58 protein-coding genes (2 of these 58 only partly in view) are annotated in these 54545 nt (G+C 74.1%); 25 read left to right on the top strand and 33 right to left on the bottom strand.

What is annotated here, in order from left to right; genetic code table 11:
- On the bottom strand, window positions 1-1087 hold the beginning of the coding sequence (locus IEZ20_RS21350; RefSeq protein WP_189301105.1) for an ATP-binding protein. Its footprint begins 1193 nt before the window's first position; the window shows 1087 of its 2280 coding nt (coding positions 1-1087); it begins with the start codon at window positions 1085-1087; the stop codon falls past the left edge of the window.
- A gap of 177 nt (window positions 1088-1264) precedes the next feature.
- Here IEZ20_RS21350 and IEZ20_RS21345 point away from each other — a divergent pair, with 177 nt between their 5' ends.
- Together IEZ20_RS21345 and IEZ20_RS21340 are read left to right on the top strand one after the other, a co-directional pair.
- A complete protein-coding gene (locus tag IEZ20_RS21345; protein ID WP_189301103.1) occupies window positions 1265-2428 on the top strand; it encodes an exonuclease SbcCD subunit D in 1164 nt (387 codons plus the stop codon).
- The gene (locus tag IEZ20_RS21340) at window positions 2425-5418 is read left to right on the top strand and encodes an AAA family ATPase (RefSeq protein WP_189301101.1); all 2994 of its coding nucleotides are present in this window, start codon (window positions 2425-2427) and stop codon (window positions 5416-5418) included. Before IEZ20_RS21345 ends, IEZ20_RS21340 begins: the two co-directional genes overlap by 4 nt.
- Before the next feature lie 45 nt (window positions 5419-5463).
- On the opposite strand, the gene IEZ20_RS21335 is transcribed toward IEZ20_RS21340, so the two are convergent.
- On the bottom strand, window positions 5464-5910 hold the full coding sequence (locus IEZ20_RS21335; protein ID WP_189301099.1) for an Lrp/AsnC family transcriptional regulator: 447 nt from the start codon (window positions 5908-5910) through the stop codon (window positions 5464-5466).
- Window positions 5911-6004: 94 nt separating this feature from the next.
- Here IEZ20_RS21335 and IEZ20_RS21330 point away from each other — a divergent pair, with 94 nt between their 5' ends.
- The 5 genes from IEZ20_RS21330 to IEZ20_RS21310 all read left to right on the top strand — a co-directional run bounded on the left by IEZ20_RS21330 (window position 6005) and on the right by IEZ20_RS21310 (window position 9681).
- Entirely contained in the window at window positions 6005-6481 is a 477-nt protein-coding gene (locus IEZ20_RS21330; RefSeq protein ID WP_189301098.1) for a rhodanese-like domain-containing protein, read from the top strand.
- Window positions 6482-6561: 80 nt separating this feature from the next.
- Window positions 6562-7074, top strand: a complete 513-nt coding sequence (locus IEZ20_RS21325; RefSeq protein ID WP_189301097.1) for a GNAT family N-acetyltransferase — start codon at window positions 6562-6564, stop codon at window positions 7072-7074.
- Between the two features lie 107 nt (window positions 7075-7181).
- A complete protein-coding gene (locus IEZ20_RS21320) occupies window positions 7182-7826 on the top strand; it encodes a histidine phosphatase family protein (RefSeq protein WP_189301096.1) in 645 nt (214 codons plus the stop codon).
- Between the two features lie 104 nt (window positions 7827-7930).
- Window positions 7931-8584, top strand: coding sequence for a response regulator (locus tag IEZ20_RS21315; RefSeq protein ID WP_189301095.1), 654 nt, complete (start codon window positions 7931-7933; stop codon window positions 8582-8584).
- Window positions 8581-9681, top strand: coding sequence for a sensor histidine kinase (locus IEZ20_RS21310; RefSeq protein ID WP_189301094.1), 1101 nt, complete (start codon window positions 8581-8583; stop codon window positions 9679-9681). The genes IEZ20_RS21315 and IEZ20_RS21310 overlap by 4 nt, the downstream gene beginning before the upstream one ends.
- A 54-nt stretch (window positions 9682-9735) precedes the next feature.
- On the opposite strand, the gene IEZ20_RS21305 is transcribed toward IEZ20_RS21310, so the two are convergent.
- The 6 genes from IEZ20_RS21305 to IEZ20_RS21280 form a co-directional block, all read right to left on the bottom strand.
- A complete protein-coding gene (locus tag IEZ20_RS21305) occupies window positions 9736-10977 on the bottom strand; it encodes a cytochrome P450 (RefSeq protein ID WP_189301093.1) in 1242 nt (413 codons plus the stop codon).
- A 36-nt stretch (window positions 10978-11013) separates the two neighbouring features.
- Entirely contained in the window at window positions 11014-12405 is a 1392-nt protein-coding gene (locus IEZ20_RS21300) for an NAD(P)/FAD-dependent oxidoreductase (protein ID WP_189301092.1), read from the bottom strand.
- On the bottom strand, window positions 12395-12625 hold the full coding sequence (locus IEZ20_RS21295; RefSeq protein WP_189301091.1) for a ferredoxin: 231 nt from the start codon (window positions 12623-12625) through the stop codon (window positions 12395-12397). Before IEZ20_RS21295 ends, IEZ20_RS21300 begins: the two co-directional genes overlap by 11 nt.
- Before the next feature lie 153 nt (window positions 12626-12778).
- The gene (locus tag IEZ20_RS21290; protein WP_189301090.1) at window positions 12779-13453 is read right to left on the bottom strand and encodes a hypothetical protein; all 675 of its coding nucleotides are present in this window, start codon (window positions 13451-13453) and stop codon (window positions 12779-12781) included.
- A 321-nt stretch (window positions 13454-13774) separates the two neighbouring features.
- Window positions 13775-15466, bottom strand: a complete 1692-nt coding sequence (locus tag IEZ20_RS21285; RefSeq protein ID WP_189301088.1) for a DUF885 domain-containing protein — start codon at window positions 15464-15466, stop codon at window positions 13775-13777.
- 53 nt (window positions 15467-15519) lie between these two features.
- Window positions 15520-16005 carry an Lrp/AsnC family transcriptional regulator gene (locus tag IEZ20_RS21280; RefSeq protein WP_189301086.1) on the bottom strand — a complete coding sequence of 162 codons (486 nt, stop codon included), beginning with the start codon at window positions 16003-16005 and terminating at the stop codon, window positions 15520-15522.
- A 60-nt stretch (window positions 16006-16065) separates the two neighbouring features.
- Here IEZ20_RS21280 and IEZ20_RS21275 point away from each other — a divergent pair, with 60 nt between their 5' ends.
- Window positions 16066-17274, top strand: a complete 1209-nt coding sequence (locus tag IEZ20_RS21275; protein WP_189301084.1) for a trans-sulfuration enzyme family protein — start codon at window positions 16066-16068, stop codon at window positions 17272-17274.
- A 460-nt stretch (window positions 17275-17734) separates the two neighbouring features.
- Here the strand turns inward: IEZ20_RS21275 and IEZ20_RS21270 are convergent, their stop codons facing one another.
- The 4 genes from IEZ20_RS21270 to IEZ20_RS21255 all read right to left on the bottom strand — a co-directional run bounded on the left by IEZ20_RS21270 (window position 17735) and on the right by IEZ20_RS21255 (window position 22656).
- Window positions 17735-19144, bottom strand: coding sequence for a GNAT family N-acetyltransferase (locus IEZ20_RS21270; RefSeq protein ID WP_189301081.1), 1410 nt, complete (start codon window positions 19142-19144; stop codon window positions 17735-17737).
- A 144-nt stretch (window positions 19145-19288) separates the two neighbouring features.
- Window positions 19289-20875 carry an alkaline phosphatase D family protein gene (locus tag IEZ20_RS21265; RefSeq protein WP_189301077.1) on the bottom strand — a complete coding sequence of 529 codons (1587 nt, stop codon included), beginning with the start codon at window positions 20873-20875 and terminating at the stop codon, window positions 19289-19291.
- 197 nt (window positions 20876-21072) lie between these two features.
- Complete coding sequence (locus IEZ20_RS21260) at window positions 21073-21903, bottom strand: alpha/beta fold hydrolase (RefSeq protein WP_189301075.1); 831 nt, start codon at window positions 21901-21903, stop codon at window positions 21073-21075.
- 99 nt (window positions 21904-22002) lie between these two features.
- Window positions 22003-22656 (bottom strand): NADPH-dependent F420 reductase, encoded by a 654-nt coding sequence (locus IEZ20_RS21255; RefSeq protein ID WP_189301073.1) that lies wholly within the window; start codon window positions 22654-22656, stop codon window positions 22003-22005.
- Window positions 22657-22777: 121 nt separating this feature from the next.
- Here IEZ20_RS21255 and IEZ20_RS21250 point away from each other — a divergent pair, with 121 nt between their 5' ends.
- Window positions 22778-23662 (top strand): RNA polymerase sigma-70 factor, encoded by an 885-nt coding sequence (locus IEZ20_RS21250; RefSeq protein WP_189301071.1) that lies wholly within the window; start codon window positions 22778-22780, stop codon window positions 23660-23662.
- 270 nt (window positions 23663-23932) lie between these two features.
- A complete protein-coding gene (locus IEZ20_RS21245) occupies window positions 23933-24694 on the top strand; it encodes a GntR family transcriptional regulator (protein ID WP_189301069.1) in 762 nt (253 codons plus the stop codon).
- A 154-nt stretch (window positions 24695-24848) separates the two neighbouring features.
- On the opposite strand, the gene IEZ20_RS21240 is transcribed toward IEZ20_RS21245, so the two are convergent.
- The 3 genes from IEZ20_RS21240 to IEZ20_RS21230 all read right to left on the bottom strand — a co-directional run bounded on the left by IEZ20_RS21240 (window position 24849) and on the right by IEZ20_RS21230 (window position 27929).
- The gene (locus tag IEZ20_RS21240; RefSeq protein ID WP_189301067.1) at window positions 24849-26006 is read right to left on the bottom strand and encodes an ROK family transcriptional regulator; all 1158 of its coding nucleotides are present in this window, start codon (window positions 26004-26006) and stop codon (window positions 24849-24851) included.
- A gap of 97 nt (window positions 26007-26103) precedes the next feature.
- Window positions 26104-26760, bottom strand: coding sequence for a response regulator (locus IEZ20_RS21235; RefSeq protein ID WP_189301065.1), 657 nt, complete (start codon window positions 26758-26760; stop codon window positions 26104-26106).
- 14 nt (window positions 26761-26774) lie between these two features.
- A complete protein-coding gene (locus IEZ20_RS21230) occupies window positions 26775-27929 on the bottom strand; it encodes a sensor histidine kinase (protein ID WP_189301063.1) in 1155 nt (384 codons plus the stop codon).
- A 107-nt stretch (window positions 27930-28036) separates the two neighbouring features.
- On the opposite strand from IEZ20_RS21230, the gene IEZ20_RS21225 reads away from it, so the two are divergent.
- The 3 genes from IEZ20_RS21225 to IEZ20_RS21215 are packed head-to-tail and all read left to right on the top strand — an operon-like array spanning window position 28037 to window position 30173.
- Window positions 28037-28957, top strand: a complete 921-nt coding sequence (locus IEZ20_RS21225) for an ATP-binding cassette domain-containing protein (protein ID WP_189301061.1) — start codon at window positions 28037-28039, stop codon at window positions 28955-28957.
- A gap of 2 nt (window positions 28958-28959) precedes the next feature.
- The gene (locus tag IEZ20_RS21220; protein ID WP_189301059.1) at window positions 28960-29670 is read left to right on the top strand and encodes an ABC transporter permease subunit; all 711 of its coding nucleotides are present in this window, start codon (window positions 28960-28962) and stop codon (window positions 29668-29670) included.
- A gap of 59 nt (window positions 29671-29729) precedes the next feature.
- Window positions 29730-30173 (top strand): hypothetical protein, encoded by a 444-nt coding sequence (locus IEZ20_RS21215; protein ID WP_189301057.1) that lies wholly within the window; start codon window positions 29730-29732, stop codon window positions 30171-30173.
- Here IEZ20_RS21215 and mug read toward each other — a convergent pair.
- From mug to IEZ20_RS21175, 8 genes are all read right to left on the bottom strand, one after another.
- A complete protein-coding gene (mug, locus tag IEZ20_RS21210; protein WP_268253073.1) occupies window positions 30134-30664 on the bottom strand; it encodes a G/U mismatch-specific DNA glycosylase in 531 nt (176 codons plus the stop codon). The two genes, IEZ20_RS21215 and mug, sit on opposite strands and share 40 nt — an antisense overlap.
- Before the next feature lie 53 nt (window positions 30665-30717).
- Window positions 30718-32160: an adenylosuccinate lyase gene (gene purB, locus IEZ20_RS21205; RefSeq protein ID WP_189301055.1), complete on the bottom strand. Its 1443-nt coding sequence runs from the start codon at window positions 32158-32160 to the stop codon at window positions 30718-30720.
- Between the two features lie 59 nt (window positions 32161-32219).
- The gene (locus IEZ20_RS21200) at window positions 32220-32678 is read right to left on the bottom strand and encodes a hypothetical protein (RefSeq protein ID WP_189301052.1); all 459 of its coding nucleotides are present in this window, start codon (window positions 32676-32678) and stop codon (window positions 32220-32222) included.
- Window positions 32679-32798: 120 nt separating this feature from the next.
- Window positions 32799-33587 carry an SGNH/GDSL hydrolase family protein gene (locus IEZ20_RS21195; RefSeq protein ID WP_189301049.1) on the bottom strand — a complete coding sequence of 263 codons (789 nt, stop codon included), beginning with the start codon at window positions 33585-33587 and terminating at the stop codon, window positions 32799-32801.
- A gap of 78 nt (window positions 33588-33665) precedes the next feature.
- Window positions 33666-34685: a hemolysin family protein gene (locus tag IEZ20_RS21190; RefSeq protein WP_189301046.1), complete on the bottom strand. Its 1020-nt coding sequence runs from the start codon at window positions 34683-34685 to the stop codon at window positions 33666-33668.
- The gene (locus tag IEZ20_RS21185; protein ID WP_189301044.1) at window positions 34682-36088 is read right to left on the bottom strand and encodes a hemolysin family protein; all 1407 of its coding nucleotides are present in this window, start codon (window positions 36086-36088) and stop codon (window positions 34682-34684) included. The genes IEZ20_RS21190 and IEZ20_RS21185 overlap by 4 nt, the downstream gene beginning before the upstream one ends.
- A gap of 152 nt (window positions 36089-36240) precedes the next feature.
- The gene (locus IEZ20_RS21180) at window positions 36241-36666 is read right to left on the bottom strand and encodes a GNAT family N-acetyltransferase (RefSeq protein ID WP_189301042.1); all 426 of its coding nucleotides are present in this window, start codon (window positions 36664-36666) and stop codon (window positions 36241-36243) included.
- Between the two features lie 111 nt (window positions 36667-36777).
- A complete protein-coding gene (locus tag IEZ20_RS21175; protein ID WP_189301040.1) occupies window positions 36778-37668 on the bottom strand; it encodes an LLM class F420-dependent oxidoreductase in 891 nt (296 codons plus the stop codon).
- Between the two features lie 220 nt (window positions 37669-37888).
- On the opposite strand from IEZ20_RS21175, the gene IEZ20_RS21170 reads away from it, so the two are divergent.
- Together IEZ20_RS21170 and IEZ20_RS21165 are read left to right on the top strand one after the other, a co-directional pair.
- Window positions 37889-38146 (top strand): toxin-antitoxin system HicB family antitoxin, encoded by a 258-nt coding sequence (locus IEZ20_RS21170; protein WP_189301037.1) that lies wholly within the window; start codon window positions 37889-37891, stop codon window positions 38144-38146.
- Between the two features lie 4 nt (window positions 38147-38150).
- Entirely contained in the window at window positions 38151-38525 is a 375-nt protein-coding gene (locus IEZ20_RS21165) for a fic family toxin-antitoxin system, toxin component (RefSeq protein WP_189301035.1), read from the top strand.
- On the opposite strand, the gene IEZ20_RS21160 is transcribed toward IEZ20_RS21165, so the two are convergent.
- The 4 genes from IEZ20_RS21160 to bioB form a co-directional block, all read right to left on the bottom strand.
- The gene (locus IEZ20_RS21160; RefSeq protein WP_189301033.1) at window positions 38526-39218 is read right to left on the bottom strand and encodes a class I SAM-dependent methyltransferase; all 693 of its coding nucleotides are present in this window, start codon (window positions 39216-39218) and stop codon (window positions 38526-38528) included.
- Window positions 39219-39745: 527 nt separating this feature from the next.
- The gene (gene bioD, locus IEZ20_RS21155) at window positions 39746-40462 is read right to left on the bottom strand and encodes a dethiobiotin synthase (protein ID WP_189301031.1); all 717 of its coding nucleotides are present in this window, start codon (window positions 40460-40462) and stop codon (window positions 39746-39748) included.
- A 1-nt stretch (window position 40463) separates the two neighbouring features.
- The gene (locus IEZ20_RS21150; protein WP_189301029.1) at window positions 40464-41744 is read right to left on the bottom strand and encodes an adenosylmethionine--8-amino-7-oxononanoate transaminase; all 1281 of its coding nucleotides are present in this window, start codon (window positions 41742-41744) and stop codon (window positions 40464-40466) included.
- Window positions 41737-42954 carry a biotin synthase BioB gene (bioB, locus tag IEZ20_RS21145; RefSeq protein WP_189301026.1) on the bottom strand — a complete coding sequence of 406 codons (1218 nt, stop codon included), beginning with the start codon at window positions 42952-42954 and terminating at the stop codon, window positions 41737-41739. Before bioB ends, IEZ20_RS21150 begins: the two co-directional genes overlap by 8 nt.
- 147 nt (window positions 42955-43101) lie before the next feature.
- Between bioB and IEZ20_RS21140 the strand changes: the two genes are divergently transcribed.
- Window positions 43102-44229: an 8-amino-7-oxononanoate synthase gene (locus tag IEZ20_RS21140; RefSeq protein WP_189301024.1), complete on the top strand. Its 1128-nt coding sequence runs from the start codon at window positions 43102-43104 to the stop codon at window positions 44227-44229.
- A gap of 120 nt (window positions 44230-44349) precedes the next feature.
- On the opposite strand, the gene IEZ20_RS21135 is transcribed toward IEZ20_RS21140, so the two are convergent.
- Window positions 44350-44571 (bottom strand): DUF397 domain-containing protein, encoded by a 222-nt coding sequence (locus tag IEZ20_RS21135; protein ID WP_189301022.1) that lies wholly within the window; start codon window positions 44569-44571, stop codon window positions 44350-44352.
- A 9-nt stretch (window positions 44572-44580) separates the two neighbouring features.
- Window positions 44581-45441, bottom strand: a complete 861-nt coding sequence (locus IEZ20_RS21130) for a helix-turn-helix domain-containing protein (protein ID WP_189301020.1) — start codon at window positions 45439-45441, stop codon at window positions 44581-44583.
- 212 nt (window positions 45442-45653) lie between these two features.
- Here IEZ20_RS21130 and IEZ20_RS21125 point away from each other — a divergent pair, with 212 nt between their 5' ends.
- The gene (locus IEZ20_RS21125) at window positions 45654-46109 is read left to right on the top strand and encodes an ATP-binding protein (RefSeq protein ID WP_189301018.1); all 456 of its coding nucleotides are present in this window, start codon (window positions 45654-45656) and stop codon (window positions 46107-46109) included.
- 115 nt (window positions 46110-46224) lie between these two features.
- Here the strand turns inward: IEZ20_RS21125 and IEZ20_RS21120 are convergent, their stop codons facing one another.
- On the bottom strand, window positions 46225-47148 hold the full coding sequence (locus IEZ20_RS21120) for a LysR family transcriptional regulator (protein WP_189301016.1): 924 nt from the start codon (window positions 47146-47148) through the stop codon (window positions 46225-46227).
- An 84-nt stretch (window positions 47149-47232) separates the two neighbouring features.
- Between IEZ20_RS21120 and IEZ20_RS21115 the strand changes: the two genes are divergently transcribed.
- Window positions 47233-47850, top strand: a complete 618-nt coding sequence (locus tag IEZ20_RS21115; RefSeq protein WP_189301014.1) for a LysE family translocator — start codon at window positions 47233-47235, stop codon at window positions 47848-47850.
- Window positions 47851-47857: 7 nt separating this feature from the next.
- Here the strand turns inward: IEZ20_RS21115 and IEZ20_RS21110 are convergent, their stop codons facing one another.
- The 3 genes from IEZ20_RS21110 to IEZ20_RS21100 form a co-directional block, all read right to left on the bottom strand.
- Window positions 47858-48331, bottom strand: a complete 474-nt coding sequence (locus IEZ20_RS21110; RefSeq protein ID WP_189301012.1) for a C40 family peptidase — start codon at window positions 48329-48331, stop codon at window positions 47858-47860.
- Window positions 48332-48902: 571 nt separating this feature from the next.
- Complete coding sequence (locus IEZ20_RS21105; RefSeq protein WP_189301009.1) at window positions 48903-49208, bottom strand: hypothetical protein; 306 nt, start codon at window positions 49206-49208, stop codon at window positions 48903-48905.
- Between the two features lie 7 nt (window positions 49209-49215).
- Window positions 49216-49851: an ATP-dependent Clp protease proteolytic subunit gene (locus tag IEZ20_RS21100; protein ID WP_189301007.1), complete on the bottom strand. Its 636-nt coding sequence runs from the start codon at window positions 49849-49851 to the stop codon at window positions 49216-49218.
- A gap of 86 nt (window positions 49852-49937) precedes the next feature.
- Here IEZ20_RS21100 and IEZ20_RS21095 point away from each other — a divergent pair, with 86 nt between their 5' ends.
- From IEZ20_RS21095 to IEZ20_RS21065, 7 genes are all read left to right on the top strand, one after another.
- Complete coding sequence (locus tag IEZ20_RS21095; RefSeq protein ID WP_189301005.1) at window positions 49938-50216, top strand: type II toxin-antitoxin system Phd/YefM family antitoxin; 279 nt, start codon at window positions 49938-49940, stop codon at window positions 50214-50216.
- A gap of 229 nt (window positions 50217-50445) precedes the next feature.
- The gene (locus tag IEZ20_RS21090) at window positions 50446-50748 is read left to right on the top strand and encodes an urease subunit gamma (RefSeq protein WP_059248006.1); all 303 of its coding nucleotides are present in this window, start codon (window positions 50446-50448) and stop codon (window positions 50746-50748) included.
- A gap of 10 nt (window positions 50749-50758) precedes the next feature.
- Entirely contained in the window at window positions 50759-51070 is a 312-nt protein-coding gene (locus IEZ20_RS21085) for an urease subunit beta (protein WP_030655148.1), read from the top strand.
- Window positions 51063-52784 carry an urease subunit alpha gene (locus IEZ20_RS21080; protein ID WP_189301003.1) on the top strand — a complete coding sequence of 574 codons (1722 nt, stop codon included), beginning with the start codon at window positions 51063-51065 and terminating at the stop codon, window positions 52782-52784. The genes IEZ20_RS21085 and IEZ20_RS21080 overlap by 8 nt, the downstream gene beginning before the upstream one ends.
- Window positions 52784-53458, top strand: coding sequence for an urease accessory protein UreF (locus IEZ20_RS21075; protein ID WP_189301001.1), 675 nt, complete (start codon window positions 52784-52786; stop codon window positions 53456-53458). Before IEZ20_RS21080 ends, IEZ20_RS21075 begins: the two co-directional genes overlap by 1 nt.
- Window positions 53459-53579: 121 nt before the next feature.
- Window positions 53580-54257, top strand: coding sequence for an urease accessory protein UreG (ureG, locus tag IEZ20_RS21070; RefSeq protein WP_189300999.1), 678 nt, complete (start codon window positions 53580-53582; stop codon window positions 54255-54257).
- Window positions 54245-54545 carry the start of an urease accessory protein UreD gene (locus IEZ20_RS21065; protein WP_229896167.1) on the top strand. Its footprint extends 467 nt past the window's final position, so 301 of the gene's 768 nt are visible here — the first part of the coding sequence; it begins with the start codon at window positions 54245-54247; the stop codon falls past the right edge of the window. Before ureG ends, IEZ20_RS21065 begins: the two co-directional genes overlap by 13 nt.

Below are 54545 nucleotides of genomic sequence, written 5' to 3'. Positions count from 1 at the left end.
AGCAGCCCCGGACACTGCCGGGTGCGACCAGGTGGGCGCGGATCAGGACGTTCAGCTCCCGCCGTGGGACGCTGTCGGCTCCGGACAGCACGGTGAGTGCTTCGTCGCTGGTCTCCGGGCCCGGGGCGAGGGCCAGGAGGCGGAACAGCCGCGCGGGTTCCGGACCGAGGCGGCGGTAGGACAGGTCGAAGGCGGCCCGTACGCCGCGTTCGCCGTCGTCCAGGTGATCGAGGACCGTGGCGGAGCCAGCCAGCTCGGCCACGAGTTCCGCCACCGGCTTGCCCGGATCGGAGATCAGCAGAGCGGCCGCGATCTGCAACGCCAGCGGTAGGTGCCCGCACAGCGCGCACAGCCGCCCGGTCGCGTCGGGCTCGTCCTGGACGCGCGGGTCGGCGGGGGCTGCCGTGCGCAGTGCCGTACGCAGGACGTCCCGCGCCACCGCGGGCCGCAGGATGTCCAGGTGAAGCTGGTGGGCGCCGAGCTGCGGCATGGTGTCACGCGAGGTGACGAGCACGCGGTGCGCGGGGTGGCCGGGCAGCAGGGGTCTGACCTGCGCGGGGTGCGAGGCGTTGTCCACCACGATCAGTACCCGGCCGCTCGCGCGGGCCCGCTCGGCGAGGACCGAGCGGTAGAGCCCGGCGCGCTCGTCCAGCGTGCTCGGCACATGCGCCGCCGCCACGCCCAGGGCGCGCAGCAGGGCCTCCAGGAGCTGTTCCGGCCCGGCGGGTTTCTCGTCGTAGCCGTGGCAGTCGACGAACAGCGCGCCGCCCGGGAACCAGCCGCGTTCCCGTGCCGTGTGGGCGGCCCGCACGGCGAGGGCGGTCTTGCCGACGCCGCCGAGGCCGGCCACCGCGGTGACAGGGACCAGGGTGACAGGGGCCGTGTCGTCCGGAGCCAGGGCCGCCAGCAGTGAGCCGAGTTCGTCGTCGCGCCCGGTGAACTCCGCGGCCGCCGGGGGCAGTGCGTCCTCTACCTGCGGCATGGGTCCGTAGTGGTGGTGATGCTCCACCTTCTTCCCGATCGTTTCGCCCCGGAATATCCCGTTGCGGAAGTCGATCCGTTCCCCGCCGTATGTGTCCCCGCTCACACGACCCATCCTGCCCCCAAAGGGGAGCGCCCGGCAGGTGTGACGGGCGCATCAGGGCTCTATGGGTGGGTGATAGCTCACAATACGGGCATAACTGGCGTGCATGAGAACGGTCATGACCGGCGATACCGGAGCAACCGCCCGTGATGTCGGACCCGGCCGTTAGTCTCGGGGCTCATGAGACTGCTGCACACGTCCGACTGGCATCTCGGCCGGGCCTTCCACCGGGTGAACCTGCTCGGGGCCCAGGCCGAGTTCATCGGTCACCTCGTCACCACCGTGCGTGAGCGCGAGGTCGACGCGGTGGTCGTGTCGGGCGACGTGTACGACCGCGCGGTGCCGCCGCTCGCCGCGGTCGAGCTGTTCGACACCGCCCTGCACCGCCTCGCGGACCTCGGCGTGCCCACGGTGATGATCTCCGGCAACCACGACTCGGCCCGCCGCCTCGGCGTCGGCGCCGGGCTCATCGGCCGCGCGGGCATCCACCTGCGCACCGAGCCCTCCGCCGCCGGCACCCCCGTGATCCTCGGGGACGCCCACGGCGAGGTCGCCTTCTACGGCCTGCCGTACCTCGAACCGGCCCTCGTGAAGGACGAGTTCGGCGTCGACAGGGCCGGTCACGAGGCCGTGCTCGGCGCCGCCATGGACCGCGTCCGCGCCGACCTCGCCACACGCGCGCGGGGCACGCGCTCCGTCGTCCTCGCCCACGCCTTCGTGACCGGCGGCCAGGCCAGCGACAGCGAGCGGGACATCACCGTCGGGGGAGTGGCCGCCGTACCGGCCGGGGTCTTCGACGGCGTCGACTACGTGGCGCTCGGACATCTGCACGGCTGCCAGACCCTCACCGAGCGCGTGCGCTACTCCGGCTCGCCGCTCGCCTACTCGTTCTCCGAGGCCGGCCACCGCAAGAGCATGTGGCTGGTCGACCTCGACGCGGACGGCTCGGTCACCGCCGAACGCGTCGACTGCCCGGTGCCCCGCCCGCTCGCCCGCCTCCGCGGCACCCTGGACGACCTCCTCGCCGACCCGGCGCTGACCCGCCACGAGGACGCCTGGGTCGAGGCCACCCTCACCGACCCGGTCCGCCCGGCCGACCCCATGGCCCGGCTCACCGAGCGCTTCCCGCACACCCTCAGCCTGGTCTTCGCCCCCGAACGCGCCCCCGAGGAGGCCGGGGTGTCGTACGCCCGGCGCCTCGCGGGACGCAGCGACCAGCAGATCGCCCAGGACTTCGTCGCCCACGTCCGCGGCGCCGCACCCGACGAGCGGGAGGCGGCCGTGCTGCGCGAGGCGTTCGACGCCGTGCGCGCCGACCACGCCGCGCGGGAGGTGGCCCGGTGAGGCTGCACCGGCTCGACATCACCGCCTTCGGGCCCTTCGGCGGCGCCCAGACCGTCGACTTCGACGCGCTGTCCGCCGCCGGACTGTTCCTGCTGCACGGCCCCACCGGCGCCGGCAAGACCTCCGTCCTGGACGCTGTCGCCTACGCCCTCTACGGCACCGCCCCCGGCGCCCGGCAGAGCGGCCAGGGCATCAACCTGCGCAGCGACCACGCCCGGCCGGGCACCCGCACCGAGGTCCGCCTCGAACTCACCGTCGCCGGACGCCGGCTGGAGATCACCCGGCAGCCCCCGTGGGAGCGGCCCAAGCTGCGCGGCACGGGCATGACGGTCGACAAGGCCCAGACCTGGCTGCGCGAGTACGACGCCCGGGACGGCGCCTGGAAGGACCTCAGCCGCTCCCACCAGGAGATCGGCACCGAGGTCGAGCAGCTGCTCGGCATGAGCCGCGAACAGTTCTGCCAGGTCGTCCTGCTGCCCCAGGGCGACTTCGCCCGCTTCCTGCGCGCCGACGCCGAGGCCCGGAGCAAGCTGCTCGGCCGCCTCTTCGACACCCAGCGCTTCGCCGACGTCGAGAAACGCCTCGCCGAACGCCGCCGCGCCACCGAGGCACGCGTGCGCGAGGGCGACACGGCCCTGCTCGCCGACGCCCACCGCATGCAGCAGGAGGCCGGCGACGCCATGGAGCTGCCCGAGCTGGCCCCCGGCGACCCGGGCCTGGCCGAGGCCGTCCTCGGCGCCGCCGCGGTCGCCCGCAGCACCGCCCGGGAACGCCTCACCGTCGCCCACTGCCGGCTCTCCGCCGCCGAGTCCGCCCACGCGGCGGCCCGCCGCGCCCTGGAGGAGACACGCGAACTGGCCCGGCTGCAGGGCAGGTTCGCCGAGGCCCGGCAGCGCGCCGAGCGCCTCCGGGAACGGGCCGGCGCCCACCGCGCGCACCAGGAACGCATGGAGCGGGCCCGCAAGGCGGAGGCGGTCGCACCCGCCCTGGAGCTGCGCGAGGAGACCGAGAGGGAACACCGCCGGGCCGCGGCGGCCGAGGCACGGGCGCGTGCGCTGCTCCCGGACGCCCACGCCGACGCCGACGCGAGCTCACTCGCCGCCGCCGCCCGTCGCGCCGCCGAGGAACTGGGCGGCCTGGACGCGGCCCGGCGCGCCGAACGGCGGCTCGCCGAACTCGCCGGGGAACGCGCCGGACTCGACCGCCAGGAACGGGCCGACGACGACGTGCTGCGCGAGGCCGATGCCTGGCTCGCCGACTGGGACACCACCCGGGCGGCCCTCCAGGGCCGCCTCGACTCCGCCCAGGAGGCCGCCACCCGCGCCGAACAGCTCGCCGTCCAGCGCGAACCCATGCGGCGGCGGCTCGACGCGGCCCGCACCCGGGACCGCCTCGCCGCCGACCTCGACCAGGCCGGCCGGCGCGCACAGGCCTCCCGGCAGCGCGCCCTCGACGCCCGCACCCACTGGCTCGACCTGAAGGAACAGCGGCTGAACGGCATCGCCGCCGAGCTGGCCGCCCACCTCACCGACGGCGAGCCCTGCGCGGTCTGCGGGGCCACCGACCACCCCGCCCCCGCCCGCAAGGTCGCCGGACACGTCGACCGCGAGACCGAGGACCGCGCCCTCGCCGCCTGCCGGCGGGCCGAGGAAGAGCACTCCGAGGACGAGCAGCGCCTCGGCGCGGTCCGCGAGGCCCTCGCCGCCGCCACCGCCGAGGCCGGTGACACCCCCGCCGACCGGCTCGCCGCCGAGGCGGAGCACCTGGAGCAGGAGTACGCCCGCGCCCGCCGCGAGGCCTCCGCGCTGCACGCCGCCCAGCAGGAGCTGCGGCGGGCCGAGCAGGAGCGCGAGCAGCGGCTCGCCGACCGCCAGCAGGCCGCCGTCCGGGCCGCCTCCCGGCTCACCCGCCGGGAGACCCTGGAGCGCGAACAGGCCTCCCTCGAAGCCGAGCTGGAGCAGGCGCGGGGCGGCGCCGGCAGTGTGGCCGCACGCGCGGAGCAGCTGGAGCGGCGGGCGGCCCGGCTCACCGACGCCGCCGACGCCGTGCGCGCCGCCGAGGACGCCGCACAGCGGCTGAAGGACGCCGACGCCCGGCTCGCCGACGCCGCCTACCGGGCCGGTTTCGACACCCCCCAGGCCGCCGCGGCGGCCCTCCTGGACCCCGCCGCCCACCGCGAGCTGCAGCACCGCCTCGACGCCTGGCAGCAGGAGGAGGCCGCCGTCCGCGCGGTCCTCGCCGAGCCCGGCACCGCCGCGGCCGCCCAGCAGCCGCCCGCCGACCCGGCCGCGGCCGAGCGCGCGGCGGCCGCCGCGGAACGCCGGCTGCGCGAGGCCGCCTCCGCGCGCGACGCCGCCGCCCGCTGCTGCACCGAGCTGGACCGCCTCTCCGCCCGGGCCGCCGACGCCGTACGCCGGCTCGGCCCGCTGCGCGAGGAGTACGACCGGGTGGCGCGGCTCGCCGCCCTCACCGCGGGCACCTCCGCCGACAACGAACGCCGGATGCGCCTGGAGTCGTACGTCCTCGCGGCCCGGCTCGAACAGGTCGCCGCCGCCGCGACCGTCCGCCTCCAGCGCATGTCGTCCGGCCGCTACACGCTGGTCCACTCCGACGACCGCACCGGGCGCGGGCGCAGCGGGCTCGGGCTGCACGTGGTCGACGCCTGGACCGGCCGGGAACGGGACACCGCCACCCTGTCCGGCGGCGAGACCTTCTTCGCCTCCCTCGCCCTGGCCCTCGGCCTCGCCGACGTCGTCACCGACGAGGCGGGCGGCGTGAGGCTGGACACCCTCTTCATCGACGAGGGCTTCGGCAGCCTGGACGACCAGACCCTGGACGAGGTCCTGGACGTCCTCGACAGCCTGCGGGAACGGGACCGCAGCGTTGGCATCGTCAGCCATGTCCCCGACCTGCGCCGCCGGATCCACGCCCAGCTGGAGGTGGTCAAGGACCGGTCGGGGTCGTCGCTGCGGCACCGGGGCGTGGCCTGAGGCCGTTCACTCCCCGGCGGCGCGGCGGCGCGGCGGCGCGGCGGCCTAGCGGCCCAGCGGTCGGCGGGGCAGCGGGGACGAGTACACCACGCTGGTGGTCACCGAGCCGAGTGCGCCGATCCTCCCCGAGACCTCCTCCAGGTGGGACATCGACCGCGCGGTGACCTTGATGACGAAGCAGTCGTCACCCGTGACGTGGTGCGCCTCCAGGATCTCCGGTGTCGCCGCGACCAGCTCGTGGAACGGCTTGTAGTTGCCGTTCGGGTAGCGCAGCCGCACGAACGCCAGGATCGGCAGGCCCAGCCGCTCCGGATCGACCACCGCCGCGTACCCCTGGATGACGCCCGCCTCCTCCAGCCGCCGGACGCGTTCGGTGACGGCGCTCGGCGACATGGAGACGGCGCGCGCCAGCTCGGCGTAGCTGGCCCGTCCGTCGCGCTGGAGGACATCGAGGATGCGCCAGTCGGTGGCGTCCGGGGAATACACGGTCATCCCGGATGGATAGCAGGGGAATCCCCGGCCGGGCAAGGGAAAGCCCGGGGATCTCCCCTTCTGGGAGCGCCCCTCGGACCGTAGATTCTTCGTCATGATCAACACCGCTTCCGGGAACCCCGTCCTGCGCGTCGCCCCCGCCGCCCCCGCCGAGGCCGCCGCCTACTTCCGTGCGAGCCTCGCCTTCCACGCCGACGTCTCCGACGTCGCCGCCGCGCTCGCCGCCGGCGGCGACCCCGGGTTCGTCGTGGTCGACTCCCGCTCCACCGAGTCCTGGGACCAGGGCCACATCCCCGGTGCGGTCCACCTGCCGACCGCGCTCATCCCCGAGCAGGCCGGACAGCTCCTCGACACGAGCGTGCCGGTGGTGACGTACTGCTGGGGCCCCGGCTGCAACGGCGCCACCCGGGCCGCCCTCGCCCTCGCCGACCTCGGCTACCAGGTGAAGGAGATGCTCGGCGGCTTCGAGTACTGGGCGCGTGAGGGCTTCCCCTACGAGACCTGGCAGGGCCCCGCCCGCCGGGACGCCGACCCGCTGACCGCGCCGGTCGAGGGCGACTGCGGCTGCTGACCCCCCGCCCCGGGGGCGCGGCACTCGGTCGCCAGGGGGAAAGCAGGTGGGCTCGGCGCCCGGCCGGGTACAGTCGGGCAGTGCCCGAGCTGAAGCGGCTGCACGCCAGCCACGCCCCCGCGGTCCTGGACTTCGAGCGGTCGAACCGCTCCTACTTCGCCGCCTTCGTGCCCGACCGCGGCGACGCGTACTTCGACCGGTTCACCGACCGGTACAACGCCCTGCTGGCCGAGCAGGAGGCCGGCGTCTGCGCCTTCTACGTGCTCCTCGCCGAGGACGGCTCGGTGCAGGGCCGGTTCAACCTGGTCGACATCGAGCACCGCACGGCGGTGCTCGGCTACCGCGTCGCCGAGCACGTCGCCGGCCGCGGGGTGGCCACCGAGGCCGTCCGGGAGCTGTGCCGTCTGGCCGGACAGCGGCACGGACTGCGGGCCCTGCGGGCGGCCACCACCCACCGCAACGCCGCGTCCCACCGGGTGCTGACCAAAACCGGGTTCGTTCCGATCGGACCTGCCGACCCCGCCGACCTCGGCGGTGAACCGGGTACCTGGTACCAGTGCGACCTGGCCGTGTTCCGGCCCCCGGACCGGTGAGAAACCCGCCGACCGGCGGGGGTGATCCGGTCACCTGCCGGAGGTTGGACAGGCCCCTTCCCTGGGATGTGGTGTGCAGGGGAAAACCTCGCAGAAGGAGGCCGACGGTGACGGTGCGACTGACGATGCTCTGCGCGACCCCCGCGGACAGCGGCCCTGACCGGGTCTTCGGGGACGGCGCCCTGACCGAGCGCCGCCGGCGCGAGCTGGCAGCCGTGAGAACGACCCTCCCGCCGTACCCGCCGGCCCTGCGGGGCCCCTCCGTCCGCTGCGCCCAGACCGCGACGGCTCTCGGGATCGAGGCCCTGCCCGAGCACGCCCTGCGCGACCTGGACCACGGCACCTGGGACGGCCGGTCCGTCCAGGACGTCGCGGCCGGGGACCCCCACGGCCTCTCCGTCTGGCTGACGGATCCCGACGCCGCACCGCACGGCGGCGAGTCCGTCCGCGCGCTGTGCCGTCGTACGGCCGCCTGGCTGGACGCCCTGCCCCCCGACGCCGACCCCGTCCTCACGATCACCGAGGCGTCCGTGATCAGAGCCGCGCTGGTCCACGCCCTCTCCCTGCCCGCCCGCGCGTACCGGCACCTGGAGGTGCCGCCCTCCTCCGTGGTCACGCTGACGCGACACGAGGGCCTGTGGAGCACCCGGCTCGGCCGGCTCACCGTCCCGCAGCGTCGGCAGCCGTCCGACGGGCCGGCGGCCGTCGCGGTGCTGAGCCTGCCGACCACCCGGCGGCCCGCGATCGCCTGATCACGGCACCGGACCTCCGGCGCCCGTCCGTACCACGCTCGGCGGCGAAGCGGCCCCGGGCGTGGTACGAATCGGACAGTGGTGCCGGAGAGGCTGGAGCGCACGTGATCCGGGTACTGGTGGTCGACGACGAAGCCCTGATCCGCACGGGCTTCCAGCGCATCCTCGCCGCCGCCGACGGCATCGAGGTCGTCGGGGCGGTGTCCGGCGGCCAGGCCCTGCGGGCGGTGCGCGAGCAGCGCCCCGACGTCGTCCTGCTGGACATCCGGATGCCGGACGTCGACGGGCTCACCGTCCTCGGTGAGATCCGCCGCCTGCCGGAGCCCCCCGTGGTGGCCATGCTGACCACCTTCGACATGGACGAGTACGTGGAGACGGCACTGCGCTCGGGCGCCGCGGGATTCCTGCTGAAGGACACCGACCCGGAGGCGCTGCCCCCGGCCGTGCAGAGCCTGGCCCGCGGCGGCACCGTGCTCGCGCCCAAGGTCACGCGCACCATCGTGGACGGCTATCTGAGCGCCGGACCGCAGGAGCGCCCGCCGAAGGCCCTCGACCGGCTGACCGGCCGTGAGCGCGAGGTGCTCGTCCTCATCGCCGAGGGCCTGTCCAACACCGACATCGCCTCCCGGATGCACCTGAGCACCGGCACGGTCAAGGACCACGTCAGCGCGATCCTCACCAAGCTGGAGGTCAGCGGCAGGGTGCAGGCCGCCCTTTTCGCCCAGCGGGCCGGGCTCCTCACGAAGGAGAGCGGATGACCCGCCGCCCGTCCCCGCTGGTGCTGGACGGCGTGGCGGTGGCCATGGCCCTGCTCGACGTCTGGGCCCACTGGGACATCGCGGAGCCGCTGCGGATGGCCTGCGCCCTGGCCGCCGCCGTCGCCCTCCTGCTGCGCCGCCGGCTACCGCTGCTCACGTTTCTCCTCACCCTCCCCGCCGTCCTGTTCTCGGACGCGGTCGTCGCCTGCCTGGCCGCGCTGTACACGCTCGCCTCGCTCAGCCGACCGGGGGCGCTGCTGGTCCTGTGCGTCCCGGCCTTCGCGCTCAGCGACACGATGTCCCTGCCCTCGCCCGACCTCGATCCGATCAGCACCCGCACGGTGATCACGTTCGGCTACAGCGCCGCCACGGCGGCCGCCGCCGTCTTCCTCGGGCAGCTCGTGCGGACGCGGCGCGACCTCTCCCTGCGGCTGACCGAGATCTCCGAGGCCCGGGACCACCAGCAGCTGCTGACGGCCCAGGCCGTCCTGTCCAAGGAGCGCGCCCAGCTGGCGCGGGAGATGCACGACGTCGTCTCGCACCAGGTCAGCCTGATCGCCGTACGCGCCGGAGCGCTCCAGGTCGGCGCGCGCGACGCGGACACCAAGGACGCCGCGGCGACCATCCGCCGGCTGAGCGTGCAGACGCTGGACGAGCTGCGCCACATGGTCGGGGTGCTGCGTGCCTCCGGCGGCCAGCCCACGGAGCTGACCCCGCAGCCGGCGCTCCACGACATCCGCAGACTCGCCGACGGCTGCGGCATCGACACCGAGCTGCGGATGGACCTGCCCGAAGGCCTCCCGGCCACCGTCCAGCGCGCGGTCTACCGCACGGTCCAGGAGGCCCTGACCAACACGCGCAAACACGCCCCCGGCGCCACCGCGCGCATCGACCTGCTGCACACCGACGGTTCCGTCCGCGTCCGGGTCACCAACACCGCGCCGACCCAGCCGCCCCTCCCGCTGCCCGGCGCGCACCACGGCCTGATCGGTCTGCGCCAGCGCGCCGAACTCCTCGGCGGCACCATGACCTCGGGCCCGACGCGCGACGGCGGGTACGAGGTCTGTGTGGTGCTGCCGGCGGAGGTCACGCAGTGAGCGCGTGACACAAGGACACGGGTCACGGACCGGCGCGGCGGGCGGACGGCGTGCTCAGCGCAGCCCCTCGAAGGCGATGCCCAGGTGCCGGGGGCCGCGCAGCACCGCGTTCTGCCGGTAGGGCGGCGGATCCTCGACCAGGCGGGGACTCTCCAGCCGCCGGGCCAGCTCGGACAGCGCGATCTGCGTCTCCAGCCGGGCCAGCGGAGCGCCGAAGCAGCTGTGGATGCCGCTGCCGAAACCGAGATGCTGGATGTCCCCGCGGTCCGGGTCGAACCGCTCGGGGTCCTCGAAGCGCTCCGGGTCGCGGTTGCCCGCGGCCAGCACCAGCCAGATCCGCGAGCCCTTGGGGATCGTCACCCCGCGCACCTCGATGTCGCCGATGCAGGTGCGCTGCGGCACGAGCTGCACCGGAGGTTCGTACCGCAGCAGCTCCTCCACGATGTTGACCGACAGCCCCGGGTCCTCCCGCAGCCGCCGCAGGTACTCCGGGTGGCGCAGCAGGGTGAGCATGCCGTTGGTGATCAGGTTGACCGTCGTCTCGTGCCCGGCGATCAGCAGCAGCACCGAGGTGCTGAGCACCTCCATCATCGTCATGGCGCCGTCCGGGCCCCGGCTGTTCACCAGGTCGGACAGCATGTCGTCCCGCGGCTCCCGGGCCCGCTCCTCGACCAGCTCCGCCAGGTACATGCCGAGCTGCATGCGGGCTTCCCGCGCCGTCTTGCGGTGGTCGGTGTCGTCCGCGCCCCGGCCGGTGTCGGGGTCGAGGCTCGCCACCAGCGGGTCGACCCAGGTACGGAACTTCGGCTCGTCCTCCCGGGGCACCCCGAGCAGCCGGCAGATCACCGTCACCGGGAAGGGGTAGGCGAACTGGTCGACCAGGTCGATCTGCCGGGCGTCCCCGAAGCCGTCGATCAGCTCGGTGACGATGTCCCGCATCTGGCCCCGCATGCTCTCGATCCGCCGCGGCCGGTGCGGCGGCCCGAAGGCGCCGTTGGCGATCCGCCGCAGCCGGTCGTGCTCGGGCGGGTCGAGGCGCAGGAAGGACGGCGGCAGCCCGCCCGTCTCCTCCGTCTGGTCCAGCGCGTCGTCCCCGGCGGCGGCCAGGTTCGCGGCGTCGGAGCTGATCCGCGGATCGTGAAGGAGCGCCTTGATGTCGTAGTACGAACTGATGAGGTAGGGGCCGTCCTCCTCCTCGTGGAGCACCGGTGTCCTGCGGAGTTCCTCGTACACCGGATACGGGTTGGCGCGGTTCGCGAAGTCGGTGATCTGGCGCATCATCGAGGCGTGCGGCATGGCGGGTCCTTGGAGCGTCGAGGCCGTCGGCGGCGGTCAGTGGCGGGCGGGGTGGAAGACCAGCTGCTGGTCGGCCGGCGAGTAACCGCTGAGGGTCACCATGGGGCCGTGGGTCGGCAGGGAGGGGTCCGGGAACCGGGCGTCCACCGGCTGCCGCCCCTCGGGCCGCCGGTCCATCGTCGGGTACTCCACCGGGAACGGCGCGCCGATCTCGATCTGCCGCTGGTAGAACTCCAGCCACCGTGTGTTGTCGAAGGTCACGGCGGCCACGATCCGGTCCTGGTACCCGTAGACGGCTGCGAACCGGCGCTCGGCCAGCGAGCCCTGCGTGACCATGAGCTGCTCGCCCATGGGCGGCACCCCGACCGACTTGATGTTCACACCGAACATCGAGGACCAGAAGGCGGGCATCCACAGGTGCGGGCGCCGTTCGGCGCCGTGGCAGATCATGTTGTGCGCGGCGGTCTCCGCCTGCGCGACGGCGTTGCCCCAGTGCTCCAGCGAGAGGAACTGGTAGCCGAAGAGCGCGTGCGGGGAGCGCGCCACATCGCCCGCCACGAACACGTCGTCCGTGACGATGCCCCGGAAGTCGAAGGCCCGGCAGCCCGCGTCACAGGCGACGCCCCGGGGGCCGGCGCCCAGCCCCGACCCCTGCAGCCACTCGGTGTTCCGCAGCGACCCCAGCGAGACCACGACCACGTCCGCCTCGACCACGCTCTCGTCGGACAGATGGACCGCCCGCACCCGGCCGGCCGGGTCACCCTCCAGCGCGGTCACCGTGACGTGCGTGCGCAGATCCACCCCGTTCTCCGTCTGCAGGTCGGCGGCGACCGCGCCGATGACCCCGCCGAGCGCGCCCACCAGCGGCGCGCCCGCGCGTTCCGCGACGGTGACCGGCAGATTCATCTCCCGGCACGCCGAGGCCACCTCCGAACCGGCGAAGCCGGCGCCGATGACGAACACCCGGCGCGGCCCCGCCTTCAGCCGCCGGTACAGGTCGGCCGCGTCCTCACAGGTACGCAGCAGGCAGACGCCGTCCAGCCGGGCCTCCTCCGGCTTCGGCCACGGCCGGGCGCGCACCCCGGTCGCGATGAGCAGCCGGTCGTACTCCACCTCGTCCCCGTCGGCCAGCCGCACCCGCTTGGCGGTCGGATCCAGACCGGTCGCCGCGACGCCGAGGCGCCACTTGGCGTCGATCTCCCAGCGGTGGGGCAGCTCGGTGTGGTGCGGGGACGCCATCCCCAGCAGCACGGACTTCGACAGCGGCGGCCGGTCGTACGGCTCGTACGGCTCGTCCCCGATCAGGGTCAGTTCACCGGCGAAGCCCTCGGCGCGCAGCGTCTCGGCGGCCCGCAGACCGGCCAGCGAGGCGCCGACGATCACGATCCGCCCCTCACGCCTGAGCCACTCCACGTAGTCAGCGGCCATCGGGCGCCTCCCGGACCTCGCCCACGCGGTCCAGTCCGTCGGCGGTGATCGCCTGTACCGGGCACGCGGCGACGGCACGCGCCAGCCGCTCCCGCTGCTCCTCCTCCGCGCGCGGGTTGTAGATCAGCGACTCCTCGCCGTGCATGGCGAAGACGTCGGGCGCGAGGAACGCGCACTGCGCGTACCCCTGACACTTGTTGAGATCGACGACGAGCCGCATCGACGCTCCGCCCTTTCCGATGGCCAGGTCCGCCCGTCCCACGCGCTGGCGCGGGCGGCTGCGGACGGCGGTCGTCCCCCCGCACGCCAGCATGCGAGCCGGGGCGGGACGCCCGCGCGCCGGGCACGCCGATCGAGTGAGCGGCCGACGGCCCTACCCGGGCTCCGGACGGGACCGGGCTCCCCGGCTCGCCATGAGGATGTGCACGCTGAGCAGCAGCGACCACGCGGGGAAGACGAGTTCCGCCCAGGGCACGTTCGAGGAGGCGAACAGCAGCACCAGGGCGGCGAGGAGGCCGAGGACCGTGAGCCAGCGGGGCAGGACCCTGAGGCGGCGGCCGATGACCGACATGGAGGACACGAAGACGGCCGCCATCCGCATGGCGTACTCCGTCATCAACGTGAACGCGAAGTGGCGGCCGAAGTCCCAGGTGCCGGGCACCGGCGGCAGCTCGGCGGGGTGGTCCACGTCGAGCACGGCGCTCGCCGCGGCGGCGGCGCCGAACATCGTGGCGGTGAAGACGAGCCCGCTGCCGAGGAAGACCGTGGCGAGGAACTTGTCCTCGCCCGCGCCGACGTGCGAGCGGATCACTCCGATGAACCACAGGAAGAAGATCCCGGCGAACGGCACGAGCGCGAGGGCCGCCCGCAGCGCGTCCCGTCGCACGGAGTCCGTGAACCCCGGCGCGGCGGCCGCGTCGGGGCCCTCCGGAATCCCCAGCCTGACCAGGACCATCGCCGCCGCCAGGAGCAGCGCGAAGACCACTCCGGCCAGCCCCGCGGCCCGCGGTGTCCGTATGGTCCGCCGCCCCGTCCCCGTCTCCTCCATGCCCGGCCCGCCTTCCGCATCGGCCCCCGGCACCAGCTAGCCGCCTGCGTCCCGCCCGCGCCAGCGGAGGACGCCCGTACGGCCGAGCGCGACGTCCCTCACCCTCCCGGCCCCGCCCTCGGGCTGCCCGTGGTCACCCGCTCGGTGCCGCTGCTCGTCCGGGCGGTGCGCATCACGGTGAGCCGCTGCTCGTCCGGGCGGTGCGCATCGCGGTGAGCGCCGCCGGCCCCGGCCCGGCCGGCGCCGGGTACGCCACCGGCGGGGTCCCCGCGGCCGTGGCCGCGCGGTCCCCGCCGGGATGTCCGTGCCGACGCCGCGCTGTCAGAGGCGGGACAGCTCGTCCACCAGGTCGTCCAGGCCCAGGGAGCCCTGGGACAGGGCCGCCATGTGCCAGGCCTTCAGGTCGAAGGCGTCGCCGTGCCGCTCGCGCGCCTTCTCCCGGCCCAGCAGCCACGCCCGCTCGCCGAGCTTGTAGCCGATCGCCTGGCCCGGGATCGTCAGGTACCGGGTCAGTTCGCTCTCCACGTAGTCCGCCGGCCGGCTGCTGTGCAGGCCGAAGAACTCCTCGGCCAGCTCCGGGGTCCACCGCTCACCGGGGTGGAACGGCGAGTCCGCCGGGATCTCCAGCTCCAGGTGCATGCCGATGTCCACGATCACCCGGGCCGCCCGCATCATCTGCGCGTCGAGGTAGCCGAGCCGCTCCTCCGGGTCCGTGAGGTAGCCCAGCTCGTCCATCAGCCGCTCCGCGTACAGCGCCCAGCCCTCCGCGTTGGCGCTGACCCCGCCGATCGTCGCCTGGTAGCGGGAGAGGTCCTCGGCCACGTGCGCCCACTGCGCGAGCTGGAGGTGGTGGCCGGGCACACCCTCGTGGTACCAGGTCGACACGAGGTCGTAGACGGGAAAGCGGGTCAGGCCCATCGTGGGCAGCCAGGTGCGGCCCGGCCGGGAGAAGTCCTCCGACGGCGGCGTGTAGTAGGGGGCCGCCGCGCCGCCGGGCGGGGCGATGCAGGACTCCACCCTCCGCACCCGCTCGGCGAGGTCGAAGTGGGTGCCGTCCAGTTCCTCGATCGCCCGGTCCATCAGGCCCTGGAGCCACTCCCGGACCTCGTCCACGCCCTCGATGTGCCGGCCGTGCTCGTCCAGGTGCGCGAGCGCCGCCCACGGCGTCCCGGCGCCGGGCAGGATCTTCTCCGCCTCCTTCCGCATCTCGCCGAGGATGCGGTGGAACTCCGCCCAGCCGTACGCGTACGCCTCGTCCAGGTCCAGGTCCGTGCCGTTGAAGTAGCGGGCCCAGCGCGCGTACCGCTCCCGGCCCACCACGTCCGGGGCGCCCTCGATCGCCGGCGCGTACACGTCCCGCAGCCAGTCCCGCAGCTCCGCCAGGGCGGCGGTCGCGGTCCGCGCGGCCTCGTCCAGCTCGGCGCGCAGCGCCTGAGGGCCCGCGGCGGCGAAGTCCTCGTACCAGCCGCGCCCCCCGCCGTCCGTGTCCGTCCACTCGGTGAGCTGGCCGATGAAGGTCGCCGTCGGCCGGGGCGCCGCGAACAGCTTGCGCTCCAGGCCGAGTTCGAGGGACGCGCGGTACCCCGCGAGCGCGCCCGGGACCGCGCGCAGGCGCTGCGCGATCGCCGCCCAGTCCTCCTCCGTCTCCGCCGGGGTGACCGTGAAGATCTCCCGGACCGCGTGGCCGGGCGTGTCCAGGTTGCCGATGCGGCGCAGGTGCTCCTCCGCGTCGTGCACGGCGAGTTCGGCGGTCAGCCGCTCCCGCAGCAGCCGGCCGCAGCGCCGCTCCACGTCACTGTCCGCGCCGGGCTGCCGCTCCGCCTCGTCGAGCCGGGCGAGCGTGGTCCGCGCCAGCTTCGCCAGGGCCTCCTGGCCGGCCGGCGAGTAGTCGGGGAGCCTGCTCGAACTCTCCTTCACACCGAGGTACGTACCGGTGACAGGGTCGAGGGCGATGAGGTCGTCGACGTAGGCGTCGGCGACCTGGCGGGGCAGCGGGATCTTGGTCTCAGGCATGCGGCCCATCCTCGTACGCGGAGGATCACCGCGTCACCCGCGTTTGCCGGGATTCAGCTCTGGGCGTGGCCGGGCGGCAGCAGCGGCCCGCACTCCCACTGCTGGAAGATCAGCCGGGTCTCCACCCGGGCCACCTCGCGCCGTGCCGTGAACTCGTCCAGCACCAGCCGCTGGAGGTCGGCCATGTCCGCGACGGCCACATGCACCAGGTAGTCGTCGGGGCCGGTCAGATGGAACACCGTCCGCGCCTCCGGCAGCGCCCGGATCCGCTCCACGAACGGGCCCACCAGCTCCCGCCGGTGCGGTCGTACCTGCACCGAGAGCAGCGCCTGGAGGCCGCGCCCGAGCCTGGCCGGATCCAGCTGCAGCCGGTGGCCGAGGATCACGCCCGAGCGGCGCAGCCGGGTCACCCGGTCCAGGCAGGTCGACGGTGCCACGCCCACCTGGGCGGCGAGGTCGCGGTAGGTGATCCGGGCGTCGTTCTGCAACAGCCGCAGCAGATGCAGATCGACCGGATCCAGTACGACGGATTCGGCCACCGGCCGAACGTAACACGGTGTTCGATCCCCGGGAACCGTTCGATGTTCACCCTTCCCGCCATGGACACATCGAGCCCGAGTGACTACGACGGAGTAGGCACCGCACCGAGAGCGCTGGCCACCGAGGCCGTGCACGCCGGCCGTGACGACCTCGCCCGCCAGGGCCTGCACGCCCCGCCGATCGACCTGTCCACCACCTATCCCTCCTACGACAGCCGCGCCGAGGCCGCCCGCATCGACGCCTTCGCCGCCGACGGGGCCGACCCCGTGGGGCCGCCGGTCTACGGCCGCCTCGGCAACCCGACCGTCGCCCGTTTCGAGACCGCGCTCGCCCGCCTGGAGGGCACCGAGTCCGCCGTCGCCTTCGCCAGCGGCATGGCCGCGCTCAGCGCCGTCCTCCTCGCCCGGTCCTCGACGGGCCTGCGGCACGTCGTCGCGGTACGGCCCCTGTACGGCTGCAGCGACCACCTGCTGACCGCCGGGCTGCTCGGCACGGAGGTCACCTGGACCGACCCGGCCGGCATCACCGACGCGCTGCGCCCGGACACCGGCCTGGTGATGGTCGAGACGCCGGCCAACCCGACCCTCGCCGAACTCGACCTGCGGGCGGTCGCCCACGCCTGCGGTTCGGTGCCGCTGCTCGCCGACAACACCTTCGCCACGCCCGTGCTCCAGCGCCCGGCCGAGCAGGGCGCCCGTATGGTGCTGCACAGCGCCACCAAGTACCTCGGCGGCCACGGCGACGTGCTGGCCGGGGTGGTCGCCTGCGACGAGGAGTTCGCGGGCCGGCTGCGGCAGATACGGTTCGCCACCGGGGGAGTCCTGCATCCGCTGGCCGGCTATCTGCTGCTGCGCGGGCTGTCCACCCTCCCGGTGCGGGTGCGGGCCGCCTCCGCGAACGCCGCCGAGCTGGCCCGCCGGCTGGCCGCCGACCCCCGCGTGGCCCGGGTCCGCTATCCGCGGCTCGGTGGCGCGATGATCGCCTTCGAGGTGCACGGCGACCCGCACGAGGTGATCTCCCGGGTCCGGCTCGTCACCCCCGCGGTGAGCCTGGGCAGCGTCGACACGCTCATCCAGCATCCCGCGTCCATCAGCCACCGCATCGTGGACGCCGAGGACCGGCGCGGGGCGGGCGTGAGCGACCGCCTGCTGCGGCTGTCGGTGGGCCTGGAGGACGTGGACGACCTGTGGGCGGACCTGGACCAGGCCCTGGGAGGTGTGCGGGAACGGCGGGTGACACCGCTCCCGCTGCGGGAGGCGGTGCGCTGAGGGGGCCGGGCCCCGCGGGTGGTCGCGCGGGGCCCGGCACCGCCGGAGACCGCCGCCCCGGCGGACCGGACCGAGCGGCGCCGTCCCCGTGCGGCGCCCGTCCCGGCCTGGGGTCGTCCTCGTGTGGCGCCGTCTGCGCGCGGCGCCCGTCCCGGCCTGGCGTAGTCCCCGTGCGGCACCGTCCCCGTGTGGCGCCGTCTGCGTGTGCCGCCGTCCCGGCCCGGCGCCCGTCCCGGCCCGGCGCCCGTCCCGGCCTGGCGTCGTCCCCGCGCGGCACCGTCCTGGCCTGGCGTCGTCCCCGTGCGGCACCGTCCCCGTGTGCCGCCGTCTGCGTGTGCCGCCGTCCCGGCCCGGCGCCCGTCCCCGCGCGGCACCGTCCCGGCCTGGCGTCGTCCCCGTGCGGCGCCGTCTGCGTGTGCCGCCGTTCCGGCCCGGCGCCGTCTCCGCGCGGGGGCTTCTTTCAGGCCGACCGGGGCACCGGGGTCACCGGTGTCGCGTCCAGCCGGGCCGTGATCACCAGGGTGCCCTCCTCCACCTGGTAGTCCAGCGGCAGGCCGAGGCCGCGCATCGCGGCGACCATGCCGGGGTTGGACGCCTTGGTCACGGCGTACACGCTCGCGCAGCCGGCCTCCGCCGCCATCGTCACCAGCCGGCCGAGCAGCTCGCCGCCGATGCCCCGCCGCTGCCACTCGTCCTCGACCAGCAGCGCGACCTCGGTCTCGTCGCCGTCCCACAGCAGGTGCCCGAGGCCGACGATCCTCCCCGAGGCGGTCTGGGCGGCCAGCGTCCGGCCGAAGCGCGGGCTGAGCAGGTGGTTCAGATAGCGGTCCGCGTCGCCGACCGGGCCGTGGTAGCGCATGCCGAGGGTGTGCGGCGAGCACCGGTCGTGCATCGCCCGGGCCGCGACCAGGTCCCCGGTGTCCACCCGGCGCACGGTGATGTCGTTGCCCTCGGGGAGGGTCAGCACGTCATGGCCGTCGGGGATGCGTGGCCCGAGCCGGCCGTCCAGCTCCACCAGCGCACGGGCGCGGGCGAACTCGGCGGGGGTGAACGGAAGATACGGCCGTTCCACGGTGAGCACGCCGCCCTCGGGCGCCGGCAGCCGCATCACGGTGTCCTCCAGCACACCCTCGACCGGTACCGGCGCCGGACCACGGCCGCCGCCGGCCGGTGTGCCGGGCAGCGAACGGATCGTGCAGCGGCCCAGCAACTGGCGCAGGGCGAGCGGCAGTTCGGAGGCGTCGAGGGCGGTGCGGGCGGCCAGGCCGAGCACCCGGGTGGGCACGTCGACCAGGTCGTGCGCGTCGGCCCGCTCGATCCAGGTGGCCGTGCCCCCGGCCAGCGCCACCGCCCGGGTGATCTCGGCCGCCGCGAGCGCGCCCGGCGCCCGCAGCAGGAACTCGTCCACCGTGCCGTCGGCCAGCGGGTGCGTCTGCAGGCTCAGGATGTCCACCCGCCGCCCGGCGAGCGCCGCGCACAGGGCGGCCAGCGAACCCGGCTCGTCCTTCACCGTCGTCCGCATCCGCCACAGCGTGCCGGGGTCCTCGCCGGCGCCGTCCTCGGTGACGGGCTGCCCGGACTGCCCGGCCGGCCGCGTCTCGGCGGTCGGCCGGGCACCGGTATCGCTCACCGGCGGGGCGTGTCCGTGGCGGCGTGACCACCACACGTGGAAGCCCGCCGTCGCGGCCAGCACGACGGCCGACGCCACCAGCAGGGCCGGGCCGTCGGGCCCGTGCCCGACCATGTTCGCCACCGCGTCCGCGACGGCCACGGCGGTGAAGAGCGCGGCGAGTTCGACGACGTCCCGCCGCCAGTGGTGCACGGGCCGTCCGTGCCTGGCCCGGGTCACATCAGGGATCTCTGGAGTCATACAGCCACTGTGGAGGAACGGTGTTGCATGATCACGAACTGATTGTGACCGATGGGTAAAGTATGCTCCGTCCCATTTGTTGCACTTTCTACGGCTGACCGCCCGACCGCCTGACCGACCGGCTGACCTCGTGGCCGGTCCGTCCTACTGGCCGACGCGCCCCGGTTGCAGGGTCCGCGTGAACAGTACGGTGCCGTCCTGCTCCCGCAGTCGCACCGTCAGCTCCCCGCTGTCCCCGTCGATGTCGACCTCGCCGAAGAACTGGTAGCCGCCCGCGGGCGAGACGTTCGACGCGGTCGGCGCCTTCACGAACACCCGCTCCGGGCCGAAGGTGCCGTCCAGCGCGCTCGCCGGGAAGGCACCGGCGTTCAGCGGCCCGGAGACGAACTCCCAGAACGGCTCGAAGTCGGTGAACGCGGCCCGGGACGGGTGGTAGTGCTGCGCCGAGGTGTGGTGCACGTCCGCCGTCAGCCACAGCGTGCCGGTGATCCGCCGGTGCTTGACGAACCGCAGCAGCTCGGCGATCTGCAGCTCCCGTCCGAGCGGCACCCCCGGGTCGCCCTGGGCCACCGCCTCGAAGTTCGGCTTGCCCTCCATCGGGTCCGGTACGACGAGACCGAGCGGCATGTCGGCGGCGATCACCTTCCACACCGCGCGCGACCGGGCCAGCTCCCGCTTGAGCCACTCCAGCTGCTCCCGGCCGAGGATGCCCTGCGGGTCGGTCGTCTGGTCGTCGGGGGAGTTGGCGTTGCGGTAGGTGCGCATGTCGAGCACGAACACGTCCAGCAGCGGGCCCTGGTGCAGCACCCGGTACACCCGGCCCTCCTTCGCGCCCGGACGCAGGGTGGACAGGGGGAAGTACTCGCTGAACGCCCGCCGGGCGCGCGCCGCGAGGACGTCGACGCTCTTCTCGGTGTAGCGGGTGTCGGTCGAGGCGATCACCTCGCCCGGGTACCAGTTGTTGCGCACCTCGTGGTCGTCCCACTGGACGATCGAGGGCACCTGGGCGTTGAACCGGCGCAGGTGGGTGTCGAGCAGGTTGTAGCGGAAGTTGCCCCGGTACTCGGCGAGGGTCTCGGCGACCTTCGACTTCTCCTCGGTGGTGATGTTCCGCCAGGTGCCGCCGTCGGGCAGTGCCTGGGTGGCGGTGATGGGGCCGTCGGCGTAGATGTTGTCGCCGCTGCACAGGAAGAAGTCCGGGTCCAGCTTCGCCATGGCGTCGTAGATGCGGTAGCCGCCGAGGTCCGGGTTGATGCCCCAGCCCTGTCCGGCCAGGTCGCCCGACCACAGGAAGCGCACACCGTCCCGGCGGCGCCGGGAGACGGTGCGGAAGGTGCCGGTCACGGGCTCGCCGGTGCGGCGCGGGTCGTCCGGGTCGGCGAGCAGCACCCGGTAGTGGATCTGCTCGCCGGAGGGCAGGCCGTGCAGTCGGGTGGTGCCGGTGAAGTCCGTGCCGGCGCCCAGCAGCGGGCCGTGCCAGCGGCGCGGGTTGCGGAAGGACTCGGTGGCCGAGGTCTCCACGATCATCCGGGCCGGCCGGTCGGAACGCACCCACACCAGACCGGAGTCGGCGGTCACGTCACCGGTCTGCACGCCCCAGCCCGCCTCCGGGCGTCCGGAGCGGGCGAACGCCGGGGCCGCGCCGAGGCCCACGGGCAGGGTCAGGGCCGCCGACGCGGCGAGGGAGCCGCGCAGGACGCTGCGGCGGCCGGGGAGCGGACGGTGGGACATGGCTCAAGCCTCCAGGGACGGGATCCGGCCAGTGTGCAGAGCCACACCTACTGGGGTGCCGAGGCGCGCACACGAACCGGAAGTGAACTCCAGTCGGCTGAAAGGCGGTCAGGTGCGGTCAGGTGCGGTCGAGGCGGCGGGTCGGGGTCGGTCGGGGCGGCGCCGAGGCGGGGCCGGCGCGGCGGCGGCCGGGGCGGTCAGCGGCTGCCGTCCAGGATGACGCGCGCGACCAGCGCCGGGTCGTCGTTCATCGGGCAGTGGCCGCAGCCGGGCAGCCGGACCAGCCGGGCGTGCGGGATCAGCTGCTTGGCGCGGACGCCCTGGCGGCGGACCAGGATCCGGTCCCGGGTGCCCCAGGCCACCGTGACCGGCAGGCCCGGCAGGTCGTCGGTGAAGCGGACGGTGCCGCCCGCCCGCAGGGTCGCCTCGAATCCCTCGGCCCCGACCAGCGCCAGCGTCTCGGCGACCACCGCCTCCGGCGAACGGCGCCCGGGTCGGGCGTAGATGGTGCTGGTCAGCGCGGTACGGCCGGCCGTCGTACGGGACAGCCGCTGCACCAGGGGCAGGGGCAGCCGCTGGGCGATGCCGCGCATCGCCAGCAGCACGGCGAAGGCGTACCGCCGCTCGGCCTCGGACCAGAAACCGGCCGGGGACAGGGCGGTGACGGACCGCACGAGCTTCTCCCGGCCCAGCTCCAGGGCGAGCAGCCCGCCCAGCGAGTTGCCGGCGACGTGCGGGCGGTCCAGTTCCAGCGCCTCGAACAGGGCGCCGAGCACGGCGTTGGTGGTGGGGAGGTCGTAGGCCAGGCCGTCCGGCAGCCCCGGGGACGCGCCGAAGCCCGGCAGGTCGACGGCGATCACCTCGCGCTCGGTGGCCAGGATGTCCACGACCGGGTCCCAGGCCTGCCGGTGATGGCCGATGCCGTGCAGCAGGACCAGCGGTTCGCCGCGGCCCACGCGCGCGTAGGACACGGTGACGTCGCTGGGGCCGTGCGGGGCGGGGACCGTGAAGGAGACGGTGGCGGACATGGGGTGCTCCTCGTCTGGGCTGCTGACGGACGCCGTAGACAGCTTGTCAGCAATTACTACCGACGGGTAGCCCCTGGGGTGCGAACGCGCGGTCCGCCCTCAACCCGCCCGGCGCACCTCGATGTTGAAGTCGGCGTCCCCGAAGCGCCGGAACAGGGCGAGCCACAGCGGCAGATACATCTCCACCGCCCGCGCCGACCGGATCCCGCCGAGGTCCAGCACCCGCCCGGCCGGCCAGCCGAACTCCCCGAGCAGCGCCGTCACCTGCTCCTTCGCCCCGGCGTCGTCCCCGCACACGAACAGCTGGTGCTCGCCCGGCACCCGCCCCGGATCCACCATCACCCGGCAGTTGACCGTGTTCAGCGCCTTCACCACGCGCGCCTGCGGGAACGCCCGCTGGATCCGCTCGCCCACGCTGTCCGACTCCACCGGGTCCAGCCGCGGCTGCCCGTCCTCGAACGCCAGTGGATTGGAGACGTCCACCAGCACCTTGCCGTCCAGGTGCTCGGCGCCCGCCGCCCGCAGCGCGTCCAGCGCCACCCGGCCGCCCACCGCGCTCACCACCACCTCGCCCGCCGCCGCCGCGTCCGCGAACGTCCCCGCGTGGGCCCGCCCGGCCTCGGCCGTCGCCCACTCCACGGCCACCGGGTTGTCCCGGGTGCGCGAACCGAGGGTCACCTCGTGGCCCAGCTCCAGCAGCCGGCCGGCCAGGGTACGGCCCACCTCGCCCGTGCCCAGCACCGCGTACCGCATCGCCCACCTCACGGTCACCGGCCGCCGCCCGCCGGCGGTCCGCGGTCATTGTGATCCGTACCGCTCCTGGAGCCGGGCATTCCGGGTGGACAGCGGAGGGCGTGTCGGATGGGATGGACCCGTGACCGCAGACCCAGCCACCGACGTCTTCGAAGAGCACCGGCCCCTGCTCACGGGAGTCGCCTACCGCATGCTCGGCCGGGTCGCCGACGCCGAGGACGTGGTCCAGGAGGCCTGGCTGCGCTGGTACCGGGCCGACCGCGGCGAGGTCCGCGAACCGCGCGCCTACCTGGTGCGCATCACCACCCGGCTGGCCATCGACCGGCTGCGCCAGGTGCAGTCGCGCGGCGAGGCGTACGTGGGACCGTGGCTGCCCGAGCCGTACCTCACCGAATTCGCCGACACCGCCCCCGACTCCGCCGACCGCGCCGTGCTCGCCGACACGGTCTCCCTGGCCGTCCTGGTCGTCCTGGAGTCCCTGTCCCCGCTGGAGCGGGCCGTGTTCGTGCTGCGGGAGGCCTTCGGCTACCCGTACGCCGAGATCGCCGAGCTGCTCGACCGCGCCGAGCCCGCGGTACGGCAGCTCGCCGGGCGGGCCCGCCGGCACGTGGCGGAACGGCGCCCGCGGTACGAGGTCGACCCCGCCCGGCGCCGCGACCTGACCGAGCGCTTCCTCGCCGCCGCGGCCGAGGGCGACCTGGCGGGGCTGATGTCCCTGCTCGCCCCGGACGTCCGGCTGGTCGGCGACAGCGGCGGCAAGGCCAAGGCGCCGTTGCGCACCCTGCACACCGCCGACAAGGTCGCCCGCTTCCTCATCGGCGCCGCGAGCAAGCTCCCGGCCGGGCTGTCCGTCCAGCCCGTGGAGGTCAACGGCGGCCCCGCCGCGCTGGTCCTGGTCGACGACAAGCCCGACAGCCTGTTCCAGGTGGACATCGCCGACGGCCGCGTCACCGCCGTCTACGTCGTGCGCAACCCGGACAAGCTCCGGCACCTCACCGGCGGCTGATCCGGCGAGGGGGCGCCGCCGCCCCCTCGCGCCCGCTCCGGTCCGCAGGCCCCCGTCGTGTGACGGGGGCTTTGCCGTGCTGTCACCCGCCGCGCCGCCTGCGAACGCCTCATGAACGCTCCGTGGCGGGGCGCCCGTGCGTTCGGGCAGGGATCGACGATTGGTCTTGACCAAGGGTGACGGCCGCCCTATGGTCGCAGAGAAGTGCAACAACCTTTAATAAACAAGGGCGCCAAAAACCGCCGGACCACGGCTCTTGCGGAGGACAGGGTGGGGACCACGCAGCTGGAATCGGTACCGGAACCGAAGTACTGGCATCTGAAGACCGTGCTCACCGAGGCACTGGACTCGGAGTTCTCGGTCGGCGAGATCCTGCCCAACGAGCGTGACCTCGCGGCCCGTTTCGGCGTGGCCCGCGCGACGCTCCGGCAGGCCCTCGAACAGCTGGAGCTGGAGGGCCGGCTGCAGCGCCGCCGCGGGGTCGGCACGACCGTCGCGCCGCCGCGCGTGGGCGTGTCCGTCGGCGCCGAACAGCATGCCTGGCCCGGCGCCGCCGGAGACGCCTGGCAGCCCGTCGACAGCGACCAGGCGACACCGCCCGCCGCGGTCGCCGCGGCCCTGGAGACCGGCCCGGACGAGACCGTCCACACCGTCCGCCGGACCCGCATGTCCCACGGCCAGCAGGTCGCCACCGAACTGCTCTACATCCCGGCGGCCTCGGTGCCCGGCCTCACCGCGATCGACGCCCCGTCCGGCGCGGCACGCGCGCGTGCGGTGCTGCGCGAGTTGCAGCACCTGTCGCTGGAGGGCGAGGACCGCGCCGTCGAACTGGGCTCCGCCCGCGCGGACGACGCCAGGGAACTCGACCGGCTCCCCGGCTCGCCCGTCCTCGTCGTCACCACCCGCTTCTTCGCCCAGGGCCGCACGGCGGCCCTCTCGGTGGCGACGTACCGAGCCGACACCTGCCGGCTGACCTTCGGTGAATCGGCGGGCGTGGAGATACACCACGACCCGGAGCAGCGCGCTTCCTGAAGCCCGCGGCGCTCCCCCCCCGGCGGCCCCGGGGCGGGGCGATGCCGTGTCCCGCCACGGGCGGGCGGTCACCAGCGTTCACCGGCGGGTGGTCACCAGCGGTCACCGGCGAGCGGTGACCGCCCGTCACGGGCGGGCCGTCACCAGCGGCCCGTCACCGGCGGGCCGTCACCGAGCCGTCCACGGCGAACAGCTGCTCCTCCACATGGTCCAGGGCCAACCGCAGCGCCCCCGTCGCCACGGCCGCCTCGCCCAGCACGGACAGCGCCACCCGAGGCGGCCGCAGGCAGTACCGGGCCAGTTCCTGCCGCAGCGGCTCCAGGACGCCGTCCAGACCCGCCGCCCAGCCCCCGATCACCACCAGCTCCGGGTCGAGCGCCAGCACCAGTGCGGCGACGTCGTGCACGAGCCGCTGGATGAACCGCTCGACGGCCGCCCGGGCCCGCTGGTCGCCCTTGCGCGCCAGCGCGAACACCTCGGCGACCGCCTGCTCGTCCAGCGGGTGCAGCGGCTCGTCGGTGGTGGACAGCAGCGCCTCCGGCGTGGCCTCCCGGCCCAGCAGGTGCAGCGCGCCGATCTCCCCGGCCGCCCCGCCGTAGCCCCGGTGCAGCCGCCCCCCGATCAGTGAACCGGCCCCCGGGCTCAGCCCGGCCAGGACGAACACCAGGTCGTCCGTCTCGGTCGCCGCGCCCTTCCAGTGCTCGGCCACGGCCGCCGCGTTGGCGTCGTTCTCCACCAGCACCGGACAGCGGAAGGAACGGCTCAGCCGCTCGCCGAGCCGCAGCCCCGTCCACTGCGGCAGGGCCGTGCCCAGCCGTACCGTGCCGTCGGCCTCCACGATGCCCGGTGTGCCCACGCCCACCGCCCGCAGCGAACTGCGCGCCACCCCGGCCCGGCGCAGCAGCTCGGCGACGGCGCCGCGCAGCCGGTCGAGCCGCTCGTCCGCCGGGGCCTTCTCGTCGACCTCCTTGGCCTGCGCGCCCAGCACCCGTCCGTCCAGGTCGGACAGGAGCGCGGCGACCCGGTGCGGCCCGATCTCCAGGCCCAGCAGATGCCCCGCCTCGGCCCGGAACCGGAACCGCCGGGCGGGCCGGCCCTGCCGGCGGGCGCCACCGTCGTCGGCCGCCGCCTCCACCACGAGCCCGCCCTCGATGAGCCCTTCCACGACGCCCTCGACGGTCGGCCGGGACAGACCGGTGACGCGGGTGATCTCGGTGAGCGTCGCGCAGTCCGTGGCACGCAGCGCGTGCAGCACCACCGCGGAATTGATCCTTCGCAGCAGCGAGGGATCGCCGCCGGTCAGCTGCCCCACCGTCCGTCCTCCCAGCTCGCGGGCGTGTTGGCCGGATCGTACTCGGCCCCGTCCGCCCCGGCGAGTGCCGGGTTCCGCCGCGCGGCCCGGCCCTCGGTCAGCCCGGCTCCACGAACCCCGACTCGTAGGCCGTGATCACCGCCTGGGTGCGGTCGCGCGCACCCAGTTTCGCCAGCACCGCGCTCACATGGGACTTCACCGTCTCCGCGCCCACGAACAGCCGCGCGGCGATCTCCGCGTTCGACAGCCCCCGGGCCATCAGCCGCAGCACCTCCGCCTCCCGCTCGGTCAGCCGGGCTCGCTCCAGCGCGGCCCGCGCCGGCCGGTCGGCGTCGCCGTAGCGGGCGGCCAGGCGCCGTACGGAGGCCGGGAACAGCAGCGACTCGCCCTCCGCGGCCAGTCGCACCGCGTGCACGATCTCGGCCGGACGGGCCCGCTTCAGCAGGAACCCGTCGGCGCCCGCACGCAGCGCCTCGTACACGTACTCGTCGTCCTCGAAGGTGGTCACCACGAGGATCCTCGGAGGCTCCGGCACCGTGCGCAGCACCGCGCGCGTGGCCTCGATCCCGTCCATCAGCGGCATCCGTACGTCCATGGCCACCACGTCCGGCCGCAGTTGCCGTACCAGCGGGATGACCGCCGCACCGTCGGCCGCCTCGCCCACCACCTCGATGTCGGGCTGCGCCTCCAGCACGGCCCGCAGACCCGCGCGGACCAGGGGTTCGTCGTCGACGAGGAGTACGGTGACCGGCATCCGGCCAGCCTAGATCAGCCGAGCGGCAGCTCCGCGCGCACCTGCCAGTCACCCTCGTGCGGACCGGTCCGGGCGGTGCCGCCGAGCAGCGCCGCCCGCTCCCGTATGCCCCGCAGGCCGCTGCCCCGGCCGGGCCCGGGTACCGCACCGGGCAGCGGATTGCGGACCTCCAGGGTGAGCAGCCCGTCCGTGACCGCGACCCGGACCCGGACGGGCACCGCCCCCGCGTGCCGCAGCGCGTTGGTGAGCGCCTCCTGGAGGATGCGGTGGCCCTCGCGGGACACCGGGCCGGGCACGGCCTCGACCGGCCCCGTCACCTCGGCGTCGATGGTGGCCCCGGAGGCCCGCGCCGACTCCAGCAGCCGGCCGGCGTCGGCCAGCGTCGGCCGCGCGCTCACCGGCCGCTCCGCCTCCCGCAGCACGCCCAGCACCCGTTCCAGGTCCTCCAGCGCGGCCCGGCCGGTCTCCTCGATGGCACTCAGCGCACGGTCGGTGAACTCCGGATCGCCGGCCGCGCGCGCGGCACCCGCCTGCACCACCGCCACCGTCAGGGCGTGACCGATCGAGTCGTGCAACTCCCGGGCCATCCGGGTGCGTTCCAGCAGTTGCTCGGTGCGCTCCTCCAGCGCGGCCAGCCGCTCGGCCGCCGACGGCCCCAGGAGCCGGCGCGCGGCGGCCGTGACCAGCTCGCCGAGCCCGACGACCACTCCGTACAGGGCGAGCAGCGGCAGCGGTGCCAGCAGGGCCCAGGCGGGGTGCGGCGGCAGCCGGCCCAGCAGCGGGATCCCGGCCGGCGCGTCGCCCCAGGCGCACCGCACCAGTTCGAAGCAGAGGACGGGCAGCCACACCGAGGCGAACACGGCCGCGCCGCCGAGCACCATGCGCAGCTCCAGCCACAGCACCGTACGCAGCCGGTCCCGCCAGTTCGCCGCCGGCGCCTCGGAGATGCCCGGCTCCGGCTCGCCCGGCGTGAGCATCAGCCGCGCCTGCACCCCCTCGCCCCGTCGCACCGCGGGCACGAGGCCGAGCGGGAGGAGCAGCAGCGCGGGCACCCAGGGAGCCGACGGGTCGATGTAGAGCCAGACGCTGACCATCAGCATCGGCACCCACAGATGCAGCAGGCGCGTGTACGTCGTGCCGCGCAGCAGCGGGCGCAGGAGGCGAGCCATGACGTCATCGTCGCAGGCGGCACCGACGACGGAGCTCCCCCGCACGGGGGAGACGGTCCCCGCCGGCGGGGGAGGAGCCGAACTCCGTACCCCGCCAGGCTGTTGCCATGACCAGCATCGACGTACGCGACCTCACCAAGGAGTACGGCGGCCGGCGGGCCGTGGACCGGCTCACCTTCCGGGTGAGCCCCGGCCGGGTCACCGGCTTCCTCGGCCCCAACGGCGCCGGCAAGTCCACGACCTTCCGGCTCGTCCTCGGCCTCGACCGGCCCACCGCCGGCACCGCCACCGTCGGCGGCCAGGCCTACGCGGGCCTCCGCGCCCCCCTGCGCCGGGTGGGTGCCCTGCTCGACGCCCGCGCCGCGCACGGCTCCCGCACCGCCCGCGACCATCTGCTCGCCCTCGCCGCGAGCAACCGCATCCCGGCCCGCCGGGTCGACTCCGTCCTGGAGGAGACCGGTCTCGCCACCGTTGCCCGGCGCCGGGTACGGACGTTCTCCCTCGGCATGCGCCAGCGGCTCGGCATCGCCGCCGCCCTGCTCGGCGACCCGGAGGTGGTGCTGCTCGACGAACCCGCCAACGGCCTCGACCCCGAGGGCATCGTCTGGATCCGCACACTGCTGCGCCGGCTCGCCGCCGAGGGCCGTACCGTCCTGGTCTCCAGCCACCTCATGGGCGAGACCGCCGCCTTCGCCGACCACCTGCTGATCCTCGGCCGGGGCCGCCTGCTGGCCGACACACCCGTCCAGGACTTCATCCGGGCGCGTGTACAGCCCCACGTCCGCATCCGCACCACCGACCCCGCCGCCCTCGGCGACCTCCTCGCCCGGCACGGCCACGACGCCTCCCGCGGCGAGGACGGGACGTGGACCGTCCGGCACGCGCGCGTGGACGACCTCGGCCGTCTGATGTCCGAGGAGGGCGTCCCCGTCCTGGAACTCGCCGCCCAGGAGGCCACCCTGGAGGAGGCCTACCTCGATCTGACCACGGCCGAGGCCGAGTTCACCGCACAGCACCAGGAGGCCTGACCATGCCCTTCGCACCCGTGCTCCACGCCGAGTGGATCAAGATCCGTTCGCTGCGTTCCCTGCTGGGCGCCCTCGCCGCGGTCCTCGTCGCCACCGCCGCGTTCTCGGCGCTCGCGGCGGCCGACGCCGACGACTCCGACCCGCTGTTCTCGGTGTTCTTCGGCGTCAGCTTCGGCCAGATCGCCGCGATCGCCTTCGGTACGACGGCCGTCGCGTCGGAGTTCCGGGACGGTGCGCTCCGGCTGACGCTGGCGGCGGTGCCCGACCGGGGGCGCTGGTTCGCCGCGAAGGTCACGGCGATCGCCCTGCCGGTGCTGGCCGTCGGGCTGCTCACGGGGTTCGTCACGCTGCTGGTGGGCCGGGCGGTCCTCGGCACCTCCGCACCCGGCTGGGGCGAGGGCGTGCGCGGCGCGGTCGGCTGCGGCCTGCACCTGACGCTGATGGCCCTGTTCGCCGCCGGACTCGCGGCCGTGCTGCGCAGCGGGGTCGCGACCCTCTCCGTGCTGATCCCGTTCCTGCTGATCGTCTCCTTCGTGGTGGGCGACCTGTCCGGCGGCGCCGCCGACTTCCTCCCCGACCGGGCGGGCCAAGTGGCCCTGCACAGCAGCTGGGACGGCGCCCTCGGCCCCTGGAGCGGACTCGCCGTGACCGCGCTGTGGACGGCGGCGGCCCTGGCGGCCGGCGGGTGGACGGTCCGGCGCAGGGACGCCTGACGGCGTGCGGGCCCCTGACGGACCGCCAATTGTCAGTGCCCCCCGCTTTACTGGATCGCATGGACATCGCGAAGTGCCTGACCCTCATCGACCTGCTGTGCGCCCGGGAGTTCCCGGCGGCGTACGGCAGGACGGAGCACGGCGAGAGCGGGCCCGGCTATCACATAGCCGCCTTACGGACGAGCGAGGACTTCCGGGAGGACGACGGCAGCGCACGGGACGAGGCGGAGGCGCAGGTCGAGGCCGACCGGGACGGCCTCGCCGAGCGGCTGGCGGAGCGGTGGGGCAGGCCGCAGCAGTTCAGCCTGTACAGCGTGCTCGACCGGAGCACGGCGGGCGAGGACCTCGCGGAGCCCTGGGCCGGGCTCAGCGGTCACGTCCCGGACGTCCACCTGTGGCGGGTGCCGGAGGCGGGCCGCTGGGTTGCCCTCGGCGTCTCCCGGTGGGGCAAGGAGCTGCCGTTTCAGCTGCTCGGGATAGTGACGGAGACCGACCCGCCGTGACCGGGCACGTCCGCCGCCTCCCGCAGCCGGGCGAACTCCTCCGCCATCGTCGCCGCCGTCCAGTGCGCGTTCAGCCCGCTGGGGTTGGGCAGCACCCACACCCGGGTGCCCCCGATCGTCCGCTCCTGCGGCCCGACCCGGGCCGTGCGGTCACCGAAGGCGGCCCGGTACGCGGTCACCCCGACCACGGCCAGCCACCCCGGCCGCAGCCGCGTCACCTTCTCCGTCAGCAGCCGCCCGCCCTCGGCGTACTCCTCGGCGGTCAGCTCGTCCGCCCGCGCGGTGGCCCGCGCCACCACGTTGGTGATGCCGAGCCCGTAGGAGAGCAGCTCCCGCTGCTCGGCCGGCTTCAGCAGCCGGGGCGTGAAGCCGGACAGGTGCAGCACCGGCCAGAACCGGTTGCCGGGACGGGCGAAGTGGTGGCCGGTCGCGGCCGTCATCAGCCCGGGGTTGATGCCGCAGAACAGCACGTGGAGACCGTCCGCGACCACGTCCGGGACGAGGCGGTCGCGGGCGGCCTCCAGGTCGGCCCTGGTCAGGCGGGTCAGAGGATCGCTCCGGGGGTGTAGCCGGCGGCCTCCGGGTGCTGCTTGACGATCTCCTGGATCCGGCCGACGACCACGCCGACCTGGTCGGCGGCGGCACCGGTGAAGGAGAGCTTGTCGGCCATCAGGGCGGCCAGCTGCTCCCGGTCGAGCGGCAGGCGCTCGTCGGCGGCGAGCTTGTCGAGCAGGTCGTTGCGCTCGGCGCCCTGTTCCCGCATCGCGAGCGCGGTGGCCACGGCGTTCTCCTTGATCGCCTCGTGCGCCACCTCACGGCCGACCCCGGCCCGCACGGCGCCCATGAGGACCTTGGTGGTGGCCAGGAACGGCAGGTAGCGGTCCAGCTCGCGGGCGACGACGGCCGGGAAGGCGCCGAACTCGTCGAGGACGGTCAGGAAGGTCTCCAGCAGGCCGTCCAGCGCGAAGAAGGCGTCCGGCAGGGCCACCCGGCGCACCACCGAGCAGGACACGTCGCCCTCGTTCCACTGGTCGCCGGCCAGCTCGCCGGTCATCGAGGCGTAGCCGCGCAGGATGACCATGAGGCCGTTGACGCGCTCGCAGGAGCGGGTGTTCATCTTGTGCGGCATCGCCGAGGAGCCGACCTGGCCCGGCTTGAAGCCCTCGGTGACCAGCTCGTGCCCGGCCATCAGCCGGATCGTCTTGGCGAGCGAGGAGGGCGCCGCCGCGAGCTGCACCAGCGCGGTGACGACCTCGTAGTCCAGCGAGCGCGGGTAGACCTGGCCGACGGAGGTGAAGGCCTGGGAGAAGCCGAGGTGACCGGCGATCCGGTGCTCCAGCTCGGCCAGCTTCGAGGCGTCGCCGCCGAGCAGGTCCAGCATGTCCTGGGCGGTGCCGACCGGGCCCTTGATGCCGCGCAGCGGGTAGCGGCCGAGCAGCTCCTCGACGCGGCCGTGGGCGACGAGCAGCTCGTCGGCGGCGGTCGCGAACCGCTTGCCGAGGGTGGTGGCCTGCGCGGCCACGTTGTGCGAGCGGCCGGCCATGACCAGCTCGGCGTACTCGCCCGCGAGCTTGCCGAGGCGGGCCAGCACGGCCACCGTACGGTCGCGCATCAGCTCCAGCGACAGCCGGATCTGCAGCTGCTCGACGTTCTCCGTGAGGTCACGGGAGGTCATGCCCTTGTGCACGTGCTCGTGCCCGGCGAGGTCGTTGAACTCCTCGATGCGCGCCTTCACGTCGTGCCGGGTGACCTTCTCGCGCTCGGCGATCGAGGCCAGGTCGACGGTGTCGAGGACACGCTCGTAGTCGGCGATCGCCTCGTCCGGCACCTCGATGCCGAGGTCCTTCTGGGCCCGCAGCACGGCGAGCCAGAGCTGCCGCTCCAGCTTCACCTTCTGCTCGGGGGACCAGAGCGTGGCGAGCTCGGTGGAGGCGTAGCGTCCGGCGAGGACGTTCGGGATGCGGGGCTTGGCGGGCGCAGAAGTCACGTGTCCAGATTCTACTGGCGGTTTGTGCAGGCCAACGCCATGGGTGCGGTCGGACGAAGCTACGAGATCCCCGTCACGTCGGTGGCGGCGGCCGGCACCGGCTCGCAGGGCCCGTCCTGCTGCCGTCGTGCCGCGCGGGCGCTCCGCCGCAGGGTCAGCACTACCGTGATCCCGCTGAGGAGGACACTCGTGCCCGCCACGCCGACGATCACGAGTGTCGGCACGTCGGTGGCGCCGGCCGGGGCGGTGACGTTCCCCTCGGTGGCTGCGCCGGGTGCGACGTAGGCGCCCCCGCCCCCGCCCCCGCCCCTGCCGGAGGCGCCGTTCCACGGGAGGGCCGGTGCACGGGTGGCGGACCCGGTGCCGGGGGAGGGCGGACCTGCCGATGTGTTCACCGCTCGGAAGCCCGACACCAGCATGCTGACGACACAGAGCGCGAACCCCGCCAGGGCGACGATCTGCCGGCGCAGCGCGACCCGCGAGGCGGGCCGGTTCGTACGGTTCGGCGTCTGACTCATTCCCACACCTCCATGGCTGCCGGGGCCCGAACGGCCCCTCGCCTCCATTGCGCCCCGGCCGGCCAGGCGCGTCACGGCACGGGAATGCGGGACTTGACAGGGGGAGTCGCCGGTGGAGGGCTACGCCCCGCCCTCGTAGGGCAGCAGTTCCGGGCGCTTCGCCGGGCGGCCGTCGCCGGAGGAGCGGCCGGTCAGGCGGCGGCCTATCCAGGGGAACAGGTGCTGCCGGGCGAAGCGCACGTCGGCGGTCCGCCGCGTCAGCCAGCCCGGCGGGGCCGTCGCCGGCATGGGCACGTGCCACGCGGTGTCCTCCGGGGCGTAGCCGAGCGTCTGCCACACCGCCTCGGCGACCCTGCGGTGCCCCTCCGCCGTCAGGTGCAGCCGGTCCACGTCCCACAGCCGCGGGTCGGCCAGCGCGGGCGCCCCGTAGAGGTCGACGACGACGGCGTCGTGCCGGGCGGCCAGCTCGTCCACGCAGGCGAACAGCTCCTCCATGCGCGGCCGGAACCGCTCCAGCACCGGGCCCTGGCGGCCGGGGCTGCGCATCAGCACCAGCTGCTTGCAGGAGGGCGCGAGCCGTTCCACGGCCTCGGTGAGCAGGTCCCGGACCCGGCCCATGTCGCACTTGGGGCGCAGGGTGTCGTTGAGCCCGCCGACCAGGGTGACGACGTCGGCGTTCATCGCCGCCGCCACCTCCACCTGCTCGTCGACGATCTGCCCGATCAGCTTCCCGCGCACGGCGAGGTTGGCGTACCGGAAACCGGGTGTCCGCGCGGCCATCCGCCCGGCGAGCACATCGGCCCAGCCCCGGTAGGAGCCGTCGGGCAGCAGGTCCGACATGCCCTCGGTGAACGAGTCGCCGACCGCGACCAGGCTGGTGTACGCAGGAGATGCGGGGTTCGTCTGCATGGCGACAGAGATGGTATCCCGAGGCCAATACCTGCCGGTCGGTAGGCCCGGGTTCCCCCCGTGCGCCCCCTCCGGCCCTCACCCCTGCGCCGGCTGCCCGAAGAGCTGGCGCAGCACGTCCTCCATCGTCACCAGGCCCGCCAGGCGGCCGTCGTCACCGAGGACGGCCGCGAGGTGGGTGCGGCCGCCGCGCATGGCGGTGAGGACGTCGTCCAGCGGGGTGCTCTCGCGGACGCGGGCGATGGGCCGCATGTCGCGCAGCCGGAACGGCACGTCCCGGGGGGAGGCGTCCAGCGCGTCCTTGACGTGCAGGTAGCCCACGATCCGGCGGCCGGAGTCGACCACCGGGAAACGGGAGAAGCCCGACTCGGCCGACAGGCGCTCCAGCTGTTCCGGGGTGACGCCCACGCGGGCGTAGACGACCCGTTGCAGCGGGACCACCACGTCCCGCACCGGCCGGCTGCCCAGCTCCAGGGCGTCGTGCAGGCGTTCCTGCGCACGGTTGTCGATCAGGCCCGCCTCACTGGCGTCCTTGACGATCTCGGCCAGTTCGGTGTCCGTGAAGGTCGCCGAGACCTCGTCCTTGGCCTCCACCCGCAGCAGCTTCAGCAGCCCGTTCGCGAAGGCGTTGATCGCGAAGATCACCGGGCGCAGCGCCCGGGCCAGCGCGACCAGCGGCGGGCCGAGCATCAGCGCGCTGCGCACCGGTTCGGCGAGCGCGATGTTCTTGGGGACCATCTCGCCGAGCAGCATGTGCAGATACGTCGCGAGGGTCAGCGCGATCACGAAGGACACCGCGTGACCCGCGCTCACGGGCACGCCCAGCGCGTGGAACACCGGCTCCAGCAGATGCGCGATCGCCGGCTCGGCGACCACGCCCAGCACCAGCGTGCACAGTGTGATGCCCAGCTGCGCGGCGGCCAGCAGGGCGGAGACGTGCTCCAGGCCCCACAGCACGCTGCGCGCCCGCCGGTCGCCCTCCTGGGCCAGCGGCTCGATCTGCGAGCGGCGCACGGAGATCAGCGAGAACTCGGCGCCGACGAAGAAGGCGTTGACGACGAGGGTCGCCAGACCGATCAGCAGCTGTACGGCGGTCATCGGGTCCCCTCCCGTGCCCCGCGGGTCCCGTCGGCCCCGCCTGTGCCTTGTGCCCCGGATGGCCTGCGGATCCCGCCGGCCTCCTCTGCGCGCTCGTCGTCCAGCGGCGCGTGCAGCAGGACCCGCGCGGCCCGGCGGCCCGAGGCGTCGACCACGTCCAGCCGCCAGCCGGCCACCTCGACGCTGTCGCCCGCGGCGGGTATCCGGCCCAGCTCGGTGGCGACCAGGCCGGCCAGCGTCTCGTACGGCCCCTCGGGCACGCGCAGACCCACGCGTGCGAGCTGGTCGGTGCGGGCGGCGCCGTCCGCCTCGTACAGGGCGCGGCCCCGCTCGTCCGCGCCCGCGGGGGCGAGGTCGGGCGTCTCGTGCGGGTCGTGCTCGTCCCGCACCTCGCCGACGACCTCCTCCACGATGTCCTCCAGGGTGGCGACGCCCGCCGTGCCGCCGTACTCGTCGATGACGACGGCCATGGTGCGCCGGCCGCCGAGCCGGTCCAGCAGCCGGTCGACGGTCAGCGACTCGGGCACCAGCAGCGGCTCGCGCATCACCTGCGCGACCCTGCGGTGGCGCCGCTGGTCCGCGGGGACGGCCAGCACGTCCTTGATGTGGGCGGTGCCGACGACGGAGTCCAGGCTGCCCCGGTAGACCGGGAACCGGCTCAGGCCGGTGGCCCGGGTGGCGTTGGCGACGTCCTCGCAGGTCGCCTGGGTGTCCAGGGCGACGACCTGGACGCGCGGGGTCATCACGTTCTCGGCCGTGAGGTCGGCCAGGTTCAGCGTCCGCACGAACAGCTCGGCGGTGTCCGGCTCCAGGGCGCCCTCCTTGGCGGAGTGCCGGGCGAGGGCGGCCAGCTCCTGCGGTCCGCGCGCGGAGGCCAGCTCCTCGGCGGGCTCGATGCCGAGCCGGCGTACGAACCGGTTGGCGGTGTTGTTCAGGTGGGTGATGAAGGGCCGGAAGACCGCGCTGAACCAGCGCTGCGCGCTGCCCACCCGTCTGGCCACGGTCAACGGCGAGGAGATCGCCCAGTTCTTCGGCACCAGCTCGCCGACGACCATCAGGACCACCGTCGACAGGGCCGTGCCCACGACCAGCGCGACCGAGCTCGCCGTCCCCTGGGACAGGCCCATCGCCCGGAACGGTCCGGCGAGCAGCTTGGCGATGGACGGCTCGGCGAGCATGCCGACGACCAGGTTGGTGACGGTGATGCCGAGCTGGGCGCCGGAGAGCTGGAACGTCAGGTTGCGTACGGCCTTCAGGGCGCCCGCGGCACCGCGCTCGCCGCGCGCGGCGGCCCGCTCCAGCTCGCCGCGTTCCACCGTGGTCAGCGAGAACTCCGCCGCCACGAAGGCTCCGCAGGCCAGCGAGAGCAGGATCGCCACCAGAAGGAGGAGCACTTCGGTCATCGGGTCACCCCCGTCCCATGATCGGACAGGGCAGGGAAGTACGCGCGGTGTCGCCGCGGGGGAGGCTCGCCCATGGGCGGACGCTCACTACCTTTCATAAAGGGCCGAGTGCTCCCTCAAGGGTAAAGGATGAGCAAAGAAGCGTCCGGGTCTCAGTCCGTGAGCGGTTTCACCCAGCGCCGCCAGTGCTCCTCCGGCCCGTATCCGGCCGCAGCCCAGGCGTGGTGCGCGGTCTCGTTGCGGACCAGCACCATCGCGTCCGCGCGCCGCCCCCCGAGTCGTACGAAGCGCTCCTCGGCGGCGGCCAGCAGCGCCGAGCCGATGCCCTGCCGCCGTCGCCGCGGATGCACCGCGAGCCGGTACAGGTGGCACCGCCAGCCGTCGAAACCGGCGATCACCGTGCCCACCAGCTCACCGTCCCGCTCCGCCAGGAGCAGAGCCCCGGGGTCACGGTCGACCAGCCGCTCCACACCGGCGCGGTCGTCGCTGATGCTGGTGCCCTCGGCGGCCGTCCTCCAGAAGGCGAGGACGGCGTCGAGGTCGTCGGGAACGGCGGTACGTACACGGAGATCGGTCATGGGGGCATGATGATCGCGAAGGGGCTGCCGGGCACGCGCTTTTCACCGGGCGGATCACCCCCGGGCGACGCCTGCCGGAGCCCCCTCACGCGACGCCTCCCGGAGACTCCCTCAGGCGGACTCCTCCTCGCGCAGCCGGGCCAGTACCGGCGCGAACGCCTCCATGGACGGTTCCAGCACGGTCAGGTACGAGAAACCGAACCGCTCGCGCTGCGCCCGCGCCTTCGCCACGACGTCCTCCAGCGGACCGGCCAGCACGATGGGCAGCGCCAGCACCTCGTCCACGGTCATCCCGGGCAGGCTCTCCAGCAGCGGCCTCAGCGCCGGTTCGGGGTCGTCGGTGACGGCGACCAGCTGGATCAGCAGGTTCAGCTCGGCGGGCTCCGCCCGGTCCGCCGCCAGCGCGCGGTAACGGGCCACCCGCTCGTCCAGCTCCTCCGCGCGCAGCGGCTCCAGCGTGCCGGGCGTCCTGCCCGGGCGGGCGCCGGTGAAGGCCGCGATGTCCGCGTGCGCGGCGGTCAGCCGCAGCATCCGGTCGCCGTTGGCGCCGACCAGCACCGGCACCCGGGACTGCGCGGGCCGCGGCTGGTGCTCCCCGGAGCCGAGCAGCCGGTCCAGCTCCGCCAGCGTGCGCTCCAGGTGGTCCACCCGCTCGCGCGGCGAGCCGAAGGGCAGCCCGGCGGCCTCGTGCTCCGCCTGTACGTATCCGGTGCCCAGGCCCAGTTCGAGCCGGCCGCCGGTCAGCGCGTCCGTGGTCGCGACCTCCCGCGCCAGCAGCGCAGGGTTCCAGAAGCCCGTGTTCAGCACGAACGTGCCGAGCCGCGGACGCCGGGTCGCCTCCGCCGCCGCGACCAGCGCCGGGAAGGGCGCCACCATGCCGAGGTGGTCCGGGACGAGGATCACGTCGTATCCCAGTTCCTCGGCGCGGCGGCACTTGGCGCGCCACTCGTCGGCGGGCGCCGGCGTGAGCAGGTTGACCCCGAAGCGGAACGGACGCGCCATGAACTCTCCCCGGTGCGAGACGACTTGGTGCAAAACGACTTGGTTCGCTCCGATTCCATCACGTCCGGGCCGGCACGATCACTCGGGGTGCGATCACTCCGGGGTGATCACTCGTGGGCGATCACTCGTGGGCGGTCGCCGCCGGCGCGTTCATCCGCGACGCCCGCAGCGCCTCCGTGCGCCCTTGCCGCCGCTAGCAATCCGGCGCTAGCGTCGAGGCATGGCGAAGACCCAGCTGAACGTGCGCGTGGACGAGGGCACCGCCCGCGCGGCCCGCGAGCGCGCCCTGGCCCGCGGCATGAGCGTCAACCGCTACATCGAAGAGCTGGTCAGACAGGACGCCGGGGAAGCGGGCCGCACCTTCGTGGAGGCCGCCGCCGACTTCATGAAGCAGTACGAGGCCGTGTTCGCCGAGGAGTTCGCCGAGACCCGTTCCGCCGGCACCCGCTCGGCCGACACCGGTGAAGGCCGCCGCTGATCCCTTGGACGAACTCGGCATCGACCTCGCCTGGCTGCTCATGCTCGCCGAACAGCGGACTCCGGGAGACCCGCAGGTCACGGACTGGGGCGCGCTGGTCGCCGCCGTCGCCCGGCACCGCGCCGAGATATTCGGCGTGCCCGTCTACGACAGCCCGCACGCCCGCGCGGCCTCCCTGCTCCAGCTGCTGATCCACGTGCCCGCGCTGGAACGCTCCAACGCGCTGTTCGCCTCGGCGGTGGCCTACGGCTACCTGGTCGCCGGCGGCGAGAAGGTCGCCCCCACCCCCGAGCAGGTCAGGGACCTCGCCCGGCTGGTCAAGGAGGGCGCGGCGAGCGTGGACGACATCGCCCGGGAACTGCGCGGCTGGAGCGTGTGATCAGCGGGCGTCCGGCTCGTCCTCCCGCCAGGCCACACCGAGCGTGCAGTAGGAGGTCGGCAGCGCCGGACCGTTCTCGGGCAGCAGCACCCGCCGGTGCGGGCCGAGGCGGAACCCGGCGGCGCGCAGCGCGGCCACCGGGTCCCGGGACACATGGCAGCCGCCGGCCACCGCCGGCCACAGGGTGCGGTCCAGGGCCCGCTGGGTCAGCGTCATCGCCCGGCCGCCGCCCCGCCCGTGCTCGAAGAACCGCACCTCGCCGCCGGGCCGGAGCACCCGTCGTACCTCGCCGAGCGCCCGCTCGACATCCCGGACGCTGCACAGCACCAGCGACAGCACGGCCGCGTCGAACGCCTCGCTCTTGACCGGCAGGGCCTCCGCCGCGCCCGGCACCACGTCGACCGGCACCTGCGCGCGCAGCGCGGCCCGCAGCGCCAGGCTCCTGAGCAGCGGCTCCGGTTCGATCGCGACGACCTCCGCGACCGCCCCGGGGTAGTGCGCGAAGTTCAGCCCGTTGCCCGCGCCGATCTCGATCACCCGCCCGGACAGCCCGGCGAGCAGCCGCTGCCGCACTCCGGCCATCCCCAGCCGGGACTCGGCTCCGACGCTGATCCGGGCGTAGCAACGGGCGAACAGCGGATGGCTCACCGGACTCCGCGCCATCTGGCCGGAACGGGTGGACAGCAGCCGCATGGCAACCTCCCTGGACAGCACGTCCCTGGGGAGAGTCTCCCCCGGGACGGCCCGACGCACCCGCACCGGCCGCCGACGGCACGAGGACGGCCCCGGGATGCCGGACCGGAATCCGATGGGTCAGCGACGGCCCTGGGACGCCGGATTGGTGTCCGACGGGCCGGGGACGGCTCCGGGGAGGCCGGGTCGGTGTTCGATGGGTCGGCTACGGTCCTGGGAGGCCGGATTGGTGTCCGACGGGCCGGGGACGGCTCCGGGGAGGCCGGGTCGGTGTTCGATGGGTCGGCTACGGTCCTGGGAGGCCGGATTGGTGTCCGACGGGCCGGGGACGGCCCCGGGGTGCCGGACCGGTGTCCGACGGACCGGAGACAGCCCCGGGTTGTCGGACCGGTGTCCGGAGGGCCAGGGGCGGTCCCGGGGTGCCGGACCGGTGTCCGACGGACCGGAGACAGCCCCGGGACGCCGGACCGGTGTCCGACGGACCACGGGCGGCCCCGGGGCGCCGGACCGGCGTGCGGTGCAGGAGGCTACGGCGCCGCGCGGATCCGGAACGCCTCCGCGTCCCAGGTGCCGTCCAGCCGGGGAGCGAGCCAGCCCGGTGCCGCGTCACGGAACCGGGCGGGCGGCAGCGCCCCGGCGCCCGCGGGCAGCGCGCCGAGCAGCGGGGCCTCGGCGACCTCCGGCAGGTCGGCCACATTGCAGCGGCTGGCCAGATCGGGGGCGTCGGGCCAGCTGCCGATCACCACGCCCGCCAACTCCACGTCACGGCGCCGCAGCTCGCGGGCCGTCAGCTCCGTGCTGTTGAGCGTGCCGAGCCCGGCCTGCGCGACGACCAGCACCGGCGCGCCCAGCAGCGCGGCCGCGTCGGCCAGCGTGCCGCCGGCCGCGTCGAACCGGACGAGCAGCCCGCCCGCCCCCTCGACCAGCACCAGGTCGTGCTCGGTGGCCAGCTTGGCGGCCCGCTCGGCCACCTCCCGCGGGTGCACCGGCGCCATCCCGGCCCGCCGGGCCGCCGTGCCCGGCGCCAACGGCTCCGGGAAGCGGGCGAGTTCGGCGGTCGTGACCGGACCGGCGAGCCGCGCGACCTCGTCGGCGTCCCCCCGCTCGTCCGGCCGTACGCCCGTCTGGGCGGCCTTCAGGACGGCCACCGAGCGCCCGGCCGCGAGCGCCGCGGCGGCGACGGCGGCGGTGGTGACGGTCTTGCCGACCTCCGTGCCCGTCCCCGTGATCACCAGTACCGGCATCTCATCCCTCCCGCGCCGCGGCGCACACCGCGCGCGCGATCCGTGCCACGTCCTCGTCCGAGGTGACGTACGGCGGCATCGTGTAGACCAGGTCGCGGAACGGGCGCAGCCACACGCCCTCCCGCACGGCGGCGCCGGTCGCGGCCTCCATGTCGACCTCGTGGTCGAGCTGGACGACCCCGATGGCCCCGAGGACGCGGACGTCCCGCACGCCGGACAGTCCGCGCGCCGGCTCCAGGCCCTCCCGCAGCCCCGCCTCGATCCGCTTGACCTCCGCGAGCCAGTCCTGCCCGAGCAGCAGCTCGATGGAGGCGCAGGCGACGGCGGCCGCCAGCGGGTTGCCCATGAACGTCGGGCCGTGCGCGAGCACCGGCACCTCGCCCCGCGAGATGCCGTCGGCGACCCGCGCGGTGCACAGGGTGGCCGCCATCGTCAGATAGCCCCCGGTCAGCGCCTTGCCGACGCACATGACGTCGGGGGTGACGGCCGCGTGGTCCGCCGCGAACAGCGCACCGGTGCGGCCGAAGCCGGTGGCGATCTCGTCGAACACCAGCAGCACGTCGTGCGCGTCGCACGCCTCGCGCAGCACCCGCAGATAGGCGGGGGAGTGGAAGCGCATCCCGCCGGCGCCCTGCACCACCGGCTCCACGATCACCGCGGCCAGCTCGTCCGCGTGCCGCGCGATCAGCTCACGCAGATGGTCCGCGTACGACTCCTCGTACGCGGCGGGCGGCGCGTCCGCGAACACCTGGCGCGGCAGCACGCCGGTCCACAGCTCGTGCATCCCGCCCTCGGGGTCGCACACCGACATCGGCTGCCAGGTGTCGCCGTGGTAGCCGCCCCGCCAGGTCAGCAGCCGCCGCTTGCCCGGACGGCCGAGCGAGCGCCAGTACTGCAGGCACATCTTCGCCGCGACCTCGACCGACACCGAGCCCGAGTCGGCCAGGAAGACGTGCTCCAGGCCGTCGGGCGACAGGTCGACGAGGTGCTTCGCGAGCCGGACGGCGGGCTCGTGGGTGAGCCCGCCGAACATGACATGGCTCATCCGGCCCAGTTGCTCCCGCACGGCCTCGTTCAGGACCGGGTGGTTGTAGCCGTGGATGGCCGACCACCACGACGACATGCCGTCGATCAGCTCGCCGGAGCCGTCGGCCAGCCGCAGCCGGACCCCGCTCGCCGCCTCCACGACGAGCGGCTGCGCGCGCCCGGGCATCGGGCCGTACGGGTGCCACACATGCCGCCGGTCCAGCTCCAGCAGCTCCGGCACGCCGAGGTCACGCATTGGGCGCGAGGTCCGTTCCGGCGCCCCGGCGGCGGACCGCGACGAGGTCGGGACGCGGCTCGTTCGCCGCACCGGGCACGCCCGCCGTCCCGCAGACACCGCCGCCCTCGTGGGAACCGCACCCACCCTCGGCGTGCGCACCGCACCCGGCGTCCGCGTGCGAGCCGCAGCCCGCCTCGGCGTGCGAGCCGCACCCGCCGCCGGCCGCCCGGTGCTCCGGCAGCGTCACCTCGCCGGCGCCCTCCACCTCGAAGCCGGCGTCCGCGATCATCTCCAGGTCCGCCTTGCCGGCCTGGCCCTCGCTGGTCAGGTAGTCGCCGAGGAAGATGGAGTTGGCCAGGTGCAGCGCCAGCGGCTGCATCGTGCGCAGGTGGACCTCGCGGCCGCCCGCGATGCGGACCTCGACGTCCGGGCAGACGAACCGGACCATCGCCAGGATCCGCAGGCAGCGCTGCGGGGTGAGGTTCCACTCCTTGGCCAGCGGGGTGCCCTCGAACGGGATCAGGAAGTTCACCGGCACCGAGTCCGGGTCCAGCTCACGCAGCGAGAACACCACGTCGACCAGGTCCTCGTCGGTCTCGCCCATGCCCGCGATCAGGCCCGAACAGGCGGACAGACCGGCCGCGTGCGCCTTCTGCACCGTGTCCACCCGGTCGGCGTACGTGTGGGTGGTCGTGATGTCCCCGTACGTCCCCTCGGACGTGTTGAGGTTGTGGTTGTACGCGTCCGCGCCGGCCTCGCGCAGCCGCTCGGCCTGGCCGTCGGAGAGCAGGCCGAGGCAGGCGCACACCTCGACGTCCTCGTTCTGCTCCTTGATCGCCTTGATGGTCTCGGAGACCCGGTCCACGTCCCGGTCCGTCGGACCGCGCCCGCTGGCCACCAGGCAGACCCGCTTGGCGCCGCCCGCGAGGCCCGCGGCGGCGGCCTGGGAGGCCTCGTCCGGCTTGAGCCAGGTGTACTTCAGGATGTCGGCCTTGGAGCCGAGCCGCTGGGAGCAGTACGAGCAGTCCTCCGGGCACAGCCCGGACTTGAGGTTGACCAGATAGTTGAGTTTCACCCGGCGCCCGAACCAGTGCCGGCGCACCTTGCCGGCCGCGGCCACCACGTCGAGCAGGTCGTCATCGGAGGTGGCCAGCACGGCGAGCGCTTCCTCGCGGGTCGGCAGCTCGCGCCGAAGCCCCTTGTCCACCAGCGTGTTCAGCAGGTCCATGAGGTCCGATCCTGTCCTACCGGACCGCCCCGGGCCAAGGAGACTTCGCACAACAGACCCGCTTCACCGTGTGGGTATTGCCACACCATGACCCGTCGGCCGTACCGCTAGGGTCTGTCCGCTACCTACAAAAGCACCGGAGGAACCATGGTGTTCGGCTGGATCGACGAGCAGGCCGAGGCGCGCCGCCGCGCGGGACTCGTCCGCACCCTGCGCCCGCGCCCCGCCGACTCGCCGCTGCTGGACCTGGCGAGCAACGACTACCTGGGTCTGGCCCGCCATCCGGAGGTCACCGGGGGAGCGGCCGAGGCCGCCCGGACCTGGGGCGGCGGCTCCACCGGCTCCCGGCTGGTCACCGGCACCACCGCCCTGCACACCGAGCTGGAGCGGGCGCTGGCCGCGTTCTGCGGGTTCGAGGCGGCCCTGGTCTTCTCCTCCGGGTACGCCGCCAACCTGGCCGCGGTCACCGCGCTCGGCCCGCACGGCTCGCTGATCGTCTCGGACGCTGGCAACCACGCCTCCCTCATCGACGGCTGCCGGCTCGCCCGGGGGGAGCGGCAGGTCGTCGGGCACGCCGATCCCGAGGCCGTGCGCAAGGCCCTGGCCACGCACCGGGGCCCGGCGATCGTCGTCTCCGACACGGTGTTCTCGGTGGACGGCGACCGGGCCCCGCTGGCCGAGCTGGCCGAGGCCTGCCGGGAGCACGGCGCGGGACTGGTCGTGGACGACGCCCACGGGCTCGGCGTGCTGGGCGAGGGCGGCCGGGGCGCGCCGTACGCGGCCGGTCTCGCGGGCGCCGGGGACGTGGTCGCCACGGCCACCCTGTCCAAGTCGCTGGGCAGCCAGGGCGGGGTGGTGCTCGGCCCGGCGCGGGTGATCGACCACCTCGTCAACGCGGCCCGGACGTTCATCTTCGACACGGGCCTGGCGCCGGCGGCGGCCGGTGCCGCGCTGGCGGCGCTGCGGCTGCTGGAGCGTGAGCCCGAACGGGCGGCGCGGGCCCGCGAGGTGGCCGCGGATCTGCACGCACGGCTGACCGCCGCGGGCCTGGAGGCGGTGCGTCCGGACGCCGCGGTGGTCTCCGTGCGGGCTCCGTCCCCGGAGCAGGCGGTGCGCTGGGCGGCCGACTGCCGTACGGCAGGCCTGGCCGTGGGCTGCTTCCGCCCTCCCTCCGTGCCCGACGGCATCTCCCGGCTGAGGCTGACCGCCCGAGCGGACCTGTCCGGGGCGGAGATCGAACGCGCTGTACGGGTCATCGGCGAAACGCGACCGTGAGTCGGCGTGGCACGGCCGTGCGTCGCGCGGAAGTGGTCGGAAACTGATCGATTCTGACTGAGTGCTGTCAGGTCGGAGCGCTGTCGGGCCAGGGTGCTGTCAGGCCGGAGCGCTGTCGGCTCAGAGTGCGGTCAGGAATCCCGTCCAGCTCTCGGGGGAGAAGAGCAGGGCGGGACCGGCCGGCCTCTTCGAGTCGCGCACGGCGAGCAGTCCGGCCGCGGGGCCGGAGCGCGGCCGTGCCGTCTCCACGCAGTTGTTGGCTCCCGTGCTGTGACTGCTGCGCAGCCAGCGCACGTGGTGCAGGTCGGTACTGGCAGGGACGTTCCGAGGCGGAGCGGGCATGGTGCCTCCTTACGCGCCGTCACCTATCCCGGCGATGTAGTCCAACGAGTCCTCGGGGGAAAGGGCGTGGAACTGAAGGGTGTTGAAGGCCTCGGTGTAGGCCATGAGGTCTTCTTTCCGTTCCAGGTAGAGGCTACTCGTCAGCTGGTCGAGAACAACCACGTCCAGATCAGAAGTGCTCGGAAATGAGAAAATAACGAAAGGGCCGGTGAGGCCGACATGCGCCCCCGCGCCGAACGGCAGCACCTGGAGCCGTACCTGGGGCAGCCGCGCGGCCTCCGTCAACCGCTCCAGCTGCCGCGCCATCACCTCCGGACCGCCGACCTCCCGCCGCAGCACCGCCTCGTCCAGTACGGCACTCAGCACCAGCGGCGGGTCCGAACGGAGTACGTCCTGCCGGGCGAGCCGCACCTCCACCAGCGTGTCGAGGCGGTCCTCGTCCAGGTCCTTCACCGCCGCCCGGGTCACCGCGCGGGCGTACTCGGCCGTCTGGAGCAGCCCCGGCACGACCGTGGTCTCCAGCGTGCGCATCGCGCTGGCCTGCGACTCCAGGCTGATGAAGTCGCGGTACGTGGGCGGCAGCACCCCGCGGTAGGCGTGCCACCAGCGGTGCCGGCCGCCCGCGTCCTCCGACCCGGCCAGCATCAGCAGCAACTCGCGCAGATGCCCGTCCCGGACCCCGTAGGCGTCCAGCAGCAACCCCAGATCCGCCGGTTTCACGCCGCTGGCGCCCGTCTCGATGCGGCTGACCTTCGACTGGTGCCAGCCGACCAACCGTGCCGCCTCACCGCTCGTGAGCCCGGCGCCGGTACGCAGCATGCGCAGCTCGGCGCCCAGTTTGCGGCGCCGCACCGCCGGACCGTTCTGCATGGGCTTCTCCTTACTCCTTCCGGGCCGCCCCGATACGGTCTCCCGCCGCAGAGTTCACCGCTTCGAGCGACAGATATATGCATATCCTGGTGGATCGCCCCCCTGACCGGCCCGTTGATGGCAGTCTGACGAACAAGCACCAGTCCGGGACCGTACTCGAACCCCCCGCCGTCTGTCGGACCGCGGTCCCGTGGGAAAGGGACGACGTCGCCATGGCAGACCACCTGGAAGCATCCGTCACCCTGCCGAGCGATCCCGCCTCGGTCTCCGCCGCCCGCTCCTACGTCGTCGGCACCCTCGTGGAGTGGGGCCTGCCCTCGGACACCGAGACGGCCGACACCGTCCGCCTCATCGTCTCCGAACTCGCCACGAACGCCGTACAGCACACCTTCGGCCAGTCACCCACCTTCACGGTCGACATCGCGCTGCACCATGACGAACACCTGCGCATCGGCGTCACGGACAGCCATCCCCGCCTCCCGAAGAGACTGCCCGCCGCGGTCCAGCAGGACAACGGCCGCGGCATGGTCATCATCCGCTGGCTCACCGCGGAGTGCGGCGGCAGGCTCCGCATCCGCCCCACTCGCGAGGGCGGCAAGACGGTTTCCATCGAACTCCCCTGGACCGTCCCGGCCGCCCCTGTCCCGGCGGGCCAGCCGGAGCCGTAGACCTCGCCCACGGGGCCACGCCGATACTTCGAGGACCCACCGCACAGGTGGCGCACGGCAGTTTCCCCCAGGCGTCGGCCCACGTCGGGAACCGGTGGCCCCGGCCCCGGCACACTCAGCCGCCCGTGCCTCTCCCCGCCCGCCCGAACGCCCCCCGCAGCAGCGCCCGGAAGGCGTCCGCCGCCGGATTCGTCTCGTCCGCGCGGTACGCCACCGAGATCGTGCGCCGCAGCCGCCCGCCCTCCAGCGGCCGCACCCCGACCGGCGTCGTCGCGGTCCGCGCCACCATCTCCGGTACGACGGCCACCCCCAGCCCCGCACTGACCAGCGCGCACACCACGGCGTAACCGGGGGTCGGCACCAGCAGCGCCGGTGTGGCACCCGCCTCGGCGAGCAGGGCCTCGATCTCCCGCCGGGCCGAATGGTGCGGCGCCATGCTGATCAGCGGCTGTCCGGCCAGCTCCGCCAGCGGCAGCGGGGCCGAGGCACTGGCGAGCGCGTGACCCGGGGCCGTCACCAGCACCAGTTCCTCCACCAGGACCGGCTCCAGCCGCACCGCCGCCGGCACCGGGACGGGCTCCGCCGGATGGTAGGTGTGGGTGAGCGCCAGGTCCACCTCGCCGGCCGCCACCGCGGTGACCCCGGACGGCGGGTCGTAGTCCGCCACCGAGAGCCGTACATCGGGATGCGCCCGGCGGAACGCGCTCAGCGCGGGCGGCAGGAGATGCACCCCGGCGGTCGGGAAGGTACCGAGCCGCAGCGCGCCGCCGGTGAGGCCGGCCAGCCGCGCCAGTTCGTGCCGGGCCCGCTCCAGCTCGTCCAGCACCCGGCGGGCACGGGCCACCAGGACCTCCCCGGCCTCGGTCAGCCGGGCCCCGCGGTGGTGGCGCACCAGCAGCGCCGTCCCCGCCTCCCGCTCCAGCTTGGCCAGCTGCTGGGAGAGGGCCGGCGGCGTGTAGCCGAGCCGGTCCGCGGCCCGGGTGATCGAACCGGCCTCCGCGACGGCCACGAGCGCGGCGAGCCGAGTCGGGTCGTACATGCGCTCAGGCTAAAGCAACGCTTAAGGCCGCCCCAGCCCAATCGAAATACCCGCTGAAGGCCCCGTCCCGGCAGGCTGGACGGCATGGACGCACAGCTCATCGCCTTCACCGGGATCGCCGCGGCCCTGGTCGCCATGCCAGGCGCCGATTTCGCCGTCGTCGTACGCAACGCGCTCGTCTCGCGCCGGGCCGGTGCGGTCTGCGGGCTCGGCATCGCCGGCGGGCTCCTGGTGCACACCGGCCTGGCGGTGGCCGGTGTCGCCGCGGTCCTGGTCGCCGTGCCGGCGCTGTTCCACGCCCTGCAGCTGCTGGGCGGCGCCTGGGTGCTCCAGCTCGGCGCGCGCACCCTGTGGGCGCTGCGGCGGCCCGCCCGGACGTGCCCGGAGACCGCGGCCGGAGCCGCCCACCCGCTCCGGCAGGGCTTCGTCACCAACGTGCTCAACCCGAAGGCCTCGCTGACCTTCCTGAGCCTGCTGCCGCAGTTCGTGCCGGCGGGCAGCCCGGCCCTGCCGCGGACCCTGCTGCTCGCACTGATCGTGTGCGTGCTGGCGCTGCTCTGGTTCCAGCTGGTCGCCCTGCTGGTGGAGCGCCTCGGCAGATGGCTGCGCCGGCCCCGGGCCGCCCGTGGGATTGAGGCGGGCACCGGGGTGGCGCTGACGGTCCTGGGAGCGGCCCTGCTGCTGGAGCCGCTCCTGGCCTGAGGACGGGTCAGCTGACCCGGCCGTACCAGACGCTCCTCGTCCAGATCTTCTGGAGCTTCACCACGTCGCCGGTCTTCGGGGCGTGCCAGATCTTGCCGTGACCGGCGTAGATGCCGACGTGGTAGACGTACGAACCCGAGTGGAAGAAGACCAGGTCACCCGCCTTGCGGTTGCGGGCGGAGATGTGATGCGTCTTGTTGTACTGCTGCGCCGCGGTGCGCGGCAGCTTCTTGCCCGCCTTCTTGTAGGAGTAGAGCGTCAGCCCCGAGCAGTCGAATCTGCGCGGCCCGGTGGCTCCCCAGGCGTACGGGGCACCCTTCTTGGAGGCCGCGATGTGGAGAGCTTTGGTGGCCGTGGTCGCTGCCGAGGCCTCACCCGCGAGACCGGGCACCGCGATGGAGCCGCCGACGGCGGCGAGGGTGAGGGCCGAGGCCGTGCCGGCCCGGGCCATCAGCGACGGGACACGATTGAGCGCAGTCATGCGCAACCCTTCGTCAGCCGCCTGTGAAGGATGACCTGTCGGATTCGGGCTGGCGAAGTTGCCCGGCCGCGTTGCCACGGCTTCACCCCAAGGGCTGCTCGGAACCTCACGCCCGTCCGTGTCGGACGAACATCCGTTCCGGCGACCCGTCTTGCTTGGGTCCTCCACTCCTGCCGATCCACTCCGTCGACCGGTCATCCGGGCGGCGGCAGGACTCGGCGTCCGCCCGGATCGCCCCGCCGCGGTGGCGGGGGCTTGTCGTCAGACAGGGATCTTGGCTCACTCCTGTCCGAAAATCCCAATGGAATCGGGGATTTGTGGCGTTACTCACCACTCACTCGTTCGGGTGGACACTGCTCTGTTCGAGCCTCCGTCAGTTTCCGGACGTAGCCCCCGACCTGGGACGAAGCGCTGTCACACGACCCGTGGACCCGCGTGCCGCGCAACTCGGGAGGCCCGGAAAACGATCTGGATGTACACCGGTCGGCGGTACGTCGTTCGGGCCGTTTCAAGTCCCGTCCGAACGACGTCCGTCGACGCCCGGGTGCCCCGGGCCGGTCGGGTGTCCGCCTCAGCCGACGCCGTCCGGCGGGAGCGCGACGCGAGCGGCCCGGCGCTCACCGTCGAGCACCCGCAGGGCCCGTGCCAGCGTGTCCCCGTGCAGCTCCGTCTCGCCCCGCCGGTGCATCAGCGCGAGCGCGTCGCGCAGCTCTGCCGCCTTGCGCACCAGGGCCTGCGCCGCGCGCAGCCCGTGGTAGGTCTCCCCGGGGCGGGCCGGGTTGATACGGCCCAGCAGGTCGACCGCCTCCAGGTAACGGTCGATCAACTCGCCCTCGGCGCGGGTCAGGGCGGGCAGCGGCGGAAGGTCCGGCAGCACGGTCGGCTCACCTCGCGTCCGGTGCGCCGGGCGTGTCCCGGCGGGCGGGCACGATGCCGTCCACCAGACCGTAGGCGACGGCTCCGGCGGCGTCGAGGATCAGGTCACGCTCCAGGTCCTCGTCGACCTGCTCGGCCGTGCGCCCCGTGTGCCGGACGAGCATCTCGCGGAGCGTCCCGCGGATCCGGGTCAGCTCCTCGGCCTGGACGAACAGGTCGCTGGGCTGACCGCGCACCGGTTCGGGCAGCGCGGGCTGTTCGATCACCACGCGTGCACCCGGAAGGGCGAACCGCTTGCCCGGGGTGCCGGCCGCGAGCAGCACCGCGGCCGAGGCGGCGGCCTGGCCCAGGCAGTAGGTGACGACGTCACAGCTGACGTACTGCATCGTGTCGTAGACCGCCGTCATGGCGTCGAAGGAGCCGCCCGGCGAGTTCACGTACAGCGTGATGTCCCGGTCGGGGGCCGCGTGTTCGAGGTACATCAGCTGCGCCGTCACGTCGCCGGCCGCCGCGTCGTCGACCGGCGTGCCGAGGAAGACGATCCGGTCCTCGAAGAGCTTCGCGTACGGATCGAGGGTGCGGACGGCGCTCCCCGTGCGCTCGGTGAACTCGGGCAGGACATGGCGGGCTGCCGCTCGGTGCATGGACATACGCCTCCTCATGACGAGTCCCTCGTGGGCTCGACTTCTGTACAGAATGTACAGGACGTACCTGACGTTATGATGGGGGTATGGCCTACGAGATTCCGGTGACGCAAGCCAGGGCTGAGCTCGCCGACCTGATCAACCGCGTCGTCTACGGCGGTGAGCGCGTCGTCGTGACCCGGCACGGCAAGCCGCTGGTCGCACTCGTCTCGGCCGCCGACCTGGAGCGGCTCGACGCGCTGGAGGCGCCGTCCGAGGAACAGGTCGTCAGCTCGGTGTCCGCGGTCCGCGAGGCCGGTTCCGTCTCCCGTGAGCAGCAACGCTTCGGGATCGCGGCGGAGCACCGGCGGCCGGGCGCGTCCTGAGCCGTTCCCTTCCTCTGCGGGAGGCCATCGGCCGGTCATGGGCCGATCAAAGTCTGGTTAACGTCGTTGAAACTCCGGCGTTCTAGCCTGCCGATCCACGCCACCAGGGGTTTTTCTGCCCGGAATGTCGAACCTCCGGGCATTTGTCTGTGTGTTACACCTATCCCCGCCGTGGTGGCTGCGGCAACCGGACCCCGCACGGTCCGGAGCAAGGACTGTGAGGTGGGACGTGCAACTGACCCCGCACGAGCAAGAGAGGCTGCTCATCCACGTGGCGGCCGACGTGGCCGAGAAGCGCAGGGCCCGCGGGCTGCGGCTCAACCACCCGGAGGCGGTCGCCCTCATCACGTCGCACATCCTGGAGGGCGCGCGGGACGGCCGTACCGTCGCCGAGCTGATGTCCTCCGGCCGCAAGATCCTGACCAGGGACGACGTCATGGACGGCGTCGCCGAGATGATCCACGACGTCCAGGTCGAGGCCACCTTCCCGGACGGCACCAAGCTCGTCACCGTCCACGAGCCGATCATCTGAGGGGGCCGCGATGATTCCCGGAGAGATCCTCTTCGCGGACGACCCCGTCGTCTGCAACGCGGGCCGTGAAGTCACCCGGCTCACCGTCCTCAACGCCGCCGACCGGCCGGTCCAGGTCGGCTCCCACTACCACTTCGCCGAGGCCAACCCCGGCCTGGAGTTCGACCGCGCCGCCGCCCGCGGCAAGCGGCTGAACGTCGCCGCGGGCACCGCCGTCCGCTTCGAGCCCGGCATCCCCGTGGAGGTCGAACTGGTGCCGCTCACCGGCGCCCGGATCGTGCCCGGGCTGCGCGGGGAGACCGGAGGTGCCCTCGATGCCTGAGATCTCCCGCGACGCCTACGCCGATCTGTTCGGCCCCACCACCGGCGACCGGATCCGGCTCGCCGACACCGACCTGCTGATCGAGATCGAGGAGGACCGCTCCGGCGGTCCCGGAAGCTCCGGCGACGAGGCGGTCTTCGGCGGCGGCAAGGTCATCCGCGAGTCCATGGGCCAGTCCCGCGCCACCCGCGCCGAGGGCACCCCCGACACCGTGATCACCGGTGCCGTCGTCGTCGACCACTGGGGCATCGTCAAGGCCGACGTCGGCATCCGCGACGGCCGGATCACCGCCCTCGGCAAGGCAGGCAACCCGGACACCATGGACGGTGTCCACCCCGACCTCGTCATCGGCCCCGAGACCGAGGTCATCGCGGGCAACGGGCGCATCCTCACCGCCGGCGCCGTCGACGCGCACGTCCACTTCATCTGCCCGCAGGTCGCCGACGAGGCGCTGGCCTCCGGCGTCACCACCCTGGTCGGCGGCGGCACCGGCCCCGCCGAGGGCTCCAAGGCCACCACCGCCACCCCCGGCCCCTGGCACCTGGCCCGGATGCTGGAGGCGATGGAGGCCTACCCGGTCAACGTCGGCTTCCTCGGCAAGGGCAACACCGTCAGCCACGAGGCGATGCTCTCCCAGATCCGCGGCGGCGCCGTCGGCCTGAAGCTGCACGAGGACTGGGGATCCACGCCGGCCGTCATCGACGCCGCGCTCACCGTCGCCGACCGCACCGGCATCCAGGTCGCCATCCACACCGACACCCTGAACGAGGCGGGCTTCGTCGGCGACACCCTCGCCGCGATCGCGGGCCGGGGCATCCACTCGTACCACACCGAGGGCGCCGGCGGCGGCCACGCCCCCGACATCATGACCGTCGTCTCGCAGCCGAACGTGCTGCCCAGCTCCACCAACCCGACCCGGCCCTTCACCGTCAACACGACCGAGGAACACCTCGACATGCTGATGGTGTGCCACCACCTCAACCCGGCCGTGCCCGAGGACCTCGCCTTCGCCGAGTCCCGGATCCGCCCCTCCACCATCGGCGCGGAGGACATCCTCCACGACCTCGGCGCGATCTCGATCATCTCCTCCGACTCCCAGGCGATGGGCCGCGTCGGCGAGGTCGTCCTGCGCACCTGGCAGACCGCGCACGTCATGAAGCGCCGGCGGGGCGCCCTGCCCGGCGACGGACGCGCCGACAACCACCGGGTACGGCGCTATGTCGCCAAATACACGATCAACCCGGCGCTCGCCCAGGGCCTCGCCGCCGAGATCGGCTCCGTGGAGACCGGCAAGCTCGCCGACCTGGTGCTGTGGGAACCGGCGTTCTTCGGCGTCAAGCCGCTGCTCGTCATCAAGGGCGGACAGATCGCGTACGCCCAGATGGGCGACGCCAACGCCTCCATCCCCACCCCGCAGCCGATCCTGCCCCGCCCGATGTACGGCGCGATCGGCCGCGCCCCCGCCGCCAACTCCGTCAACTTCGTCTCGGACCTGGCGATCGAGGACGGGCTGCCGGAGCGGCTGGGACTCGGCAAGCGGTTCGCGGCGATCGAGTCCACGCGCGCGGTCACCAAGGCCGACATGCGGGAGAACGACGCCCGGCCCGACGTCCGGATCGACCCCGACAGCTTCGCCGTGCACATCGACGGCGAACTGGTCGAGGCCGCGCCGGCCGCCGAACTGCCCATGGCCCAGCGTTACTTCCTCTTCTGATGTCCCGGGCAGCACTGCTGGTCCTGGCCGACGGCCGCTTCCCCGCCGGAGGGCACGCGCACTCCGGCGGGGCCGAGGCCGCCGTCAAGGCCGGGCGCATCACCGACGCCGCGAGCCTGGAGGACTTCTGCCGGGGCCGGCTGCACACCGCCGGGCTGGTCGCGGGCGCGCTCGCGGCGGCCGCCGTGCTCGGCGCCGACCCCGGCGAGCTGGACGCGGCGGCCGACGCCCGCACGCCGTCCCCGGCCCTGAGGGCCACCGCGCGGCGGCTCGGCCGACAGCTGCTGCGGGCCGCGCGGGCGACCTGGCCGTCCGCCGAACTCGACGCCCTCGCACGGCAGTTCCCCAAGGGGGCCCATCAGCCGGTGGTCCTGGGTCTCGCCGCCCGGGCGGCCGGACTCGCGCCGGAGGACGCGGCCCACTGTGCGGCGTACGAGAGCGTGAGCGGGCCGGCGACGGCCACCGTGCGGTTGCTGAGCCTCGACCCGTTCGACGCGACCGCGGTGCTCGCCCGGCTGGCGCCCGAGCTGGACCGCGTGGCGGACGCCGCCGTGGCGGCGGCACGCAGGACGGCGGAGGAAGGGGTCGACGCGCTGCCGGCCGCGTCGGCACCGGTGCTGGAGGTCATGGCCGAGGCCCACGCCGCCTGGCCGGTACGGCTGTTCGCGTCCTGAGCCACCCCCACCGCCGGCCCCGCCCCCCTTCCGCGCCTGCGCGCCCCCGCCCAGCCCCAGCCCCGCCCCCGCGCCCCCGACCCGCCCGGCTGAAGACCTACCGATCACAGGAGCCGTACCCATGCATCTCGACCACGCCCACTCCGGCCCCGCCGCCGTCAGCGCGGACGCGCACCGCCCGGACGGCACCCGTCGCGCCCTGCGCATCGGGCTCGGCGGCCCCGTCGGATCGGGCAAGACCGCCACCGTCGCCGCGCTCTGCCGGGCGCTGCGCGACGAGCTGTCCCTCGCGGTCGTCACCAATGACATCTACACCCGCGAGGACGCCGAGTTCCTGCTCCGGGAGGCCGTGCTGCCGCCCGAGCGGATCACCGCGGTCGAGACGGGCGCCTGCCCGCACACCGCGATCCGCGACGACATCTCCGCCAACCTCGAAGCCGTCGAGGACCTGGAGGACGCGGTCGGCCCGCTGGACCTGATCCTCGTCGAGTCCGGCGGCGACAACCTCACCGCCACCTTCTCCAAGGGGCTCGTGGACGCCCAGATCTTCGTCATCGACGTGGCCGGCGGTGACGACATCCCGCGCAAGGGCGGGCCCGGCGTCACCACCGCCGACCTGCTCGTCGTCAACAAGACCGACCTCGCCCCGTACGTCGGCTCCGACCTCGCCCGGATGGCCGCCGACGCCAAGGCGCAGCGGGCCGAACTCCCCGTCGTCCTCCAGTCGCTGCGCGGCGGGACCGGCGTCGCCGACGTGGCCGCCTGGGTCCGCGAACGGCTCGCCGCGTGGACGGCGTGACCGTCACCGGGGTCCGGGCGAGCGCCCGGATCGTCGCCCGCCCCGACGGCCGCGGCGGAACGGCCCTGCCCGTCCTGGACGGCGAGGGCCCGCTGGCCCTGCGCCGCACCCGGTCCACCGGAGCCGGGGCGAAGGTCATGGTCGTCGGCGCGATGAGCGGGCCGCTCGGCGGTGACCGCTTCACGCTGTCCGCACGGGTGGAGGAGGGCGCCCGGCTGCACGTCGGCTCGGCCGCCGCCACCCTCGCCCTGCCGGGCCAGGCCAAGGGCGAGGCCCGCTACGACGTCC

Origin of the sequence: Streptomyces cinerochromogenes (assembly GCF_014648635.1) — a bacterium.
GTDB lineage: Bacteria > Actinomycetota > Actinomycetes > Streptomycetales > Streptomycetaceae > Streptomyces > Streptomyces cinerochromogenes.
Note: the sequence above shows the minus strand (reverse complement) of the source record. Positions and strands in the feature narration are given on the sequence as shown.

Bases quoted from the DNA above. Each gene is read 5' to 3' on its own strand.
- IEZ20_RS21345 (WP_189301103.1), top strand. From the start codon at position 1,265: ATGAGACTGCTGCACACGTCCGACTGGCATCTCGGCCGGGCCTTCCAC.
- IEZ20_RS21335 (WP_189301099.1), bottom strand. From the start codon at position 5,910: ATGACCGTGTATTCCCCGGACGCCACCGACTGGCGCATCCTCGATGTC.
- IEZ20_RS21330 (WP_189301098.1), top strand. From the start codon at position 6,005: ATGATCAACACCGCTTCCGGGAACCCCGTCCTGCGCGTCGCCCCCGCC.
- IEZ20_RS21310 (WP_189301094.1), top strand. From the start codon at position 8,581: ATGACCCGCCGCCCGTCCCCGCTGGTGCTGGACGGCGTGGCGGTGGCC.
- IEZ20_RS21305 (WP_189301093.1), bottom strand. From the start codon at position 10,977: ATGCCGCACGCCTCGATGATGCGCCAGATCACCGACTTCGCGAACCGC.
- IEZ20_RS21300 (WP_189301092.1), bottom strand. From the start codon at position 12,405: ATGGCCGCTGACTACGTGGAGTGGCTCAGGCGTGAGGGGCGGATCGTG.
- IEZ20_RS21295 (WP_189301091.1), bottom strand. From the start codon at position 12,625: ATGCGGCTCGTCGTCGATCTCAACAAGTGTCAGGGGTACGCGCAGTGC.
- IEZ20_RS21290 (WP_189301090.1), bottom strand. From the start codon at position 13,453: ATGGAGGAGACGGGGACGGGGCGGCGGACCATACGGACACCGCGGGCC.
- IEZ20_RS21285 (WP_189301088.1), bottom strand. From the start codon at position 15,466: ATGCCTGAGACCAAGATCCCGCTGCCCCGCCAGGTCGCCGACGCCTAC.
- IEZ20_RS21275 (WP_189301084.1), top strand. From the start codon at position 16,066: ATGGACACATCGAGCCCGAGTGACTACGACGGAGTAGGCACCGCACCG.
- IEZ20_RS21270 (WP_189301081.1), bottom strand. From the start codon at position 19,144: ATGACTCCAGAGATCCCTGATGTGACCCGGGCCAGGCACGGACGGCCC.
- IEZ20_RS21265 (WP_189301077.1), bottom strand. From the start codon at position 20,875: ATGTCCCACCGTCCGCTCCCCGGCCGCCGCAGCGTCCTGCGCGGCTCC.
- IEZ20_RS21260 (WP_189301075.1), bottom strand. From the start codon at position 21,903: ATGTCCGCCACCGTCTCCTTCACGGTCCCCGCCCCGCACGGCCCCAGC.
- IEZ20_RS21255 (WP_189301073.1), bottom strand. From the start codon at position 22,656: ATGCGGTACGCGGTGCTGGGCACGGGCGAGGTGGGCCGTACCCTGGCC.
- IEZ20_RS21235 (WP_189301065.1), bottom strand. From the start codon at position 26,760: ATGCCGGTCACCGTACTCCTCGTCGACGACGAACCCCTGGTCCGCGCG.
- IEZ20_RS21230 (WP_189301063.1), bottom strand. From the start codon at position 27,929: ATGGCTCGCCTCCTGCGCCCGCTGCTGCGCGGCACGACGTACACGCGC.
- IEZ20_RS21225 (WP_189301061.1), top strand. From the start codon at position 28,037: ATGACCAGCATCGACGTACGCGACCTCACCAAGGAGTACGGCGGCCGG.
- IEZ20_RS21220 (WP_189301059.1), top strand. From the start codon at position 28,960: ATGCCCTTCGCACCCGTGCTCCACGCCGAGTGGATCAAGATCCGTTCG.
- IEZ20_RS21215 (WP_189301057.1), top strand. From the start codon at position 29,730: ATGGACATCGCGAAGTGCCTGACCCTCATCGACCTGCTGTGCGCCCGG.
- IEZ20_RS21200 (WP_189301052.1), bottom strand. From the start codon at position 32,678: ATGAGTCAGACGCCGAACCGTACGAACCGGCCCGCCTCGCGGGTCGCG.
- IEZ20_RS21195 (WP_189301049.1), bottom strand. From the start codon at position 33,587: ATGCAGACGAACCCCGCATCTCCTGCGTACACCAGCCTGGTCGCGGTC.
- IEZ20_RS21190 (WP_189301046.1), bottom strand. From the start codon at position 34,685: ATGACCGCCGTACAGCTGCTGATCGGTCTGGCGACCCTCGTCGTCAAC.
- IEZ20_RS21185 (WP_189301044.1), bottom strand. From the start codon at position 36,088: ATGACCGAAGTGCTCCTCCTTCTGGTGGCGATCCTGCTCTCGCTGGCC.
- IEZ20_RS21180 (WP_189301042.1), bottom strand. From the start codon at position 36,666: ATGACCGATCTCCGTGTACGTACCGCCGTTCCCGACGACCTCGACGCC.
- IEZ20_RS21175 (WP_189301040.1), bottom strand. From the start codon at position 37,668: ATGGCGCGTCCGTTCCGCTTCGGGGTCAACCTGCTCACGCCGGCGCCC.
- IEZ20_RS21170 (WP_189301037.1), top strand. From the start codon at position 37,889: ATGGCGAAGACCCAGCTGAACGTGCGCGTGGACGAGGGCACCGCCCGC.
- IEZ20_RS21160 (WP_189301033.1), bottom strand. From the start codon at position 39,218: ATGCGGCTGCTGTCCACCCGTTCCGGCCAGATGGCGCGGAGTCCGGTG.
- bioD (WP_189301031.1), bottom strand. From the start codon at position 40,462: ATGCCGGTACTGGTGATCACGGGGACGGGCACGGAGGTCGGCAAGACC.
- IEZ20_RS21150 (WP_189301029.1), bottom strand. From the start codon at position 41,744: ATGCGTGACCTCGGCGTGCCGGAGCTGCTGGAGCTGGACCGGCGGCAT.
- bioB (WP_189301026.1), bottom strand. From the start codon at position 42,954: ATGGACCTGCTGAACACGCTGGTGGACAAGGGGCTTCGGCGCGAGCTG.
- IEZ20_RS21140 (WP_189301024.1), top strand. From the start codon at position 43,102: ATGGTGTTCGGCTGGATCGACGAGCAGGCCGAGGCGCGCCGCCGCGCG.
- IEZ20_RS21135 (WP_189301022.1), bottom strand. From the start codon at position 44,571: ATGCCCGCTCCGCCTCGGAACGTCCCTGCCAGTACCGACCTGCACCAC.
- IEZ20_RS21130 (WP_189301020.1), bottom strand. From the start codon at position 45,441: ATGCAGAACGGTCCGGCGGTGCGGCGCCGCAAACTGGGCGCCGAGCTG.
- IEZ20_RS21125 (WP_189301018.1), top strand. From the start codon at position 45,654: ATGGCAGACCACCTGGAAGCATCCGTCACCCTGCCGAGCGATCCCGCC.
- IEZ20_RS21120 (WP_189301016.1), bottom strand. From the start codon at position 47,148: ATGTACGACCCGACTCGGCTCGCCGCGCTCGTGGCCGTCGCGGAGGCC.
- IEZ20_RS21115 (WP_189301014.1), top strand. From the start codon at position 47,233: ATGGACGCACAGCTCATCGCCTTCACCGGGATCGCCGCGGCCCTGGTC.
- IEZ20_RS21110 (WP_189301012.1), bottom strand. From the start codon at position 48,331: ATGACTGCGCTCAATCGTGTCCCGTCGCTGATGGCCCGGGCCGGCACG.
- IEZ20_RS21100 (WP_189301007.1), bottom strand. From the start codon at position 49,851: ATGCACCGAGCGGCAGCCCGCCATGTCCTGCCCGAGTTCACCGAGCGC.
- IEZ20_RS21095 (WP_189301005.1), top strand. From the start codon at position 49,938: ATGGCCTACGAGATTCCGGTGACGCAAGCCAGGGCTGAGCTCGCCGAC.
- IEZ20_RS21085 (WP_030655148.1), top strand. From the start codon at position 50,759: ATGATTCCCGGAGAGATCCTCTTCGCGGACGACCCCGTCGTCTGCAAC.
- IEZ20_RS21080 (WP_189301003.1), top strand. From the start codon at position 51,063: ATGCCTGAGATCTCCCGCGACGCCTACGCCGATCTGTTCGGCCCCACC.
- IEZ20_RS21075 (WP_189301001.1), top strand. From the start codon at position 52,784: ATGTCCCGGGCAGCACTGCTGGTCCTGGCCGACGGCCGCTTCCCCGCC.
- ureG (WP_189300999.1), top strand. From the start codon at position 53,580: ATGCATCTCGACCACGCCCACTCCGGCCCCGCCGCCGTCAGCGCGGAC.